At 61.2% G+C, this 56821-nt stretch carries 52 protein-coding genes and 2 tRNA genes (1 of these 54 running past the window's edge); 25 read left to right on the top strand and 29 right to left on the bottom strand.

Annotation, left to right across the window (positions count from 1 at the left end; all coding sequences use genetic code 11):
* From AC1DYQ_RS11380 to AC1DYQ_RS11325, 12 genes are all read left to right on the top strand, one after another.
* Positions 1-1858, top strand: partial view of a TonB-dependent siderophore receptor gene (locus AC1DYQ_RS11380; RefSeq protein WP_477686873.1) — the 3' portion only. The gene continues 248 nt to the left of window position 1, outside the view; 1858 of the gene's 2106 nt are visible here — the last part of the coding sequence; the start codon falls outside the window, past its left edge; the stop codon is at positions 1856-1858.
* A 57-nt stretch (positions 1859-1915) separates the two neighbouring features.
* Positions 1916-3088: a PepSY-associated TM helix domain-containing protein gene (locus tag AC1DYQ_RS11375; RefSeq protein ID WP_477686922.1), complete on the top strand. Its 1173-nt coding sequence runs from the start codon at positions 1916-1918 to the stop codon at positions 3086-3088.
* Positions 3085-3294, top strand: coding sequence for a hypothetical protein (locus AC1DYQ_RS11370; RefSeq protein WP_477649627.1), 210 nt, complete (start codon positions 3085-3087; stop codon positions 3292-3294). The genes AC1DYQ_RS11375 and AC1DYQ_RS11370 overlap by 4 nt, the downstream gene beginning before the upstream one ends.
* A gap of 426 nt (positions 3295-3720) precedes the next feature.
* Entirely contained in the window at positions 3721-4494 is a 774-nt protein-coding gene (locus AC1DYQ_RS11365) for a ferredoxin--NADP reductase (protein WP_477649628.1), read from the top strand.
* Between the two features lie 140 nt (positions 4495-4634).
* Positions 4635-5111 carry a bacterioferritin gene (bfr, locus tag AC1DYQ_RS11360; protein WP_477649629.1) on the top strand — a complete coding sequence of 159 codons (477 nt, stop codon included), beginning with the start codon at positions 4635-4637 and terminating at the stop codon, positions 5109-5111.
* Between the two features lie 502 nt (positions 5112-5613).
* Positions 5614-7752 carry a TonB-dependent receptor gene (locus AC1DYQ_RS11355; RefSeq protein WP_477686872.1) on the top strand — a complete coding sequence of 713 codons (2139 nt, stop codon included), beginning with the start codon at positions 5614-5616 and terminating at the stop codon, positions 7750-7752.
* Positions 7753-7825: 73 nt separating this feature from the next.
* Positions 7826-8533: a Fe2+-dependent dioxygenase gene (locus AC1DYQ_RS11350; protein ID WP_477686871.1), complete on the top strand. Its 708-nt coding sequence runs from the start codon at positions 7826-7828 to the stop codon at positions 8531-8533.
* Between the two features lie 281 nt (positions 8534-8814).
* Complete coding sequence (locus tag AC1DYQ_RS11345) at positions 8815-9060, top strand: (2Fe-2S)-binding protein (protein ID WP_477649632.1); 246 nt, start codon at positions 8815-8817, stop codon at positions 9058-9060.
* A gap of 132 nt (positions 9061-9192) precedes the next feature.
* Positions 9193-9879, top strand: a complete 687-nt coding sequence (locus tag AC1DYQ_RS11340) for an energy transducer TonB (protein ID WP_477686870.1) — start codon at positions 9193-9195, stop codon at positions 9877-9879.
* Between the two features lie 32 nt (positions 9880-9911).
* Entirely contained in the window at positions 9912-10628 is a 717-nt protein-coding gene (locus AC1DYQ_RS11335; protein ID WP_477649634.1) for a MotA/TolQ/ExbB proton channel family protein, read from the top strand.
* Between the two features lie 71 nt (positions 10629-10699).
* Positions 10700-11110, top strand: coding sequence for an ExbD/TolR family protein (locus AC1DYQ_RS11330; protein WP_477673831.1), 411 nt, complete (start codon positions 10700-10702; stop codon positions 11108-11110).
* A gap of 161 nt (positions 11111-11271) precedes the next feature.
* A complete protein-coding gene (locus AC1DYQ_RS11325; protein ID WP_477649635.1) occupies positions 11272-11490 on the top strand; it encodes a hemin uptake protein HemP in 219 nt (72 codons plus the stop codon).
* A 207-nt stretch (positions 11491-11697) separates the two neighbouring features.
* On the opposite strand, the gene AC1DYQ_RS11320 is transcribed toward AC1DYQ_RS11325, so the two are convergent.
* Positions 11698-12105: a GlcG/HbpS family heme-binding protein gene (locus AC1DYQ_RS11320; RefSeq protein ID WP_477686869.1), complete on the bottom strand. Its 408-nt coding sequence runs from the start codon at positions 12103-12105 to the stop codon at positions 11698-11700.
* 192 nt (positions 12106-12297) lie between these two features.
* Here AC1DYQ_RS11320 and AC1DYQ_RS11315 point away from each other — a divergent pair, with 192 nt between their 5' ends.
* A complete protein-coding gene (locus tag AC1DYQ_RS11315; RefSeq protein WP_477686868.1) occupies positions 12298-12987 on the top strand; it encodes a Bax inhibitor-1/YccA family protein in 690 nt (229 codons plus the stop codon).
* 164 nt (positions 12988-13151) lie between these two features.
* Here the strand turns inward: AC1DYQ_RS11315 and rlmD are convergent, their stop codons facing one another.
* Positions 13152-14633, bottom strand: coding sequence for a 23S rRNA (uracil(1939)-C(5))-methyltransferase RlmD (rlmD, locus tag AC1DYQ_RS11310; RefSeq protein ID WP_477686867.1), 1482 nt, complete (start codon positions 14631-14633; stop codon positions 13152-13154).
* A 56-nt stretch (positions 14634-14689) separates the two neighbouring features.
* Here rlmD and AC1DYQ_RS11305 point away from each other — a divergent pair, with 56 nt between their 5' ends.
* Positions 14690-15109, top strand: coding sequence for a VOC family protein (locus AC1DYQ_RS11305; protein ID WP_477671017.1), 420 nt, complete (start codon positions 14690-14692; stop codon positions 15107-15109).
* 206 nt (positions 15110-15315) lie between these two features.
* On the opposite strand, the gene AC1DYQ_RS11300 is transcribed toward AC1DYQ_RS11305, so the two are convergent.
* The 3 genes from AC1DYQ_RS11300 to surE form a co-directional block, all read right to left on the bottom strand.
* Complete coding sequence (locus AC1DYQ_RS11300) at positions 15316-16239, bottom strand: peptidoglycan DD-metalloendopeptidase family protein (protein ID WP_477686866.1); 924 nt, start codon at positions 16237-16239, stop codon at positions 15316-15318.
* A 118-nt stretch (positions 16240-16357) separates the two neighbouring features.
* Entirely contained in the window at positions 16358-17215 is an 858-nt protein-coding gene (locus AC1DYQ_RS11295) for a protein-L-isoaspartate(D-aspartate) O-methyltransferase (protein ID WP_477686865.1), read from the bottom strand.
* The gene (surE, locus tag AC1DYQ_RS11290; protein ID WP_477686864.1) at positions 17212-18009 is read right to left on the bottom strand and encodes a 5'/3'-nucleotidase SurE; all 798 of its coding nucleotides are present in this window, start codon (positions 18007-18009) and stop codon (positions 17212-17214) included. The genes AC1DYQ_RS11295 and surE overlap by 4 nt, the downstream gene beginning before the upstream one ends.
* A 171-nt stretch (positions 18010-18180) precedes the next feature.
* Here surE and AC1DYQ_RS11285 point away from each other — a divergent pair, with 171 nt between their 5' ends.
* Positions 18181-19155, top strand: a complete 975-nt coding sequence (locus AC1DYQ_RS11285; RefSeq protein WP_477686863.1) for an NADPH:quinone oxidoreductase family protein — start codon at positions 18181-18183, stop codon at positions 19153-19155.
* An 86-nt stretch (positions 19156-19241) separates the two neighbouring features.
* On the opposite strand, the gene AC1DYQ_RS11280 is transcribed toward AC1DYQ_RS11285, so the two are convergent.
* From AC1DYQ_RS11280 to AC1DYQ_RS11255, 6 genes are all read right to left on the bottom strand, one after another.
* A tRNA-His gene (locus AC1DYQ_RS11280) sits at positions 19242-19317 on the bottom strand.
* Positions 19318-19353: 36 nt separating this feature from the next.
* Positions 19354-21279, bottom strand: a complete 1926-nt coding sequence (locus AC1DYQ_RS11275) for a SurA N-terminal domain-containing protein (protein ID WP_477686862.1) — start codon at positions 21277-21279, stop codon at positions 19354-19356.
* An 87-nt stretch (positions 21280-21366) separates the two neighbouring features.
* Positions 21367-21442 (bottom strand) — tRNA-Val (locus AC1DYQ_RS11270).
* Positions 21443-21459: 17 nt separating this feature from the next.
* A complete protein-coding gene (locus AC1DYQ_RS11265) occupies positions 21460-21732 on the bottom strand; it encodes an HU family DNA-binding protein (RefSeq protein WP_007874140.1) in 273 nt (90 codons plus the stop codon).
* 266 nt (positions 21733-21998) lie between these two features.
* On the bottom strand, positions 21999-23105 hold the full coding sequence (locus tag AC1DYQ_RS11260; protein ID WP_477686861.1) for a tartrate dehydrogenase: 1107 nt from the start codon (positions 23103-23105) through the stop codon (positions 21999-22001).
* Between the two features lie 64 nt (positions 23106-23169).
* Positions 23170-24048: an alpha/beta fold hydrolase gene (locus tag AC1DYQ_RS11255; protein ID WP_477686860.1), complete on the bottom strand. Its 879-nt coding sequence runs from the start codon at positions 24046-24048 to the stop codon at positions 23170-23172.
* A 145-nt stretch (positions 24049-24193) separates the two neighbouring features.
* Between AC1DYQ_RS11255 and AC1DYQ_RS11250 the strand changes: the two genes are divergently transcribed.
* A complete protein-coding gene (locus AC1DYQ_RS11250) occupies positions 24194-25171 on the top strand; it encodes a LysR family transcriptional regulator (protein ID WP_477686859.1) in 978 nt (325 codons plus the stop codon).
* Here the strand turns inward: AC1DYQ_RS11250 and AC1DYQ_RS11245 are convergent.
* The 3 genes from AC1DYQ_RS11245 to uvrC form a co-directional block, all read right to left on the bottom strand.
* A complete protein-coding gene (locus tag AC1DYQ_RS11245; protein ID WP_477686921.1) occupies positions 25116-25994 on the bottom strand; it encodes a DMT family transporter in 879 nt (292 codons plus the stop codon). The genes AC1DYQ_RS11250 and AC1DYQ_RS11245 overlap by 56 nt on opposite strands.
* 85 nt (positions 25995-26079) lie before the next feature.
* Positions 26080-26646, bottom strand: a complete 567-nt coding sequence (pgsA, locus tag AC1DYQ_RS11240) for a CDP-diacylglycerol--glycerol-3-phosphate 3-phosphatidyltransferase (protein WP_457278826.1) — start codon at positions 26644-26646, stop codon at positions 26080-26082.
* Positions 26647-26787: 141 nt separating this feature from the next.
* Positions 26788-28782 (bottom strand): excinuclease ABC subunit UvrC, encoded by a 1995-nt coding sequence (gene uvrC, locus AC1DYQ_RS11235; protein WP_477686858.1) that lies wholly within the window; start codon positions 28780-28782, stop codon positions 26788-26790.
* A gap of 43 nt (positions 28783-28825) precedes the next feature.
* On the opposite strand from uvrC, the gene earP reads away from it, so the two are divergent.
* The 3 genes from earP (at position 28826) to AC1DYQ_RS11220 (ending at position 31612) form a co-directional block, all read left to right on the top strand.
* Positions 28826-29971, top strand: coding sequence for an elongation factor P maturation arginine rhamnosyltransferase EarP (gene earP, locus AC1DYQ_RS11230; protein WP_477686857.1), 1146 nt, complete (start codon positions 28826-28828; stop codon positions 29969-29971).
* A 116-nt stretch (positions 29972-30087) separates the two neighbouring features.
* Positions 30088-30642 (top strand): elongation factor P, encoded by a 555-nt coding sequence (gene efp / locus AC1DYQ_RS11225; RefSeq protein WP_457278830.1) that lies wholly within the window; start codon positions 30088-30090, stop codon positions 30640-30642.
* Between the two features lie 106 nt (positions 30643-30748).
* Positions 30749-31612 carry an LOG family protein gene (locus AC1DYQ_RS11220; RefSeq protein WP_457278831.1) on the top strand — a complete coding sequence of 288 codons (864 nt, stop codon included), beginning with the start codon at positions 30749-30751 and terminating at the stop codon, positions 31610-31612.
* Here AC1DYQ_RS11220 and AC1DYQ_RS11215 read toward each other — a convergent pair.
* The 10 genes from AC1DYQ_RS11215 to AC1DYQ_RS11170 form a co-directional block, all read right to left on the bottom strand.
* Positions 31590-32810 carry an MFS transporter gene (locus AC1DYQ_RS11215; RefSeq protein ID WP_477686856.1) on the bottom strand — a complete coding sequence of 407 codons (1221 nt, stop codon included), beginning with the start codon at positions 32808-32810 and terminating at the stop codon, positions 31590-31592. The two genes, AC1DYQ_RS11220 and AC1DYQ_RS11215, sit on opposite strands and share 23 nt — an antisense overlap.
* 24 nt (positions 32811-32834) lie before the next feature.
* Positions 32835-34190 (bottom strand): DNA recombination protein RmuC, encoded by a 1356-nt coding sequence (locus tag AC1DYQ_RS11210; protein ID WP_477686920.1) that lies wholly within the window; start codon positions 34188-34190, stop codon positions 32835-32837.
* Positions 34191-34226: 36 nt separating this feature from the next.
* A complete protein-coding gene (locus AC1DYQ_RS11205) occupies positions 34227-35213 on the bottom strand; it encodes a 2-hydroxyacid dehydrogenase (RefSeq protein ID WP_477686855.1) in 987 nt (328 codons plus the stop codon).
* Positions 35210-36514 (bottom strand): citrate transporter, encoded by a 1305-nt coding sequence (locus AC1DYQ_RS11200; RefSeq protein ID WP_477686854.1) that lies wholly within the window; start codon positions 36512-36514, stop codon positions 35210-35212. The genes AC1DYQ_RS11205 and AC1DYQ_RS11200 overlap by 4 nt, the downstream gene beginning before the upstream one ends.
* A gap of 36 nt (positions 36515-36550) precedes the next feature.
* A complete protein-coding gene (gene pncB / locus AC1DYQ_RS11195; protein ID WP_477686853.1) occupies positions 36551-37747 on the bottom strand; it encodes a nicotinate phosphoribosyltransferase in 1197 nt (398 codons plus the stop codon).
* A 103-nt stretch (positions 37748-37850) separates the two neighbouring features.
* The gene (locus tag AC1DYQ_RS11190; RefSeq protein WP_457278836.1) at positions 37851-38204 is read right to left on the bottom strand and encodes an FKBP-type peptidyl-prolyl cis-trans isomerase; all 354 of its coding nucleotides are present in this window, start codon (positions 38202-38204) and stop codon (positions 37851-37853) included.
* A 149-nt stretch (positions 38205-38353) separates the two neighbouring features.
* Complete coding sequence (locus tag AC1DYQ_RS11185) at positions 38354-39100, bottom strand: nitroreductase (protein ID WP_477686852.1); 747 nt, start codon at positions 39098-39100, stop codon at positions 38354-38356.
* Positions 39097-39540, bottom strand: a complete 444-nt coding sequence (locus tag AC1DYQ_RS11180) for an acyl-CoA thioesterase (RefSeq protein ID WP_477686851.1) — start codon at positions 39538-39540, stop codon at positions 39097-39099. Before AC1DYQ_RS11180 ends, AC1DYQ_RS11185 begins: the two co-directional genes overlap by 4 nt.
* Positions 39512-40456: an NAD(P)H-binding protein gene (locus AC1DYQ_RS11175; RefSeq protein ID WP_477686850.1), complete on the bottom strand. Its 945-nt coding sequence runs from the start codon at positions 40454-40456 to the stop codon at positions 39512-39514. The genes AC1DYQ_RS11180 and AC1DYQ_RS11175 overlap by 29 nt, the downstream gene beginning before the upstream one ends.
* 156 nt (positions 40457-40612) lie before the next feature.
* Positions 40613-41560 carry a histone deacetylase family protein gene (locus AC1DYQ_RS11170; protein WP_477686849.1) on the bottom strand — a complete coding sequence of 316 codons (948 nt, stop codon included), beginning with the start codon at positions 41558-41560 and terminating at the stop codon, positions 40613-40615.
* Between the two features lie 271 nt (positions 41561-41831).
* On the opposite strand from AC1DYQ_RS11170, the gene AC1DYQ_RS11165 reads away from it, so the two are divergent.
* Complete coding sequence (locus tag AC1DYQ_RS11165; RefSeq protein WP_457279775.1) at positions 41832-42377, top strand: phasin family protein; 546 nt, start codon at positions 41832-41834, stop codon at positions 42375-42377.
* Positions 42378-42617: 240 nt separating this feature from the next.
* On the opposite strand, the gene AC1DYQ_RS11160 is transcribed toward AC1DYQ_RS11165, so the two are convergent.
* Entirely contained in the window at positions 42618-43511 is an 894-nt protein-coding gene (locus AC1DYQ_RS11160) for a patatin-like phospholipase family protein (RefSeq protein ID WP_477686919.1), read from the bottom strand.
* Positions 43512-43631: 120 nt separating this feature from the next.
* On the opposite strand from AC1DYQ_RS11160, the gene AC1DYQ_RS11155 reads away from it, so the two are divergent.
* Both AC1DYQ_RS11155 and AC1DYQ_RS11150 read left to right on the top strand, forming a co-directional pair.
* Positions 43632-44675, top strand: a complete 1044-nt coding sequence (locus tag AC1DYQ_RS11155) for an extracellular solute-binding protein (RefSeq protein WP_477686848.1) — start codon at positions 43632-43634, stop codon at positions 44673-44675.
* A gap of 224 nt (positions 44676-44899) precedes the next feature.
* On the top strand, positions 44900-45667 hold the full coding sequence (locus AC1DYQ_RS11150) for a 3-hydroxyacyl-CoA dehydrogenase (RefSeq protein ID WP_477686847.1): 768 nt from the start codon (positions 44900-44902) through the stop codon (positions 45665-45667).
* A gap of 16 nt (positions 45668-45683) precedes the next feature.
* Here AC1DYQ_RS11150 and AC1DYQ_RS11145 read toward each other — a convergent pair whose 3' ends face one another.
* The gene (locus AC1DYQ_RS11145) at positions 45684-46613 is read right to left on the bottom strand and encodes a LysR family transcriptional regulator (protein WP_477686846.1); all 930 of its coding nucleotides are present in this window, start codon (positions 46611-46613) and stop codon (positions 45684-45686) included.
* 111 nt (positions 46614-46724) lie between these two features.
* On the opposite strand from AC1DYQ_RS11145, the gene AC1DYQ_RS11140 reads away from it, so the two are divergent.
* From AC1DYQ_RS11140 to rpoD, 3 genes are all read left to right on the top strand, one after another.
* Positions 46725-48593, top strand: a complete 1869-nt coding sequence (locus AC1DYQ_RS11140) for a gamma-glutamyltransferase family protein (RefSeq protein ID WP_477686845.1) — start codon at positions 46725-46727, stop codon at positions 48591-48593.
* Positions 48594-48839: 246 nt separating this feature from the next.
* On the top strand, positions 48840-50822 hold the full coding sequence (gene dnaG, locus AC1DYQ_RS11135; RefSeq protein WP_477686844.1) for a DNA primase: 1983 nt from the start codon (positions 48840-48842) through the stop codon (positions 50820-50822).
* A 388-nt stretch (positions 50823-51210) separates the two neighbouring features.
* Positions 51211-53685: an RNA polymerase sigma factor RpoD gene (gene rpoD, locus AC1DYQ_RS11130; protein ID WP_477686843.1), complete on the top strand. Its 2475-nt coding sequence runs from the start codon at positions 51211-51213 to the stop codon at positions 53683-53685.
* 73 nt (positions 53686-53758) lie between these two features.
* On the opposite strand, the gene AC1DYQ_RS11125 is transcribed toward rpoD, so the two are convergent.
* From AC1DYQ_RS11125 to AC1DYQ_RS11115, 3 genes are read right to left on the bottom strand one after another with little or no spacing between them, the layout of a single operon-like run.
* Positions 53759-54655 carry a dienelactone hydrolase family protein gene (locus AC1DYQ_RS11125; RefSeq protein ID WP_477686842.1) on the bottom strand — a complete coding sequence of 299 codons (897 nt, stop codon included), beginning with the start codon at positions 54653-54655 and terminating at the stop codon, positions 53759-53761.
* A gap of 52 nt (positions 54656-54707) precedes the next feature.
* Positions 54708-55805 (bottom strand): aldose epimerase family protein, encoded by a 1098-nt coding sequence (locus AC1DYQ_RS11120; protein WP_477686841.1) that lies wholly within the window; start codon positions 55803-55805, stop codon positions 54708-54710.
* Positions 55802-56770 carry a TRAP transporter substrate-binding protein gene (locus tag AC1DYQ_RS11115; RefSeq protein ID WP_477686840.1) on the bottom strand — a complete coding sequence of 323 codons (969 nt, stop codon included), beginning with the start codon at positions 56768-56770 and terminating at the stop codon, positions 55802-55804. Before AC1DYQ_RS11115 ends, AC1DYQ_RS11120 begins: the two co-directional genes overlap by 4 nt.
* Positions 56771-56821: the final 51 nt, after the last annotated feature.

The raw sequence follows: 56821 nt of genomic DNA, 5'->3' as shown, positions 1-56821 counted from the left end.
CATCACCAGCCAGCAGATTACCGACCAGGGTGCCAACAACCTGCAGGACGCCCTGGGCTACGCTGCCGGCGTGCGATCCGACGCCTATGGACTGGATTCACGGACCGACTCGGTGCGTGTGCGCGGCGCCAACCCCGACAACTACCTGGACGGCCTGCGCGAAGCCTACGGCTACTACACCAGCCGCACACGCGCAGACCCTTACACACTGGAGCGCCTGGAGGTACTGCGCGGCCCGTCGGGCATGCTGTTCGGCGCGGGCACGGCGGCCGGCGTCATCAACATGGTCAGTAAAAGGCCGCAAACCGAAACCCAGCGTGAAGTGGGCGTGCAGTTCGGCAGCAACGGCCGCAAGCAGCTCCAGCTCGACCTGACCGGCCCGCTGACGGAAGATGGTGAATGGCTGTACCGGCTGGTCGCACTCAAACGCAGCGCCAACACGCAGGTCGACTTCGTACCCGACGACCGCAGCCTGATCGCCCCATCCCTCACCTGGCGGCCCAATGCGGCTACCTCGCTCACGCTGCAGGCGCTGTGGCAAAAAGACAAGAGCGGCTCGACCTCGCAGTTCTTCCCGTGGGAAGGTACGCTGCTGCCCAACCCCAATGGCCAGCTGCCCACCAACCGCTTCATCGGTGAGCCGGGCGACTACTATGACTCCGAACGCAAGTCCATCGGCTGGCTGTTTGAGCACAAGTTCAACGACACCTGGACGGTGCGCCAGAACTTTCGGATGGCCACCAACGAGAACGACAACCGCTACCACTACGGCGACTTCTTCACCAACCCGGGCAGTTGGGGCTCCGACCCGGTGGCCAAACGGCGGCTGGGCCGCATCAACGACAGCTCGCTCACGCGCAACCGCATCACCGCGCTGGACAATCACGCCGAAGGCCATTTCACCACCGGTGCGCTCAAGCACACGCTGCTGGTGGGCGCCGACTTTGCGCGCCACAGCGAGAACACCTGGGCGGGCGCCACGGTCAGCGATATCGACGCCTACGCGCCCGTCTACGGCAACCTGCTCATCCCCGTACGCGCGGCCCTGCCGGGCACCACGCAGCGGCAGACAGGCCTGTATCTGCAGGACCAGATGAAGCTGGACAACTGGATCGTGACGGCGGGCCTGCGCCACGACAAGTCGGTGTCGGGCGCCGAAGGCCGCTCTGAGGAAGAGACCTCGGCCACCACCAAGCGCCTGGGCCTGATGTATGCCCACCCCTCGGGCTGGTCGCCCTATGTGAGCTACAGCGAATCCTTCACCCCGCAGGCCGCCATCAAGGGGCAACTCTTCACGCCGCTGCGCGGTGAGCAATGGGAACTGGGGCTGAAGTACGAGCCGGCGGGCCGCGCGCTGGCTTATAGCGCCGCGCTCTATGACCTGCGCGAGAAAAACCAGATCGCCTCGCCGCTGCCCAACACCTACAACCAGGTGGGCGCCACGCGCACCAAAGGGCTGGAGCTGGAAGTCAAGGGCTCCGTCACGTCCAATCTGGAGCTGGTCGCGCACTACAACTACACCGAGCTGGACAAGCAGCTCGAAGGCCTGCCCAAGCACCAGGCCAGCGCCTGGGCCAAGTACCGCTTCTCCATCGCCGGCGTGAATGGCTTTTCTGCGGGCGCGGGCGTGCGCTGGATGGGCGCTTTCCGGGACCAGCAAGGCGGCGGCAATGGCCCCGAAATCCCCGCAGCCGCGCTGCTGGATTTGATGTTCGCCTATGACACCGCGAACTGGCGCTACGCCGTCAACATCAACAACGCGACCGACAAGACCTACTTCAGCACCTGCCTGGCCCGCGGCGACTGCTGGTATGGCGCGCGGCGCACGGTGGTGGCCAGCGCTACCTACCGCTTCTAGACGACAAGAAGGAGAGCCACGATGACCACGATCAGCCTCACGGGCAAGAAGACGGCGATGGACAGCCGGCGCATCAAGACCTGGACCTGGGTGCACAAATGGAGCAGCCTGGTTTGCACGGTCTTCATGCTGCTGCTGTGCCTGACCGGGCTGCCGCTGATCTTTCACCATGAGATCGGCCACCTGCTGGGCACCGAAGTTGAAGCGCCCGATTTACCCAAGGACACGCCACACGCCAGCTTGGACCGCGTGATGGAAGTGGCGCAGGGGCTGCATCCGGGCAAGGTGCCGATGTTCATCACCCAGGAGCCGGATGACAACCGCTTCTGGTATGTCACATTTGGCGACACACCGACATCCGAAGAGAACAACAAGACCGTCGCGGTCGACGCACGCACCGCAGCTGTGCTGGCCCAACCCAGGTTCGACGAAGGCTTTATGTACGTGATGTTCAAGCTGCACGTTGACCTCTTTGCCGGACTCGCGGGCAAGCTCTTTCTGGGCTTCATGGGGCTCTTGCTGCTGGTGGCGATTGTCTCGGGTGTGGTGCTGTATGCGCCCTTCATGCGCAAGCTGGACTTCGGCACGGTGCGGCAAACCCGCCCACGCGCCCGCTGGCTGGACTTGCACAACCTGCTGGGCATCGTGACGCTGGTGTGGGCCTTCACCGTGGGCGCCACGGGCATGATCAACACCTGGGCCGACCTGTTGATCAAGTACTGGCAGTACGACCAGTTGAGCTCGCTGCTGGCGCCCTACCAGGGGCAAAAACCGCCGGCACGCCTGGCCTCGGTGCAGCAGGCAGCTTCATCGGCGACCGCACTGGCGCCTGAAATGAAGATGGCCTTTATCGCCTTCCCTGGCACGTCGTTTTCGAGCCCGCACCACTACACCGTCTTCCTGCGCGGCAACGAACCCTTCAACTCGCGCCTGCTCAAGCCGGTGCTGGTGGACGCCGGCACCAATGCGCTCACGGCCAGCCCGCCGCTGCCCTGGTACCTCACAGCGCTGCTGGTGTCGCAGCCGCTGCATTTTGGTGATTACGGCGGCATGCCGATGCAAATCCTCTGGGCCCTGCTGGACATCGCAACCATCATCGTGCTGGGCAGCGGCCTTTACCTGTGGCTTGGACGGCGTAATCCGGCCAAAGCGGCGAAGCCGGAAAAAACAGCAGGGCAAATACCAGCGCCGCATGCGGCACGCCACGAAACAACTGGCGGTGCCGCATGAGCGCAAAGGCCGATTCCGCGAAGGACTCCGCTTTCTGGCGCCTGTGGCGCTGGCCCCTCGCGCTGGGCACGCTCAGCACCACCGGCCTGCTGACTGCGCTGGTGTCTGATGGCTGGGGCGACTGGTGGTGCTGGCTGGGGTTGGGCGTGCCCGTGGCTGTGATGGCCTGGTTCTCGTGGGTGCCCGGCGGGCCGCGCAAACGCTGAATGGCGAGTGAGTGGTTTTTTGCTCTGAAGCGGTATGTAAAAGTTAATCTGGCAGCACTTTGAAGCGAAGCACAAAAACACCAAAATTTCATGGGGAAAGTGCCAGAAACCCTTACAAAACGGGCGCAAGCAGCTCCTGATTTAATAGCAACCCAAAAAAACCTTCACTGACCACACTTGCCCAGGTGCGGCTGCCTGGCGCTTGAGTTCTGTCGCCGCGCGAAGTGCGATGGTGATGTGCCTGACCTTGGCGCCGATGTGGCGTCTATAGCCATCACCGGCGGCAGGCCCGCTCAGGCTATAAAATTCAGGCTTGCTCACGCACGATCAGAGGGCACGACCTGAAGGGATGCGCGGTGAGTCCCTTGCATCACCCAAGCCCTTTCTCGTCCCCCCATTTCTTTCCCCCTCTTCTTTTTTTCTCTCATGAGCGCCTTCAACACAGAACGCATTATTTCCGTCCACCACTGGACCGACTCGCTATTTAGCTTCACCGCCACGCGCGATTCGGGCTTTCGCTTTGTCAACGGCCAGTTCACCATGATCGGGCTGCCCGTGGACGGTAAACCATTGCTGCGCGCCTACAGCGTGGCCAGCGCCAACCATGAAGACCAGTTGGAGTTCTTCAGCATCAAGGTGCCCGACGGCCCGCTGACTTCGCGGCTGCAACACCTCAAGCCGGGCGACGACATCCTGGTCGGCCGCAAGCCCACCGGCACGCTGTTGCTGCAAAACCTGCTGCCCGGCGGCACGCTGTGGCTGCTGGCCACCGGCACTGGTCTGGCGCCCTTTCTCTCTCTGATCAAGGATCCCGACACTTACGAGCGGTTTGAGCGCGTGGTGCTGGTGCACGGTTGCCGTACCAGCGCCGAGCTGGCCTACCGCGAGCTGATCGAGCACGAGCTGCATGAGCATGAGTTCCTCGGCGAGCTGGTGCGCGGACGCCTGATGTATTACCCCACCGTGACGCGCGAGCGCTTTCGCAACGAAGGCCGCATCACCGAGCTCATGCAGTCGGGCAAGCTGTACAGCGACCTGGGCTTGCCCGCGATCTCTATCGGGAACGACCGCCTGATGCTGTGCGGCAGCCCCGACATGCTGCGCGACATCAAGGCCATGCTGGAAGAGCGCGGCTTTGAGGAAGGCAACATGCAGCGAGCCGGCCACTTCGTGGTGGAACGCGCATTTGCCGAGCGCTGACTGACAACGGGAAACGTTTGCAATGCGAACGTTTCTCACAATCAAACGCAACCAGACCGCCCCAGCAGGGGAATGCTTGAGTTACGGTACGCGGCCAGTGACAATGGGCGATCCGCACTACACAACGATAAGGAATTTCCATGAAAGGCGACGCAAAAGTCATCGCTCACCTGCAGGCGCAGCTGAAGAACGAGCTGACGGCCATCAACCAGTACTTTTTGCACTACCGCATGTACAAGCACTGGGGCCTGGACAAGCTGGCCAAGAAGGAATACGAAGAGTCCATCGGCGAGATGAAGCACGCCGACAAGCTGATGGACCGCATCTTCATGCTCGATGGCCTGCCCAACCTGCAGGACCTGGGCAAGCTGATGATCGGCGAGGATGTTCCGGAAGCCCTGAACTGCGACCTGAAAGCCGAAACCGGTGCACAGGCCACCATCAAGGACGGCATTGCCCACTGCGAAAGCGTACGCGACTATGTCTCACGCGACCTGCTGCAGGAAATCCTCGATGACACCGAAGAGCACATCGACTTCCTGGAAACCCAGATTGAGCTGATTGGCAAGGTTGGCCTGCAAAACTACCTGCAAAGCCAGATGGGCGAGTTGAGCTGAATGCGGTCCTGAAATAGCCGGATGACATGCCTGGCGCAAACAAAAAACGGGGCGCAGGCCCCKTTTTTTGTTTGCGCCAACGCTGACTGCCCCCTGGTTTTCAGAAGCTCTTTTCCCGGCCTCAATTTCGCGGCAGCACAGAGACATATCGCGTTTTCGCCACACAAGCATCACCTTTTCTCGTCATTCCTGCAACATCCAGATACAAGGGATTACGAATCATTATCATTTGATATACACTTCGGGCGAACTTCACGAGCCAGCCAACTCGCRCCCGAGGGCATTTCGAGCCAGCCAAGCTTTTTCCTGAACCCGGTCCACCGCCTGCAAGGCAGGACCCTGCTTGGAGGCCATCTTGGCACACCCTTCCGCTCGCGCCGCACGCCCTGCGCGCAACAAAAAGACCCGCACCACGGGCACTGACAATTTCACGCCGCTTGCCGGCCCGGTTGCCAATCCTGCCGCATCTTCCGACAAAGCCCTGCTCCCGCTTGGCGCGCTCATGCTGGCGGTTTCGGTGTCAGGCTGGGCCCAGAGCATCACCCCGACGCCCAGCACCGGCGCCACGACGACCACTTCATCCACTGCACCCGAAGGCAGGAGCCTGGCACCCGTCACGGTGACGGGCACACGCGATCGCGCCAGCCAGACTTATCAGAGCGGCATTACCAGTGTCGGTAAAGCGCCATTGGCCGCCAAGGACATTCCGCAATCGCTCACGGTCGTCAACGAAAAACTGATTCACGACCAGGGCAAGGACAGCTTCAAGAGCGCCCTTGAGAACGTTGTCGGTATCACTTTTGAAGCAGGGGAAGGCGGGCGCATCGGCGACAACATTCGCTTGCGCGGTTTCAGTGCTGCTGGAGATATCTACCTGGATGGCATGCGCGACATTTCCCAGTACAACCGGGACACCTTCAACTATGACCGGGTGGAAGTCTTGCGCGGTGCGGCATCCATGCTTTTTGGTCGCGGTTCTACCGGCGGCATCATCAACCAGGTCAGCAAAACTCCGCGCCTGATCACAGAGCATGAAGTGAATACGACGATAGGAACCGGCAATTACTTACGCCTGTCAGGTGACTTCAACTTCAAGACATCGGATGACGCCGCATTTCGCATCGGGGTCATGACAACGGACTGGGATGGCCGCGCCGGAAAAGCAGAAACGCATCGTCGCGGCCTGGCCGCAGACTACCGCTGGGGCATTGGTACGTCGGACGAATTCATGGTCAGCCTGTACCATCTCAACTACAACGACAAGCCCGACCTCGGCGGGCGTTGGCTGCAGAACGCACCCGCGCCCTTCTCTCCCGATAAATGGTATGGCGTAGATTCGGACTACCAGCGCGACAGCGCCGACATTGTCACCGGCACGCATACGCATCGCTGGGCAGATGGCAGCACCCTCAAAACAACGCTGAGAGACGGACATTTCAGCCGTGATCTGTGGGCCACGCAAATTAACGGGTTCGCCGCTAGCGTCACGCAAGCGAACTTCAACCAGAACACAGTCGTCAACCGCGGAAACCAGACACGCGCAGGGCAGGACCGTCATACTTTCCTGCAAAGTGACTACGTCACAAAGACAAACTGGTTCGGTCTCAAGAATGACCTCCTGATTGGCGGGGAATACGCGCTGGAGCGCTCTGGCCGGGACAGCTACAGCAATGTTCCCGGAAAACCTTCAACGACCGTCGGCATTGCAAGCAATGCAGGCGTTGCAGACACCCGGGTACGGACTTGGGCCAACAACTTCACGGCCACCACGGTGGGCATATACGCGCAAGACATCATCAGCCTGACACAAGCCTGGAAACTGGTCGGCGGATTTCGCCACGACAGTTTCAAGGGGGAGTACGACCGGGTAACTGGCGGCCGCCTGTCCCGCTCAGACAATCTCTTGAGTACTCGCCTTGGCGTGATGTACCAGCCGACCGATGAAGTCAGCTATTACGCATCCTATGGCACCTCATTCAACACCTCAGGCGATCTGTACCAATACGATGCGACCACGGCTAACACGCCACCGGAAAAAAGCCGAAACATCGAAATAGGCGCCAAGTGGGAGCTGTTCGGAGGGGATTTGTCATTACGTACGGCCCTTGCCCGGACAGACAAGTACAACGAGCGCAGCACCGACACGCAAACAGTGCCCGGTGGCACGGAGTTCCTGTTGTCGGGACAACGCCACACCAACTCGCTGGAGTTTGAAGTTGCAGGCCGTTTAAGCGCAAGCTGGGACGTTTTTGCGGGCATCGCCTTCATGCGCGGTGTCATTGACAAAGCCGGTTCAAGCCCCGCATCAGCCGCAAGTGTTGGCCAGGAGCCAGGCTTGCTCCCCCATCGTCAAGCCAACCTGTGGACCACCTACCGGTTTTCTGACAAATGGCGTGTGGGTGGTGGCCTGACGGCAGTCAGTAAAAACAAGCCCGCCTTGCCGGTGCCGACAACCAATAGCGTGCCGGGATACACCAAATTCGATGCCCTGCTTGAATATCAGATTAACCAGAACAACTCCATCAAGGTCAATCTCGACAACGTATTCAACAAAGTCTATTACACCGCCCTGTACACAGGCTGGCCTGGCCCTGCTGCACCGGAACGCAGTCTGCGTGCCACCTGGACCAGCAAATTCTGATCTGAGAATCGGATTTTCCAAACTCAGGCACCTGGGAGATACTTCCGGGTGCCTTTTTTATTGATGGAATCCCATGCTGCTTCGCATTCAACAAGCCCTCAAGCCGGACGAACTTGCGCAGGTCCGCCAGCTGATCCTGGACGCCGATTGGGCCGACGGCCGCATCACGGCCGGCAGCCAGAGCGGCGCCGTCAAGAACAACCTGCAGCTGCCTGAAGAGCTGCCCGCCGCCCAGCAGGCGCGGCACATCGTGTCGGTGGCGCTGGCCAGTAATCCGATGTTCGTGACCGGGGCGCTGCCCAAATCGGTCTATCCGCCGCTCTTTAACCGCTACGGCGGCGACGCCAACAATTTCGGCAACCACATTGACAACGCGGTACGCACGCATGCCGCCACAGCACGGCACGTGCGAACCGACATTTCCTGCACGCTGTTCCTGAGCGATCCGGCCAGCTACGACGGCGGCGAACTGGTCGTGCAAGACACCTACGGCGAACAACGCATCAAGTTCGAGGCAGGTGACCTGGTGATGTACCCGGGCACATCGGTGCACCGCGTGGAGCCTGTCACGCGCGGTGAGCGGCTGGCCTGCTTCTTCTGGATTGAAAGCATGGTGCGCTCCGATGCCCAACGCCGGCTTTTGTATGAGATGGACATGGCCATTACCTCGCTGCGCCAAAAGGACCTGGAACGCACAGCCCCAGGTGCGGCCGAAGGCGCCGAAGTGGTACGGCTTACAGGCTGCTATCACAACCTGCTGCGGATGTGGGCTGAGGTTTAGGCGGTTGGACCGCGTTTATCCTTCATCGTGAAGGGTCTTGGCAACCCATCACCCCGATGATGCCTCGCTCGCCCCAAAAAACAGCCTTTCCGCTATCTAATTCATAGCTGCTTGCGCCCGCCCAGAAAGGCTTACTGCTGAATTTGGCTTCGAAAACAAGGCCAAAAATCCTCTGCAAATAGCTCGCACTTCCTGAAATCTGCATCTCATGATTGCAAATGCGATAGATTCGCATTTATAATCAGCACACCGATTGAATCAATCACCAGCCAAGCCCATCCATGATCGTTTGCGTCTGCCGCCGAATCTCCGACCGCGAAATTGCCCGCCATGCCCGTGCAGGCCTGGGCTTTGACGAGATCCAGTTCGAACTCGGCGTGGCCACCCAGTGCGGCCAGTGCGAAGGCTGCGCCCGCGACGTGGTGGCGCAGTGCAGCGCCAGCTGCCCGACGGCCAACATCAAGCTCGCCACCCACACGCTGGAAGGCAGCCCATGGAACACCTTGCAACCTTCTCCCCAATACTGATTTCGGCCCTTCCTGTCAGCCTTGTGCTGGTGATAGGTTCCGCGTGGTGGATATTCCGCCGCTAATTCCCGGTTGTCTTTTTGACCGAAACCGCGCCTCAATGTGGCCATTCGCCCAGCTATCCCTCTCCCGATGAACGCCACTTTCTCCACCGCACCGCGCCCCACCCCGCCGCGCCAGCCCCTCAGCCGCAATGCGGTTATTGCGCTGACAGTGGTGGCCCTGCATGTAGGGTTCATCTGGGCATTGCAAAGCGGCTTGCTGATGCGAGCTGCCGAAATCGTGATTCCTGCAGAAGTCCTCACTCAATTCATCGACCCACCCGCCCCCAAGGTGGAGCCCGTCCCCCCTACCCCGCCCACGCCGACCGTACAGAAAAAAGCTGTTGCCAAGGCACCCGACAAACCCGCGCCCCAGCCGCTGGCCATCCAGGACCCGACACCTTCGCCCAATGCCCCGACAGGCGTTGTCACGCCGCCGCTACCGCCAGCGCCTGTAGCCGTGGCTCCAGCCGCACCGCCTGCGCCACCGGTGGTACAGCTGCCGTCCAGCGATGCCGACTACCTGCAGAACCCAAAGCCGCCCTACCCTATCTTGAGCAGGCGGCTGAACGAGCAGGGCAAGGTGACACACCGAGTATGGATTGGCGTTGACGGCAAGGCCCAGCGCGCGGAACTCGTCACCTCGAGCGGTTTCCCCCGCCTCGACAAAGCCGCTTACGACGCCGTCATGAGTTGGCGCTATGTGCCTGGCAAGCGAAATGGCGTTCCCGAAACCATGCCCTTCCTTGTTCCCATTGACTGGGGCTTGAAAGACTAAACGAATTTTTTTGAACCTTGGAGTATTGATTCATGAATTCCCAATTCGGCCTTGCCAATGTCTGGAGCCAGGGCGATATCGTTACCAAATCGGTCGCCGTGCTGCTGCTGGTCATGTCGCTCGCGTCCTGGATGGTCATCATCATCAAGACGCTGGACCTCATCAAGTACAAAAAGATCGCCCGCGCCTCTGAAGATTTCTGGCACAGCGAAGACTTTGCCGCAGGCCTCACCAAGCTGGGCTCGGACCCCGCCAACCCGTTCCGCCAGCTCGCCCTGGAAGGCCGCGAAGCCACGCTGCACCACCGCAATACCAAGGCGCACCTGCACGACGCCCTGGACGTGAGCGACTGGGTCACGCGCACGCTGCGCAATGCCATCGACGAATTCACCGGCAAGCTGCAGTCGGGCCTGGCCATCCTGGCCTCGGTCGGCTCCACCGCCCCCTTCGTCGGCCTCTTCGGCACCGTGTGGGGCATCTACCATGCGCTGCTGTCCATAGGCGCGGCCGGCCAGGCGACCATCGACAAGGTGGCTGGCCCGATCGGCGAATCGCTGATCATGACAGCGCTGGGTCTCGCGGTCGCCATCCCGGCGGTGCTGGGCTACAACGCCCTGGTACGCGGCAACAAGGGTGTGCTGCAAAAACTCAGCCGCTTCGCGCATGACCTGCACGCCTACTTCGTCACCGGCGCCCGCGTGAGCGCCGGCGGCCAGCAGGCCAATGTTGTGCCAATGAAAAAAGCCTGAAAGCCCGCCCTTTATCCTGCTCTGCCGCCCCACAGCCGCGGAGCTCCCTCATTCAGTGACCGAGAAGCACCATGGCCTTTGGAACCCAAGACGACAGCGATGAGGTGATGAACGAGATCAACATGACGCCCATGGTGGACATCATGCTGGTGCTGCTCATCATCTTCATCATCACGGTCCCCGTGATGAAGCATTCCGTCAACATCGACCTGCCGCGCGCTTCCAACGAAGCGCAAAACATCAAGCCGGAAACGGTTCGCCTGAGCGTGGATGCGGAAGGCAGCTATTTCCTGAACGAGACCAAGATTTCAGACGAAGAACTGGTCACGCAGCTCAAGGCGTCGGCGGCACAAAACCCGCAGCCAGACCTGCATATCCGCGGCGACAAATCAGTGCGCTACGAGCGCGTAGCCCAAGCCATGGCAGCAGCCCAACAGGCCGGGCTGCGCAAGATCGGTTTCATCACTGAACCCAAGAACTAACCAGGACCTGCAGGACTAATCGGGTCCTGGATGCCTGCCTGCTGGACAGGCACTCCAGGTTTTTCACACAGAAAGAAACAAAACCGCAGCCTGGATTCGCTTGACTTTCAAATGAGAATGGTTATCATTAACTGAACGAAACCCAAACAGGTTTAACCATCATGTCCATCGCAATGCCCGCCTCCCATACCTTGAGCCTTCCTGCCCGCGCCCCTGCGCACACAGAGACCGCTTCTGGCGGCCATCCTTCGGGGGCCTCTGCCGCTTGCGTCAACAGCACCGAAATCCTGCGCGGGCAAAAGGCGGTGGAAATCAACCACAACGGCTCGACTTACCGCCTTCAGGCCACTCGCCTGGGCAAACTGATTTTGACCAAGTAAGCCGCCTTCACCGTTTCATCACCCTCTTCATCAGCACAGTTTCATCGTGGGGCGATCCGGGGCTACCAAGCCTCCAAGGTCGTTTTTAGCCAGCCACAGACCCCTTCGGGGTTGTTTAGCCAGGCTTTTTTTCCTTGATGTTGTTCTGCTCTCGCCAACAAAAAAGCCGACCCCATGGTCGGCTTTTTCATTCCCGCTGTGAAGCGTTTACAGACCGATGGCGGCGATGCCCGCACGTGCGATTTGCGCGTCTTCGCTGGACTTCACGCCGCTCACGCCCACAGCGCCAATGCACTGTCCGTCTTTCACGATGGGCACGCCACCTTCGAGCATGCCGTGGATATAGGGCGCCGACAGGAAGGATGTGCGGCCGCCATTGATGACGTCCTCGTAAACCTTGCTCTCACGGCGGCCCATGGCGGCCGTGTTGGCCTTGGAGGGCGCAATGTGCGAAGAAATGGGCGGCGCTCCATCCAGGCGCTGCAGGTGCAGCAGGTGGCCGCCGTCGTCCACGATGGCAATGGTGACGGCCCAGTTGTTCTTGAGAGCTTCGGCCTCGGCGGCGGCGGCGATGAGTTTGACGTCGGCGAGTTCAAGCACTGCTTTTGATTTCATGGTCTTCAGGATTTCCGGAGTTTGTTGGCAAAGATACCGAGCATACGCAAATTTGAGGCCGCCCTCCGCCCGTATTGCCGCCAAATTAGCTTATAGAACCCTTACAAAAAGTAGGGAGTGAGGGCTGGAAAAACGGCAATGCACCCTAAAATAATCTTGCCCGCATTTGCTGGCGCCTCGGAGACGACTTTCATGACTGACAATGTTCAAACCCTCGACTACGGCGTTGCTTCCAGCGTCGAGCAACGCAACAAGGTCCTGCGCAACACCTATTGGCTGCTGGCCCTGAGCCTGCTACCCACCGTGCTGGGCGCCTGGCTGGGTGTGGCCACGGGCATTACCCGCTCGCTCAGCGGCGGATTGGGCCTGATCGTGTTCCTCGGCGGTGCCTTCGGCTTTATTTTCGCCATTGAAAAGACCAAGAACTCGGCCGCGGGCGTGCCTGTGCTGCTCGGTTTTACCTTTTTCATGGGCCTGATGCTCTCGCGCATGATCGCCATGGTGCTGGGTTTCAGCAACGGCGCATCACTGGTCATGACGGCTTTTGCCGGTACGGCCGGCGTGATGTTCGTGATGGCCAGCCTGGCCACCGTCATCAAGCGTGACCTGAGCGGCATGAGCAAGTGGCTGTTTGCCGGCGCGCTGGTCATCATGGTGGCAGCCGTCATCAACGTGTTCGTCGGCTCGACCATGATGATGGCAGTCATCAGCACGCTGGCCATCGCGGTTTTCAGCGCCTACCTGCTGTATGACCTGAAACAGGTGATCGACGGCGGCGAAACCAACTACATCAGCGCCACCCTGGCCATTTACCTGGACTTGTTCAACATCTTCCAGAGCCTGCTGGCCCTGCTGGGCATCTTCGGCGGCGAACGGGACTGATCCGCTTCGCTACAGAACAAAAAAAGGGCCTCAGGGCCCTTTTTTCATGCGCACCTCGTGTCATTCTCCGCAAGGTGAGCTTGGAGCTTCTCCAATTCAAGCCGGGGCCGCGGATCTGGCTCTGCAGTCCGCAGGCGCAGCGGCCCCCTCGTGGGAGCAGGGAGCTACACGCAGTGAGAGACCGTGGGGGCCAAATCAAACACCGCAATGGACTCCACATGGGCCGTGTGCGGAAACATGTTGACCACGCCAGCCGCCGTGCAGCGGTAAGCGCCGCTGTCCACCAGCACGCCTGCATCCCGCGCCAGGGTGGCCGGGTTGCAGCTTACATAGACAATGCGCTGCGGCGGCGTCCAGCCGTTGAGGGCCAGGCTCTGCTGGTGCTCACCGTCGTCACAGGGGACGCCGCTGACGATCTGCTGGTGCAGCGCCGCCAGGGACTTGAAGAGCTCAAAAGCGCCTTCACGCGGAGGGTCCACCAGCCATTTGTCGGCACGGCCGTCTTTCACCAACATCGCCGGCGTCATTTCAAACAGGTTGCGCGCTACAAATTTTGTAGCTGCCAGCGCCCGTCGGACGCTGGATGCAGGCCTGTTTCTTTCAAAATTCTCGCGTGAACGGGCGACCAGGACTTCACTGCCCTCGATGCCCAGCACCTCGCGGGCGCGCGTGGCCAGCGGCAAGGTGAAATTGCCCAGGCCGCAAAACCAGTCAATCACCCGCTCGTCCGGCTGCACCGCCAGCATGCGCAGTGCACGCGACACCAGCACCTGGTTGATGTGGGGATTGACCTGCGTGAAATCGGTCGGCTTGAACGGCATGACCACATCGAACTCCGGCAGGCCGTAGCTCAGCTCCTGCACAGCGTCGTCCAGCAGCTTGACCGTCTCGAGGCCCCCCGGTTGCAGCCACCATTGCAGGCCGCGGTTTTGCGCAGCGAAATCGCGCAGGCGGTTCAAGTCTCCGGGGCTTAGGGGCTCCATATGGCGCAGCACCATGGCCGTGACTTCATCGCCACAGGCCAGTTCGATCTGCGGCAAGGTTTCCTTCGCATCCATGCTGCCGATCAGCTCGCGCAGCGGCACGAGCATGTCGCTCACGTGCCGGGGCACCACGTGACATTCGGTCATATCGGCCACGTAGCCGCTTTTACGCTCGTGAAACCCCACCAGCACGGCGCCCTTTTTGCGGACATAGCGCACCGACAACCGCGCGCGATAGCGGTATCCCCAGGCCGGCCCTTCAATGGGCCGCAGCAGGTTGTCCGCCTTGACCTTGCCGATGTGCCAGAGATTGTCTTCAAGCACACGCTGCTTCACGGCCACCTGCGCCCCCACATGCAAATGCTGCATCTTGCAGCCGCCGCATGCGCCTGTATGCATGCCGAAATGCGGGCATGCCGGCCGCACACGCTGGGACGATTCACGGTGAATCGCCATCACCATGGCTTTTTCAAAGCTGCTTTTCTTGCGGTAGACGTTGGCAGTTACCCGTTCGAAAGGCAGGGCACCTTCAATAAATACCACCTTGCCGTCAGCCCTGTGGGCAATTCCCTGGGCTTCAATGTCGAGCGACTCGACCTCGAGCACGTCCAGCGGGTAGTCGGTCGCCGTCGCAGGCTGCTTGTTCTGGCTTTCTTCTGTCATGCACCAATTGTCTCAGGCTGCGGTACCATTTTCTGAACCCGTGAAAGGAAGGCGCCATGGAGCTTCGTATTTGCATCGATGTTGACAACATGGAACGTGCCGTCGAGTTCTATACAAAGGCGCTCGGGCTGCGCACAGGCCGCCGTTTCAAGAGCGACTTCGTGGAAATTCTCGGTGCGGGCAGCCCCATCGACCTGCTCTTCAATGCGCCGGGTACCCGGCCGATCGCCAGTGGTCAGGGCAGCGAAAGTGTTCGCACCTACCAGCGCCACTGGACACCTGTCCACCTTGATTTTGTGGTGGAAGACATTGATGCGGCGGTTGACCGGCTGCAGCGCCACGGTGCGGTTCTGGAAATGCCCGTGGCCGAACGGGTCTGGGGGCGAATTGCGGGGCTGGCCGACCCTTTTGGCCATGGCATTGACCTGCTGGAGTTCAAGGGCCGTGGCTACGACGAGATTTTGCAACCTCACTGATCACAAGCCCGGGGCAGGCAGCTGTATTTCCGCGCAACCGTTTGCTACAAAATAGATAGCTGCTTGCGCTCGTCCAGACTGGACCGCGAGCCTTTTTTTTATAAATTTTCTGGTAGATTTGCCCTGGCGCAAGCAGCGTCAAGGCATCAGAAACAAAAAAAGAGCCCGGCAAACGCGGGGCTCCTTTCTGTGGATGGAAATACCGCTTACTTGGCGGGCAGGTATCTGGAAGGGTCGACAGGCTTGCCCTGGCGGCGAATCTCGAAATGCAGCTTCACGCGGTCCGCGTCGCTGTTGCCCATCTCGGCAATCTTCTGTCCCTTTCGCACGCTCTGGTCTTCCTTGACCAGCAAAGTCTGGTTGTGCGCATAGGCCGTCAGGAAGGTGCTGTTGTGCTTGAGGATGATCAGATTGCCATAGCCGCGCAGGCCGGCGCCGGCGTACACCACGCGGCCGTCGGCCGAAGCAATGACGGGATCACCGGCCTTGCCGGAAATATCCAGGCCCTTGTTTTTGGCTTCGTCGAAACCGGCCAGCATCGTGCCCTGCGCGGGCCAGATCCAGGCGATGTCTTCATCGCCCGTTGCAGAGGGTGTCGGGCTGGCAGCCGGTGCTGACGCGGGACGCGCCGCGCTGGCAGCCTGCGTCGGCGTGGTGGATGCTGTCGACGTGGTGGCCGATCCGGACGTCACGGGGCGGGTCACCACCAGTGGATTTTCACTGGTCGGCGGCACCACGCGCAGCACCTGCCCCACTTCGATGATGTTGGGGTTTTCAAGGTTGTTCCAGCGCACGATGTCGCGCCAGTTCTGGCCGTTTTCCAGGCCGATGCGAATCATGGTGTCACCGGGTTTGACGGTGTAGTAACCGGGCTTTCCGGCGTTTTCAAAACCGGGCAACTGTTTGACATTGCCTGCGTCCACCGCGCCCGGCGTGGGACGCGACAGCCCGGTACCTCGGTCTTCAACCGGGGCATGGGTGGTAGAACGCGTGCCGCAGCCAGCGGCAAGCAGCAGTGCTGCCGCCAGGGCGCATGGCAGGGCCAGCCTGCCGAGCGTTGAGCGGGCGCCATGACTTGCGCCTGCGGCATCCACAGACACTGCCCGGTTCGGCCGTACGGTTTGATTCATTGGTTCTTTCGTCGTCAATCTGACGGGTATGGCGTATTGGTTAACTGGATGATCGGATGGTTCAATGCCGTCACTGCTATATCGATAACCGGCCTGGGTCCTGCAGGTGACCGGATCGTCAGCTTGTCCCCGATTTTAAAGGCACAAAATGGACGGCCTCCAGCAGGGTCTGCCTGACGCCCTGGGGGGTTTTGTCAACCACCACCAGCGCCTGGGCACCGCCGGCGGTTTGCATGGGCGCCACCAGCCTGCCGCCTACCGCCAGCTGCTCAATCCAGGCAGGCGGAATGGCCTCCCCGCCGGCAGCAGCAATGATGGCTGCATATGGCGCGCCCTTGGCGTAACCCATCATGCCATCACCAAACAGCAAGTGCACATTGGGCAGGCGTAAAGTCCGCAAATTCTCCCTGGCTTTGTCGTGCAGGCCGCGCAGCCTTTCAATGCTGTAGACCTCCGTCGCCAGATGGCTGAGCACCGCGGCCTGGTAGCCGCAGCCGGTGCCGATTTCAAGCACCCGTCCCAGCTTGCCGGCCGCGCCGTGGCGCAGCAGTTCCAGCATGCGGGCCACCACATTGGGTTTGGAAATGGTTTGCCCCAGGCCAATCGGCAGGCTGGTGTCTTCATAGGCCTGGTTGACCAGCGCGGTGTCGACAAAACGGTGGCGTTCAACCGCCCCCATGGCGGCGAGTACCTGCGCATCGGCAACACCTTGCGCGGCAAGCTTGCTCACCATGCGCGCACGCACGGCGTGCGAATCGAGTCCGACACCGCCCGGCAACGCGGAGGCTACGGGTAGCGCCGGTTTCTTCAAGCTATTTTGGCCTTTGGCGCGCTCTGGCCGTGCGCTACCAGCTATTGATTTTGTAGCAGATGGAACACCCGCGTCAGGCTTCAGTCGAACCGGAAATGCCGGGCGGCCTGCAGCGACCGGCGCTTTGGCAGTGGGATTGAACGACGGTTTGAGGCTGGATTTCATGACGATTTTTTGTGCAACTCGGCCAGCCGGGCAGTGGTTTGGGCCCAATAAGGCAGACGCTCATGATCGGTCAAATCCACCTGCAGCGGGGTGATGGACACAAACTTCTGGCTGGTGGCGTAAAAATCGGTTCCTTCACCAGCCTCTTTCGCAGGCCCTGCGCCGCCAATCCAGTACATGGTTTCGCCGCGCGGGCTGGTCTGCACGATGACGCGTTCGGCCGCATGGCGCCGCCCCAGCCGGGCCACTTTCACACCCTGGATCTCGTTGTCGGGCAGGTTGGGAATATTCACATTGAGCAGCCAGGGCGGCACCGTCGGCTCCGCGCCTTCGGCGATGGTCTCCAGTGAAGGAATCAACTGTTGCACCAGCTCGGCTGCACGCCGGGCTGCCACATCAATGTGCGCCCAACCCTTTTCAGTCTGGGAAAACGCGATGGAAGGAATTCCGAACAGGTAGCCTTCCATGGCGGCGCCCACGGTTCCGGAGTAAATCGTGTCATCACCCATGTTGGCGCCGTTATTGATGCCTGAAACCACCAGGTCGGGCCGGTAGCCCAGCAAACCCGTCAGCGCGATATGAACGCAGTCTGCCGGTGTGCCGTTGATGTAGCGAAAGCCGTTGGCCGCGGTCTGCACGTACATCGGCGAGTGCAGGGTCAGTGCGTTTGATTTGGCACTGTTGTTGTGCTCGGGTGCCACCACCTCGACATCGGCAACGGTTTTAAGCGCTTCGTAGAGGGCAATGATGCCGGAGGCCTGGTAACCGTCGTCGTTGCAAATGAGGATTTTCATGGACTGATTTTACGGTCACGGCTGCGACAGCCTGAGCCCTGCCGGACATCGCAAAACCTGCCGCTTTGCCTATGATGCAAGCAAGGCGCCGTGTCTTTCCGCTGGCGGCCCGTCGTTCTTCTTCTGTTTCTTCTGCACCTGTCGCAGCATTCCTTCTATCGGAGACATCTCATGCAAGCCTGGCTTTGTGAAAACCCCACCGGCGTAGACGCCCTGACCTGGAAAGAATTGCCAACACCGCAACCCAAGGCAGGCGAAGTGCTGATTGAGATCAAGGCCGCCAGCCTGAACTTTCCCGACCTGCTGATCGTGCAAAACAAGTACCAGATCAAGCCGCCCCTGCCCTTTGTGCCCGGCTCCGAATACGCCGGCATCGTTCAGGCGGTAGGCGAAGGCGTCACACACCTCCAGGTGGGGCAAAACGTGGCCTGCCTCTCCGGCACCGGGGGGTTCGGCACGCACACCCTTGCACCGGCGGCCCTGTGCATGCCCTTGCCCAAAGGGTTTCCCTTTGTGGACGCCGCCGCTTTCATCATGATTTACGCGACCTCGTGGCACGCCCTGATGGACCGCGCGCAACTCAAGGCCGGTGAAACCGTCCTGGTGCTGGGTGCGGCAGGCGGTGTGGGTACCGCAGCCATACAGATTGCCAAAGCCGCCGGGGCTCGCGTGATCGCGGCCGCATCGACCGATGAGAAATGCGCCCTTTGTACGTCCATTGGCGCGGACGCCACCATCAACTACACCACGAAAAACCTGCGTGACGAAATCAAGGCACTGACCGAAGGCAAAGGGCCTGACGTGATTTATGACCCGGTCGGCGGCGAGTTTAGCGAGCCGGCCTTTCGCTCCATCGCGTGGCGGGGCCGTTACCTGGTGGTGGGCTTTGCTTCGGGGCCCATCCCGTCCCTGCCGCTCAACCTTACGCTGCTCAAGGGCGCATCCATCGTCGGCGTGTTCTGGGGAGACTTTGCCAAGCGCGAACCCAAAGCCAATGCGGCCATGATGGCCGAGCTGGCCGGCTGGTATGCCCAAGGCAAGATCAAGCCGGTTATTGACCGCACCATGCCCATGGCCGAACTGAAAGCCGCCTATGCCCACATGGGCTCACGTGGCGTCAAGGGCAAGCTGGTCATGGTGAACTAGGGCCTGGCCCGCCTGCACAAGGCAGCTGCACCAGGCCCCAAATGAAAAAGTCCCGCGAGCCTTGCGGCAAGCGGGACTTCAAATACTGGGGTGGCTGATGGGGCTCGAACCCACGACAACAGGAATCACAATCCTGGACTCTACCAACTGAGCTACAGCCACCGGAGCCCTGCATTATAGCGGCAAAGCCGCTGCAATTTACTGGGTGACGACTTCTTCTGCGCCTGCCTTGGCGACAGGAGGCTTTGCCACCAGGATTTTCGTCTTGAAGCGATCTTTCAGGCCGTTGTAATACGCCAGATTTTCTGCGGCGGTCCACCACTGCGTGTACTGGCTGCGTTCCTGCTTGGCTGCTGCTTCAAGCGGCACCTCGCGCGGAACCACCTTGTTGACCTTGATCACGACATAACCTTGTGCGCCGAGGCTAACCCCGGCAAATGCCGGCAAAGCAGCAGCATCGGCGCGGAGCGCCGCATCGATCACCGGGTTGGGAAGCTTCTGGGTTTGCTCACGCGACACGACCACAGGCGCGGCCAAAGCGGTTGCAGACGCCGGGGCGGCCTTCCAGGCAGCCAGCTTGGCCTCGCCTTCCTTGCGCGCTTCTTCGGCGCTGCGCTGGGCAACCCAGCGCTGGCGTACAACATCTTTCACTTCGGCAAAGGGCTGGGTGCGTGCCGGGGTGTACTGGGTGATCCGACCTGAAACCAGCTGGCTGGGCGCTATTTCTATGGCTTCGGTATTGCGCTTCTTTTCGATCGCGTCAGGCGAAAAAAGTGCGCCCAGGAATTTCGGATTCGACAGCACGCCAGCCGCACCGGCTTTGGGCTGCCGGGCCACATTGCTGGCCGCCTTGACTTCAAGCTTCAGCTTGTCCGCCACGGGCTTGAGGCTGTCGGGCTGCTCATAGACGCCATTGGTGAAGACATCGGCAACTTCAGCAAATTTCTTCTGGGCTTCCTGCTTGCGGAGGTCGGCTTCCAGCTGCGGCTTCATTTCTTCGAACGCGGGCCGCTTCGGTGCCTTGATGTCCGTCAGCTTGATGATGTGGTAGCCGAACTCCGACTCCACGACATTGCTGATGTCGCCTTTTTTCATCGCAAAGGCGGCGTCCTCAAACGGCTTGACCATCGAGCCGCGTGCGAAGAAGTCGAGATCGCCGCCGGCAGGTGCCGAGCCGGTGTCCTGCGAATTCTTGCGCGCCACATCGGCAAAAGTATCAGGCGCCTTCCTGACCTGCGCCAGCAATTCCTCTGCTTTGGCCTTCGCCTTTTCGCGATCGGCTGCCGAGGCAGTCTTGGGCGTTGCAATCAGGATGTGGCTTGCCCTGCGCTCTTCAGTACCGCCCAGGCGCTGGATATTCTGCTCATAGTAGGTCTTGAGATCGGCTTCGTTGACAGTGACCGTCTTTTTGACCGTCTCGACGTCGAGCACCACATACTCAATGTTGGCCTGCTCTGGCGCCTGAAAGAGTTTCTCGTTGGCTTTGTAGAACTGCTCAAGATCGGCATCGGTCGGTGCCAGTTTGGCTGCCATATCGGCGGCATCAAAACGGGCCAGCTGGATTTCGCGCTTCTCGAAATAGGCATTGAGCGACAAATCAGCCGCAGCGTTCGTGGCGAAGCCGCTTGCACCAATACCGCCCAGCACCTGTCGGCTCGGCAGCCCGGCCTTGACATTGGCCTCAAAGATTTCCGGCGTCATGCCCTGCGACGCCAGCAACTGGCGATACCGCTCCATATCGAGCTTGCCGTCCGGGCCTTTCAGGGCGGCGATTTCAGGGATTTTCTGCAGCTCGCGCGCCAGATAGTCGTCGGTGACATGGGCAGCAGCAGCAACCACGCGGTCGCGTACCAGCCGCTCCAGCGTCGCGTAGCGTGCTTGTGGTGTGTCCAGCAACTTGACATCAATCGACGGCATGGAAGCGCGTATGCGCTGGACTTCGTTCTGGTGGGCCTGGTCCCATTCGGGCTGCGTGATGTCTTTTCCGTCGACAACGGCAACGACCCCGCTGTTGTTCCCGGAGGGACCGTTGCTGTTCATGCCCACCAATATAAAGGACGGAACAATCAGCAAAAACAGCAACGCCATGGTGACTTTGGTGTGCTTGCGAATGAAATCAAACATCTCGAACTTCCTGTGCTGCAACAGCTTTACGAACAAACCGGGAGCCAACAACAAAAAAGGCGAACCATGTTCGCCTTTTTTCGTGGGTGGTGGGTGCTGACGGGCTCGAACCGCCGACCTACGCCGTGTAAGGGCGCTGCTCTACCAACTGAGCTAAGCACCCCACGTTGAGTTTCCGTTTCAGTTCAAAGCATCCTTGAGAGCTTTGCCTGGACGGAACTTTGGAACCTTGGCAGCCTTGATTTTAATCGCATCGCCGGTACGCGGATTGCGGCCGGTGCGCGCAGCACGTTTTCCCACGGCAAAAGTGCCGAAACCCACCAGAGACACGGAGCCTCCTTTTTTCAGGGTTGTTTTCACAGCGCCAATGGTTGACTCCAGCGCGCGCGTGGCGGCAGCTTTGGAAATATCAGCATGCTTGGCAATGTGCTCGATCAGTTCAGTCTTGTTCACAAGGAGCCCCTCGTTGATAAAAAGTTAATCTGGTTGTCTCTAAAAAATATCTCCCGGGACACTGTGTTGAGTGTGTCAGCGGGAGCGGCATGTGCAGTTTTCTGCTGATTCCAATTAGAGCCATGGACTCCTAACCTGTCAATACAGCAGCAAGTTTTTACAACGTGCGGAGGCGGATTCTAGACGGTTTTTCAGCGCTTTCACGGCTTAATCGTAAGCATGATGTGTAATTTTCATGCTTGACAAAAGCCGTCTTTATGACGGTTTCAGGAAGCGGACAGGGCCTCGACGACGGCCTTGCCAAGGTCTGTCGTCCCTGCTTTTCCGCCCAGGTCCGGGGTGCGCGGCGCACCGCTTCCAGGGCTCAACACCTTTTCAATTGCAGCGAGGATGCCGTCATGCGCATCCTTGTGCCCCAGGAACTCCAGCATCATGGCACCGCACCACATCTGCCCAATGGGGTTGGCGATGTTACGGCCCGCAATGTCCGGGGCCGAGCCGTGCACCGGTTCGAACAGCGAGGGAAATTTCCGCTCAGGATTGAGGTTGGCGCTGGGCGCAATGCCTATGGTGCCCGTGCAGGCCGGCCCCAGGTCACTCAGGATGTCGCCGAAGAGATTGCTTGCCACGACCACGTCGAAGAAGTCGGGCCGCTGCACAAAATGCGCCGTCAGGATGTCGATATGAAATTTATCCAGCTGAATGCCTGGATAGCTTTTTGCCATCTCGGCCACGCGCTCGTCCCAGTAAGGCATGGAGATGGAAATGCCGTTGGACTTCGTCGCACTGGTCAGGTGCTTCTTGGGCCGCGACTGCGCCAACTCGAACGCGAACTTCAGCACACGGTCTACGCCGATGCGGGTGAACACCGACTCCTGCAGCACAAACTCGCGCTCCGTACCCGGGAAAGCCCGCCCGCCAATACTGGAGTATTCGCCCTCGGTGTTTTCACGGACGATGTAAAAATCTATTTCACCGGGCTGGCGGGCGCTCCCGTCGCGCCGCACAACCGGCGCGATGATGCCGGGCATCAAGCGTGCCGGTCGCAGGTTGATGTACTGGTCGAACTCACGCCTGAATAGCAGCAGCGAACCCCACAAAGACACGTGGTCGGCAATTTTCTCGGGCCATCCCACCGCACCGAAGTAGATCGCGTCATGGCCTCCAATCTGGTCTTTCCAGTTGTCCGGCATCATCTTGCCGTGCTTTTCAAAGTAGTCCCAGCTTGAAAAATCGAAGTGATCAAACTGCAGGTCAATGCCGTATTTGACGGCCGCAGCCTCCAGCACACGCACGCCCTCGGGCATCACCTCTTTGCCGATGCCGTCGCCGGCGATGACTGCGATGCGTTTTTTTCCGGAGCTCTTGCTCATGGTGTTCCTTTTGGACTGGGTTGAATTGGAGTGACGTCGATTTGGTCAGGTGAATGCCGTTGATTCAGGATTTGAAAAAGCCAAGCGCTTCAGTCAGCAACAATCCCGGCGCTTCTTCCGCAATGTAGTGGCCACAAGGCAGGCTCCGGCCCGAGACATCTTTAGCCCTGTCTTGCCAGAGATTCAGCACATCAAAGCATTGACCTACCGCGCCATGGTCACCCCACAGGACCCGTAGCGGCTGCGCCAGGCGCAGGCCGGCAGTGACGTCCGCGCGGTCGTGCTCCAGGTCGATGGTGGCAGAGGCCCGGTAGTCTTCGCAGATACTTTGAGCGGTGCCGGGGATTTGCGCGCAGCGTTCGTACTCGGCCAGTGCGGCTGGCGCGAAAGCCGAAAGGCCCGCATGGCGCTTGCCCATCACGCTGCGCACATACCGTACCGGATCAGATTCAATCAGTGCCTCCGGCAAAGGCGGCGGCTGGATCAAGAAGAACCAGTGCCAGTAAGCGCGCGCAAATGCATCCGAGGTGTTGTCGTACATGGTCAGCGTCGGCGCAATGTCCAGCACCATAAGGCGCTCGACTGCACCCGGGTGATCGAGCGCCAGGCGGTGCGCCACCCGCGCGCCGCGGTCATGGGCCAGCACCTGAAAGCGCTCGAACCCGTAGGCTTTCATCACCGCGACGGCATCCAGCGCCATCGCGCGTTTGGAATAGGCCTCGTGCGCTGCGTCGCCGGCAATCCGTGCGGAGTCACCGTAACCTCGCAGGTCCATCATCACGACGGTGAAATGTTTCGCGAACTCTCCCGCGACGAGATGCCACATCACGTGAGTTTGCGGGTGTCCGTGAAGCAACAGCAGCGGCGCGCCCGCGCCGCCCTGCAGGGTGTGCAGGCTGCCAGCCGGGCCTTCGATGTCGCAAACAACAAAATTCTCAAGCATCAATCAGTCTGCCTTGGTTCGTCTTCGGTCGAGCAATTCCCCGGTGCCTTGAACGTTTTTTAGATCCTGACCCGATTTTGTAGAACAGTCGCATCCAATACAAGCAATAATCAGGCAATCAATTATTTCCAAAAAGGAATTAATAATGGAACGCAGCGACCTTGAACTGGTGCTTGCCGTTCGCGACCACGGGAGCCTGGCGGCCGCAGCGCAAAGCCTGGATGTAGCGCCGCCGGTCGTAACCAAGCGGCTTGCCGCGCTGGAGGCCAGGCTGGGCCAACGACTGTTCCAGCGCACCACCCGCCGCGTCAGCCCCACCGCCGAGGGTGAAACAGTCTGCGAACGGGCCATCATCCTCCTGCAGGGCTTCCAGGCGCTTGAGGCGGAGTTGCAGGAGCGAAAAGCGGAGCCCACGGGGTTGATCCGGCTTGCTGCTACTTTTGGGTTCGGCCGCCTGTGGCTGGGACCTGCGCTGGCGGAATTCCAGGAGCGTTATCCGCGTGTCGAGATACAGCTGGAGCTCACCGAGCATTTGCCCGACCTCGCGCTGGAGGGTTACGACGGCGCCATCTGGCTCTGGTCGGTACAGGGTCGGCAGGCGGCCCAGTGGGTGTCACGCCGTCTTGCGCGCAACCAGCGCATCATGGTGGCCTCGCCCCGTTACATCAAACAACACGGTTCACCCGCCAGCCTGGAGGCCTTGCAGGACCATGCCTGCCTGATCGTGCGCGAAAACGGCAATGCCCCGGGACAGCGTTTTGATGTCTGGCCGCTGCACAGGGAACGCGAGAAGACCGCGGTGCGCGTTCGCGTGCACGGCCCGCTGGCCAGCAATTCAGGGGAGCTGGTACGCGACTGGTGCATGGAAGGCCGCGGCATCATGCTGCGCAGCCTTTGGGATATTGCGCCGCACATCGCATCGGGCCGGCTCGTGCGCGTTTTACCGGCCTATTCAATGCCCGATGCCGACATCCACTGGCTGGCCCCCTACCGCACCGACCAGCCACGCCGTATTCGCCTGCTGATTGACCACCTGGTCGCACAGTTTCAGGAAGCGCCCTGGAAAACTACCCTGCCGCCGGCTTCGCGGCCCGCACCACGAGGCTCACGCCCAACGCTGTGAGCGCGGTGCCGGCAATCGTGCTGAGCGTAATGGGTTCGTCAAACAACAACCATGCCATCAGGGCGGTCGTTGGCGGAACCAGGTACAGCAGGCTGGTCACGGCTGTAGCTGCGCCACGCTGGATCAAAAGGTAAAGCAGGGAGCTTCCTCCCAGCGTGAGCACCAGCACCGACCACGCCATGGCGCCCAGAACCTGGTGGTTCCACGTGATCGCTTCAGTTTCAAACAGCGCAAGCGGCAGGGTCACCACGAAAGCGGCTGCCAGCTGAATGGCATTGGCACTGCGCACATCGGCAGGTTTGACAAAACGTTTCTGGTAAAGCGTTCCCGCAGTGATGCTGAACAACGCAAAGACCGTGCAGGCCAGCGTCAGCGCCGTCACTTCATGGCCCGTGCCGAATTTGCGCGAAACCACCAGCAACAGCCCGCCCAGCCCCAGCGCCAGACCGGTCCACTGACGTGAAGTGACCTTGGCCTCGCCGCCGTTTGTCTCGGGCGAGGCAACCCACGAAACCCAGAGCGCCGTCAACACTGGCTGAAGTCCGACAATGAGTGCCGTCAAGCCCGAACCCATGCCCGACTTCACGGCAATCCAGACGCCACCCAGATAACCGGCATGCATCAACACGCCGGCCATGGCCAGATGCAGCCATTGCGCCCGGCCTTGCGGCCACGCGGCCCGGGCCAGCACGATCCAGACAAGGAAGCAAACAATCGACAGGAAATAACGGATCGCCAGGAAAGTCAGCGGCGGCGCATACGGCAAGCCATATTTGGCGACGATAAAGCCGGTGCTCCAGATCAGCACAAACACGGCGGGCATGGCCCGGATCAGCGCATCGGAAGAGGATGAAGAAGAGGAAGAACTCAAGGACAGAAGCCTTAGAACGGCAACACCAAGGGCAGGACTACTTGGCGCGCGCGCGGATTTCCGGGATGGCTTTTTTCAGGTAATAAATCATGGACCAGACCGTCAGGATGGCGGAGATCCAGATCAACCAGGTGCCCCATACGTGCGTGTTGATCACGCCGAACAGCACGCCGTCGAACAGCAGGAAAGGGATGGCAATCATCTGCACCGTGGTCTTGACCTTGCCGAGCATGTGCACGGCCACGCTTTTGGTCGCGCCAATCAGGGCCATCCACTCGCGCAGCGCCGAGATGGCAATCTCGCGGCCGATGATGATGAGCGCCACGAACACGTCGGCACGCTGCAGGTGCACCAGCACCAGCAAAGAAGCGCAGACCAGGAACTTGTCGGCCACCGGATCGAGGAAGGCGCCGAAGGAAGAAGTCTGGTTCAGCTTGCGCGCCAGAAAGCCGTCCAGCCAGTCGGTTGCGGCAAACACGACGAACATCACGGTGGCAATCAGGTTGCGCTCCGTGGGCGCCAGGTTCAGGTAGAACACCCCCACGATCAGCGGAATCGCAACGATGCGGGTCCAGGTCATCAACGTAGGGATGGTCAGAAACATGCCCCGATTTTGGCATGAGCCGTGCGGTGGTGCCGGATAGCGGTGCAAAGCACGCCAAAACAGTGCGTTCCGTTGCACAAATACATCTGAGCAAATTTCAAAGCACTGCTGCCGAAAAAAGGGCACGCAACCGATGCTGCCTCAATGCAGGGCGCGGTAGATTTCTTCGGCCAGGTCCTTCGAAATGCCATCCACCGTGGCAATGTCTTCCGCGCTGGCCGAGGCGATGCCGCGAATGCCGCCGAAGCGCTGCAACAAGCTGGCGCGCCGCTTGGGGCCAATGCCGGCAATGTCCTCAAGCTTGCTGCCGCCCACCCGCACCTTGGCGCGCTTGGCCCGCATGCCCGTGATGGCGAAACGGTGGGCTTCGTCGCGGATCTGTGCGATCAGCATCAACGCGGCTGAATCCCGCCCTAAATAGACCTTGTCACGGCCGTCCGCAAACACGAGCTCTTCGAGGCCAACCTTGCGGCCCTCCCCTTTTTCAACGCCGGCAATCAGGCCCAGGTCCAGGCCCAGTTCCCCGAACACCTCACGTGCCATCGACACTTGCCCCTTGCCGCCGTCGACCAGCACCAGGTCGGGCAGTTTGGCCTCCCCATTGCGTGCGGCTTCAGCCAGCCGGGTATAGCGGCGCATCAGCACCTGCCGCATGGCGGCGTAGTCGTCGCCTGGCGTGATGCCTTCGATGTTGTAGCGGCGGTATTCGCTGTTGACCATCTTGTGCTCCTGGAACACGACACAGGAGGCCTGTGTCGACTCACCGGCCGTGTGCGAGATGTCAAAACATTCGATGCGCAGCGTATCGAGGTTGTCGAGCGGCAAATCAAGCGCCTCGGCCAGCGCGCGCGTACGCGCCTGCTGGGAGCCCTGTTCGGCCAGCAACCGGGCCAGCTGCAGGCCGGCGTTCTTCTGTGCCATTTCCAGCCAGATGCGGCGCTGCTCGCGCGGCTGGTGAAGGGCCGTGACCTTGATCCCGGTCTGCGCGGTCAACGCCTCCATCAATTCCTTGTCCACCGGCTCGCTGCACACCAGGGTGGGTGGAACGGGTACGTCAATGTAATGCTGCGCAATGAAGGCTTCCAGCACCAGGGCCTCCAGGGACTTGCCCACAGGTACGGGCGCAGGCACCGGCGCAGCACTTTCACCGGCCGCCCCGGCTTGCGCGGCCAGCCTGGCGTCCGCATCGATCTCGGCATCCAGCGCGGAGGCATCGGTCGCGTTTTCCACATGGCTCGGAAAGTACGCCCTGTCACCCAGGTGGCGGCCGCCACGCACCATGGCCAGATTGACGCAGGCCTTGCCGCCCTGCACTTTCACCGCCAGGATGTCGACGTCCTTGTCGCCGCCGATTTCCATGGACTGCTGGTGCAGCACCTTGGACAGCGCCGACATCTGGTTGCGCAATTCCGCAGCCTGCTCAAACTCCAGCTTGTCGGCATGCACCAGCATTTTTCTCTCAAGCTCGGTGAGGATGTCCTGGGCCTGGCCTTGCAAAAAGCGCTCGGCATTGGCAGTGTCCAGCGCGTACTGCTCGGGTGACACATGGCCCACACAGGGTGCGGAGCAGCGCTTGATCTGGTACAGCAGGCAGGGCCGTGTGCGATTGTTGAACACCGTGTCTTCGCAGGTCCGAAGCCGGAACACCTTTTGCAGCAGCAAGATGGTGTCCTTCACCGCCCAGGCGCTGGGGTATGGGCCGAAGTAGCGGTGCTTTTTCTCGACTGCGCCGCGGTAGTAGGCAATGCGCGGGAACACCGCAGCCGTGGGCGAAGCACCTTCTTCGGCTGGGCGCGCACCTGTCAATTTGAGGTAGGGGTAGCTCTTGTCGTCCCGGAACAGGATGTTGAATTTCGGGTTCAGCGTCTTGATCAGGTTGTTTTCGAGCAGCAGCGCTTCAGCTTCCGAGCGCACCACCGTGGTTTCCATGCGGGCGATCCTGGTCACCATATGGCCGATGCGCGTGCCGCCGTGGTTCTTCTGGAAGTAGTTGGAGACCCGCTTCTTCAGGTTGCGCGCCTTGCCGACATACAGCACGCCGCCTTCCGCATCGAAGTAGCGGTACACGCCGGGCAAGGCGGGCAGCGCGGCAACTTCGCTGAGCAGTTGGGGGTCAAATTCGTGGGCTTTGGTCATGGGCTGAAATGGTGCAACTGGCCGTATTGTGGACAATCCTTTCATGAATCGCAGCCTGCAGTGGGACATTTTTTGCAAAGTCATCGACAACTTCGGGGACATTGGTGTTTGCTGGCGCCTGGCCGCCGACCTGGCCTCGCGCGGGCATACAGTGCGGCTCTGGGTGGATGACGCGTCCGCGCTGGCATGGATGGCCCCCGGGGGCCGTGATGGCGTGCAGGTATTTCCGTGGCCATCCGGTGAACAGCCCCTGGACCTGGACGCCGCCGACCTCGCCGGGCAACCCTGCGATGTGCTGGTTGAGGCCTTCGGCTGTGAAGTTGCTCCTGATTTCATAGCTACTTGCGCCCGACAGCATTGGGCTCGAGGTCAAAAACCTGTATGGATCAATCTCGAATACCTGTCTGCCGAGGACTACGTGGGGCGCTCCCACGCCATGCCTTCGCCGGTACAAGGCGGACCGGCTGCCGGCTGGACCAAGTGGTTTTTCTACCCGGGCTTCACGGCTGATACCGGCGGGCTGCTGCGTGAGTCAGGCCTGCAGGACAGGCAGGCAGGCTTTGACCGCGCCGGCTGGCTGAAAACCCACGGAATCCACTGGGGTGGCGAAACCCTGGTGTCCCTGTTTTGCTATGAGCCCCCCGCGCTCGAAGGCCTGCTGGCGCAATTTACGGAACACGGCTTGCAAGGAAAACCGGTGCATCTGCTGGTGGCCGCGGGGCGTGCCGCCAACGCCGTTCGTGCCCTGTATGATGATAAGAATCGGCTGCAACCCAATAAGGGCGGGCGCAAGCAGCTATCAATTTCATACCTCCCCCTGCTGACGCAAACCGGGTTTGACCACCTGCTCTGGGCCTCGGACCTGAACTTCGTGCGCGGCGAGGACTCGGTGGTGCGGGCGCTTTGGGCAGGCAAGCCTTTCGTCTGGCACATCTATCCGCAGCATGACAACGCCCACCTGGCCAAACTGCAGGCCTTCCTGGACATGCTCCAGGCGCCGCCCTCCCTGCGGGCTTTTCACACCGCCTGGAACGGCAAAACAGCGCCTCCACCCACCGCCGGCGGCCCGGCGCCCTTCCCCATTGACCTGCCGGCCTGGCAAGCAACAGCCCAGACGGCCCGCTCCCGCCTGATGGCCCAGGACGACCTGGGCACCCGGCTGCTCGGTTTCGTGACAAAAAAACGTTAAAATCATAGGCTTTGCAGAACAGCCTGAAGGTCGACCAGACTTTGGCGTCCTGCACAACCCGCCGCGGAACCTGCACACCGGTGCATGCGTTTAGCGGCCTACTCAGTGAAACTGCTATGAAAATCGCTCAAGAAATCCGCGCCGGCAACGTCATCATGAACGGCAAAGACCCGATGGTGGTGCTCAAGACCGAATACAGCCGCGGCGGGCGCAATTCCGCCACCGTGCGGATGAAGCTCAAAAGCCTGGTCGCCAACTTCAACACCGAAGTCGTGTTCAAGGCCGACGACAAGATTGATCAGGTCATTCTGGACAAAAAGGATTGCACCTACTCTTACTTCGCCGATCCGCTGTATGTCTGCATGGACTCCGAGTACAACCAGTACGAAGTCGAAGCGGAAAACATGGGCGATTCGCTCAACTACCTGCAGGACGGTATGGAACTGGAAGTGGTGTTCTACGACGGCAAGGCGATCTCGGTCGAACTGCCCACCAGCGTTCAGCGCGAAATCACCTGGACTGAACCCGCCGTCAAGGGCGATACCTCCGGCAAGGTTCTGAAACCCGCCAAGCTCGCTACCGGCTTTGAAATCGGCGTGCCGATTTTTGTGGCCCAGGGCGACCTGGTTGAAATTGACACCCGCACCGGTGAATACCGCAAGCGCGTGTAAACCCGCTTCTGCTCCCTCAAAAGGCTCCTCACGGAGCCTTTTTTTGCTTGTGCGGGCCCCAGTTCCCGAAAAGCAGCCGCCCCGCCTGATCGTTCACAATAAGCTCATGGAACAAAAACAAGACTTATCCGTCAGCCGCCTGGCCAACGCCTGGGCCGAACTGCAGGCCCACGCACGGGAAGGCACACCGCTGGAAGCCGACGCCTCGCGGCTGGCATTTGCCGACCCGGAGTTTTTGCTGCGGCGTGAAACACGCGGGATCCGCTTCCAGCTGGAACTGCTTAAACCCGACTTGGAACAGCAGGCCCATGGCATTGAAAATACCGTGGTCGTTTTCGGCAGCGCCAGGTTTCGCAGCGAGGAAGATTCGGTCACCATGGTGGCCGAAGCCGAAGCAGGAGGTGACGCCGAAACCATAGACCGCGCGCGCAAACTGGCCCGCAATGCCCACTATTACGAAAAAGCCCGCGCCTTTGGCAAGCTGGTGGCGCAGTACAGCGAGACAAAACCGCCCGAGACCAAGCTCTTCATCTGCACCGGCGGCGGCCCGGGCATCATGCAGGCGGCGAACCGGGGCGCGCACGAGGCCGGCGGGCTCAGTGTGGGCCTGGCGATTGCCCTGCCCATGGAAGAAGCGGCCAACCCTTATGTGCCGCCCGAGCTGTCATTCAAGTTCCATTACTTCGCGCTGCGCAAGATGCACTTCATGATGCGTGCCAAGGCGCTTGTGGTGTTTCCGGGTGGTTTCGGCACGCTCGACGAACTGTTTGAAGTCATCACGCTGGTGCAGACCCGCAAGGCCAAGCCGGTGCCCATCATCCTTTTTGGCAGCAGCTACTGGAAGCGCCTGCTCAACACCGACATGCTGGTGGAAGAAGGCGTGATATCGCCCAACGACCTCAAGCTCTTTCAGTATGTGGACGACGCACAGGTCGCCTGGGACCTGATCAAGGACTTTTACCGCCTGTAGGCCCGGTTTCGGGGTGGTGCCCGCCGTGGGCAGACATGCTGTCCTTGAGCAGCCACGCAGCGCGTGAACCCGCGCCTACCATGGCCCCGGTGACCCAGAAGACCCCGCCAATTCCCATCAGCGCGCCGGCGGATCCAAACAACATGGGCATCACCACGCTGGACGCATTGATCGCCATCAGGCGCAGCCCCAGCGCTTCGCCGTGGCGTGCTTCCGGTGTGATCTGGTGCAGCATGCTCATCACCATGGGTTGCACCATGCCCAGCGCAAGGCCCAACAGGATGGAGCACAGGCCCATACCGATCGCCGAATGCATCAACGGGTAGATGCCGAACAGTGCGGCTGTCGCCAGCATGGAGACCGCCAGCACCTTCCACTCGCGCAGATGGGCCGCCACCAGCGGCATCACCATGCGGATCAAAGCCGCGGCCACCGCAAACGATCCCAGGATGGTGCCTATGACCGAAGCACTGATGCCGCGCTCAAAACCCAGCACCGGCACCACAAAAGTATGGACGTCCCAGCAGGACGACAAAAACCAGTTCACCAGCATGAGGCGACGAAAGTTGGCCTGGCGCAGCAAATCCCAGGCCTTGGGCTGCACCCCGCCGCTGGCGGCGATCACCGGCGGGAGCTCCCGCGTCTTGCGTACGAGAAACCAGCAGGCCAGCGGCAGGATCGCCATCAACAAAAACGCCGCGCGGTAACCGGAAGTACTGCCCGGCACGGCACCCACATGGTCGATCAGCAGGCCGGCGGAAAAAGGCCCGATGAAATTGGACACCGCCGGACCGATGGCCAGCCAGCTGAACACCTGGCGCAACTCCAGTGCGCCGACCGCCGCACGGCCCACGTGGCGCTGCAGGGAAATCACTGCCGCGCCGGTGGCGCCGCCCGTGAGCAGCGCCGCCAGACACAGCACCGGGAACACCGGAAAGGCCACCGCAGCACCGGCTCCCAGCACCGCAGCGAACACGCTATACCGTATCGGGCGCCTGAGACCATGCCGGTCGGCGAAACGGCCGGCCGGCAGCGCCAGGAAGACTTGCGTCAGGGCAAACAATGCAAGCAGCACTCCCACCGCCGCGGGGCTGTAGCCCTCACGCAGCGCCAGCAGCGGCGCCGCCATGCGCGTGCCGGCCATGCAGGCGTGCAGGCAAATCTGCGCCACGATAAGGCGTGCAAGTTCAGGTGTCATGACGCACAGCTCATGCGGTGCGCATCAAATGTTGTCCAGGTCTTTGTCAAGCGGGTCCAATGGAAGCAGGCGGGCAGAATCGATTTCCGGCAGCGCTTCGACATTGCGCAGGGCTTTGCCCATGACACGGCTGCGCTGCTCGGCGCTGCTCAGCGTGTTGAGCACGGTTTCGGTTTGCGACTTGACCTTGGCCAGCACGTCGCCGAACTTGCCGAACTCTGTCTTCACCGCGCCTAGCACCTGCCAGACTTCGCTGGAGCGTTTTTCCAGCGCCAGCGTACGAAAACCCATTTGCAATGAATTGAGCATGGCCAGCAAGGTCGTCGGGCCTGCCAGCGTCACCCGGTGGTCGCGCTGCAGGAATTCCATCAGGCCGGGCCGGCGCAGCACTTCGGCATAGAGGCCTTCGGTCGGCAAAAAAAGAATCGCAAAATCGGTGGTGTAAGGCGGGTCTATGTATTTCTCGGAGATCGACTTGGCCTCCAGGCGTATGCGCGTCTCCAGTGCCTTGCCTGCGATTTCCGCGCCCAGCACATCGGCGCGCTGCTGCGCGTCCAGCAGGCGCTCATAGTCTTCGTTCGGAAATTTCGCGTCAATGGGCAGCCACAGAGGTTCACCCGAATCAGACCGGCCCGGCAACTTGATGGCAAAGTCGACCGGGTTCTTGCCGCCGCGGCGGGTAATAACCTGGGCCGCATACTGGTCGACGGTGAACACCTGTTCCAGCAGCGCCGACAGTTGCGCTTCGCCGAAAATGCCGCGCGTTTTCACATTGGTCAGCAAATGCTTGAGGTCGCCTACGCCTTGCGCCAGCGTCTGCATTTCGCCCAGGCCCTTGTGCACCTGTTCCAGCCGGTCCGCCACCTGCTTGAAACTTTCGCCCAGGCGAGTCTCCAGTGTCGTCTGCAGTTTCTCGTCGACCGTCTTGCGCATCTCATCGAGCTTGGCCGAATTGGTTTGCTGCAGTTGCGCCAGCTGTTTTTCCAGGGTCTCGCGCACCTCACCCATGCGCCTGGCGTTCGACTCGCTGACGGACTGCAGCTGAGTGGTCAGGGTATCCGACAGCGTTTTTTGCAGCAGGGTGAGTTGCTGCGAAAACGCGTCGATCTGCGTGTTCTGCGTACGGATCGCTTCGGCGCTTTGCTGCACCAGTGTTTGCTGGAAGGTGGCGAAGGTGGTCGCCAATTCCTGCCGGCTGCTGCGCGAGTTGTCACCGATTTCGCGCCGCAATTCGCGCTCGAGCTTGTCGTGGCCTGCCGCGATGTTCGCCAGCAGCTCGATGCGCCCCGTATCCGCTGGTTCGGCGGGCTTGCGCAGCAGCAGCCAGACCAGCAACAGCAGGTTGGCCACCAACAAGGCAATCATCAGCCAGGATTCCATCATGTGTTCATTGTCCGCTTGCTGTCTTCTTCTTGCTTATTTGCCGGCCAGTACCGCGGGGTTGAGCGGGGTCAGCGGCTTCTTGCCGCCGAAATATGCGATCAGGTTGTCGGCAGCCAGGCTGGCCATGGCAAGGCGCGTGGGAATGGTGGCGCTGGCGATATGCGGCGTCAACACCACATTGGGTACGGTCAACAAGTCGGGATGCACCTTGGGCTCGCTCTCGAACACATCGAGCCCGGCCGCTGCGATGCGCTTGCTCTTCAAGGCCGCAGCGAGTGCGGCATCGTCGACGATACCGCCGCGCGCGATGTTGATCAGGTTGGCGGTGGGCTTCATCAACGCCAGTTCTGCTGCGCCAATGGTGTGGTGGGATGAAGGCGAATATGGCAGTACCAGCACAAGGTGATCGGCCGTCTTGAGCAATTCTTCCTTGCCGACGTAGCTGGCTTTGCATTCTGCCTCCAGCGTTGCATCCAGGCGCGAGCGGTTGTGGTAAATCACCTTCATGCCAAATCCATGGGCGCCGCGTTTGGCAATGCCCTGCCCTATGCGACCCATGCCCAGGATACCCAGCGTGGCGCCGTGGATGTCGGAGCCCGCAAACATGTCGTAGCTCCATTTGGTCCATTTGCCGGCGCGCAGGTAATGTTCGCTTTCGGTCACGCGACGGGCCGTGGCCATCAGCAGTGCAAAGCCAAAATCAGCGGTGGTTTCGGTCAGGACATCCGGGGCATTGGTGGCCAGCACGCCGGCAGCGGTCATGGCGTCGATGTCGAAGTTGTTGTAGCCCACCGCCATGTTGGCGCAAATTTTGAGCCCCGGGCAGGCGGCCAGCACCTCTGCGTCGATTTTGTCGCCGCCCGTGGTGAAGGCGCCGTCCTTTCCCTTGAGGCGCTCGGTGAGCTGGGCCTTGGACCAGGTCTCGTCGGCCTGGTTGGATTCGACCTCGAAATACTGTTCCAGGCGGGCGATGACTTCGGGGAATACGGCGCGTGCGACGAGGATTTTGGGTTTGGTCATGGTGTTTTCACAAGTGATGCGGGAGCAGGTACTTCCGTCCCGGTGGGGGAATGCATTGCGGACGTCGCCGGTGCGGTCGCTGCAATCTTTCGGGCACGGGGAGCGTCAGGATGCCAGCCAAGCACGGCCAGCAAGACAAAAAATCCGGCCACATAGCCCAGCGCCACATGCCAGCCGCCCTTGATCCAGGCGCCAACCGACTTGGCCTCGGGGTACATATTCGACAGGGCCACGCCAGCGGAGGAGCCAAACCACAGCATGCTGCCGCCAAAGCCGACGGCGTATGCCAGAAAGCCCCAGTCGTAGCCGCCCTGGTGCAGGGCCAGGGCCGTGAGCGGAATGTTGTCAAACACCGCACTCACAAAACCCAGGCCGAAAGCAGTTTGCCAGCTGGCGGCCGGCAAATGCTGCACCGGCATCATGGAAGCGCAAAGCACCAGCGACAGCAGAAACACACTGCCGCGTGCGGCGTCAGGCAACAAGCGCCAGTCAGGCCGGCGCCAGGGTGTGGTCAGTGCGATAGCCACCCATACCGCGATGCCGATCACCGGCAGTTGCTCCAGCACCGCCGGATCGCGCAGGTTGAAATACACATTGGCAGCTACTGCCGACAGCAGAATGATGGCGACGATGCCCAGCCGGGCCCAATGCAGATGCGCGCCAGCAGCGGCGTCCTTCATGATGGGCTGCAGCGCGTGCTGCTGGCGCGCAGCGATCACGCCGAAGATGCCCAGCGCCACCAATGCGCCGACATAGGACTCGAAGACCTGGCCCGGCGAAACCCCGGCAATCCACATCATGGTCGTGGTGGTGTCTCCCACCACACTGCCCGAACCGCCCGCGTTGCTGGCGGCCACGATGGCAGCCAGGAAGCCGATATGAATGCGCTTGCGGTACAGCGCAGATGCCATGGTGCCACCTATCATGGCCGCCGCGATATTGTCAAGAAAACTGGAGATCACGAAGACCAATACCAGCATCACAAAGCCGCCTTTCCAGTCGTCGGGCAGATAGCGCGGCAGCAGTGCGGGGATACCGCTTTTTTCAAAATGATCAGACAACAGCGCAAAGCCCAGCAACAGGCCCAGCAAGTTGCCGAGCGTCACCCACTCGTGCGCGAGCAATTGCAGCAGGCCGCCCATACCAGGCACGCCTGAAAAATCACCCAGCGCGAGCTTGTAAAGCGTGATGACCGCCAGGCCCGCCAACGCCACCTTGAGCGTGTGATGGTGGAACACTGCAACGCCGAGCAGCGTCAGGCCAAACAATACGAAATCAATGGGAACGCCTGCAATGGTCACGCGCGGGTTTTCAAGATAAGCCAGGTAGGCTGTCGATTATGCAGGCGAGGCGATTTCAAACACCTGCCGCAAATAGGCCAGGTATTTTTCGTCGTCGCACATGTTCTTGGAAGGTGTGTCAGACAGCTTGGCCACGGGTTGGCCGTTGCACCGGATCATCTTGATGACGATCTGCAGCGGCTCGTAGCCCAGATCATTGGTGAGGTTGGTGCCGATGCCGAAGGCCAGCTGGCAACGCCCCCTGAACTGCTGGAACAGCTCGATGGTGCGCGGTACCGTCAGTCCGTCGCTGAAAATCAGCGTCTTGGTCTGCGGGTCGACCCGGTTCTTGGTGTAGTGCGCAAGCATGCGCTCGCCCCACTGGAACGGGTCGCCGCTGTCGTGGCGGGCGCCGTCAAACAGCTTGCAGAAGTACATGTCGAAATCGCGCAGGAAGGCACTCATGCCGTAGACGTCCGACAGCGCGATCCCGAGGTCGCCCCGGTATTCCTTGGCCCATGACTCGAAGCCAAAGACCTGGCTGTCACGCAGACGCGGCCCCAGCGCCTGGCAGGCCTGCAGGTATTCATGCGCCATGGTGCCTAGCGGCGTCAGGCCGAGCTTCATGGCAAACAGCACGTTGCTGGTGCCGGCGAACTGGCCACCCGCCCCCGTACCCAGGCGCGTCACCAAGGTGCGCAGCACTTCTTCGTGCCAGGCTTTGCCAAACCGGCGGCGTGTGCCGTAATCGGCGATCTTGAGCGTTCGCAGGCCCTGTGTCTGCAGCTCGCCAATTTTGGTCTCCAGGCGCTTGCGGCCTTCGGCCAGGTCCACCTTCTTTTGCGTGTTGCGAAAGTAGACCTCGTTGATGATGGCCAGCACCGGAATCTCAAAGAGGATGGTGTGCAGCCAGGGCCCCTTGATGGACACGTCGATCTCGCCCGAAGGCAAGGCCGTGACGCTGACGTATTTTTCATTGAGCCGGAAGATGCCGAGGAAGTCGACAAAATCGCTCTTGATGAAGCGCATGGCCTTGAGGTAAGCCAGCTCGGCGTCCTGGAAACGCAAGCTGCACAGGCCACGGATTTCTTCGCGTATCTCAGTCACATAGGGTGCCAGATCACCGATGCCCGGTGCGCCGGCGTTGCGGCACTTGAAGCGGTATTCCACCTCGGCGCCCGGAAACTGGTGCAAGACCACCTGCATCATGGTGAACTTGTACAAGTCGGTGTCTAGCAGGCTGGTGATGATCATGGGGAACGCTTGAGGGCCGCAGCGCCAGGGCGCCTTGGCGGTTAATCAGATGAACAGGCCCGGCGCCAATGCCGCACCGGGGCCTTCTTCAACTCGCGCTGGCTCAGGTACCGAGAAAATCCACTTCAAACAGCAAGGTGGCGTTCGGTGGAATCACGCCACCGGCGCCGCGCGCACCATAGCCCAGCTCCGCCGGAATGACGAGGCGGCGCGTACCACCCACCGACATGCCTTGCACGCCTTCGTCCCAGCCGCGGATCACCTGCCCTGCGCCAAGGGAAAACTCGAAAGGCTGGCCGCGGTCCTTGCTGGAGTCGAACTTGGCGCCCTGGACGCCGTTGTTATAGAGCCAGCCGGTGTAATGAACCTTGACATGCTGCCCCGCCTTGGCGATGGCACCGGTGCCCAGCACGGTGTCTTCGTATTGCAGGCCGGAAGGTGTGGTGGTGAGATTCATGATGCGGTCCTTCTAAAACAGGTGAAAACAAAAAAAATAGAGCCCAGACAGGCAAAAAAGAATCGCGTCTTTTCGCGAATCCCTGACTTTACCCGCAACACCTAAACCAGCCGGCGCGTGCGGGGATGCAGTAGCGCCGCCTCTAGCTTCTAGTCAAGCCATGTGGTGAATTCCGAAGCCGGCACCCGCGGCGTACGGAAGGTGTTGACGAGCGCCGTTTCATCGGCATAACCCAGCGCCATGCCGCACACCAGCATTTCACCCTCACCCGCGCCGATGTGCGGGAGGATGATCCGGGAAAAGCCGTTCCAGGCTGCTTGCGGGCAGGTGTGCAAGCCCAGGCCGCGTGCGGCCACCATGAGGCTCTGCATGAACATGCCGTAGTCCACCAGTGAACCCCGGCCCATCACGCGGTCCAGCGTGAACATCAGGCCCACAGGCGCGTCGAACAGCTGGAAGTTGCGGTGATGCTGCGCATGCATCTTGTCCTTGTCACCCTTGGTGATGCCCAGCAGGCCGTAGAGGCCCCATCCGTTTTCGCGGCGGCGGTCGATATAGGGCGAGACCCACTTTTCAGGGTAGTAGTCGTATTCCTCTTTGTAGTCGGCGGCCAGCGCGGGGTTGGCGTATATCGCATCATGGGCCTGACAGACTTTTTCCACCAGCATGTCCCGGCTGGTGCCCTGCAGCACATAGACCTTCCAGGGCTGGGTGTTGGTGCCAGAAGGCGCGCGGCTGGCCACTTCCAGCAGGTGGGCGATGGTCTCGCGCGGTACCGGTTTGGGTAAAAACTGGCGTATCGACTGGCGGCTGACGATGGCTTCATCTACAGCATTGCGTGCATCGCCTGCGCGGCGCGGGGTGATATAGGGAAGCACGGGCGGTGCCTGGGTCATCGGAGGGTCTCCAGTACAGAAAGCAGTTCGGGGGGCAGCGGCGCAGGCCGGCGCGTGACGCGGTCGACATACACATGGATGAAATGGCCCCGGGCCGCGCACGGTGCACCCTCATCGCCGGGGAACAGGGCCACCTCGTAGCGCACGCTGGACGAGCCGACGTGTGCCACACGGATGCCTGCGACCACCGGCTCCGGAAAAGCCAGCGGCGCGAAGTAGTTGCATTGGGTTTCGATCACCAGGCCGATCACGCTGCCGGTGTGGATGTCGATGGCGCCGCGCTCAATCAGGAGGCCGTTGACGGCGGTATCGAACCAGCTGTAGTAAACGACGTTGTTGACGTGACCGTAAACATCGTTGTCGGACCAGCGGGTGCCTATGTCGCGAAAGGCTTTATAGGCGCTACGGGCTTCAGCCTGCGGGCGTGTCGGGGAGGTCATGAGGACCTATTTTGCCAGCGTGAACCTGGCCGGGCTCAGGATGGGATTTTGGGCTGCCGGGAGGCCTGATCGGAAGCGGCTCGCGCCCCAGCAATTCCGGCAAGCGATTGGGTGAAGGCACGTTGTCCCGCTGCAGCAAAATCCAGTGCCCATACGAGAAAGGCGAAAAGTGCAGGACGTCACACACATGCGCGCCCAGGCGTGCCGCCCAGTTGGGCGTTGGAATCTGCAGCGCAGGGATGGCCGTGTAGTCGGCGCGAAGCTCACGCAGGTACTCCGCGTAACCGTAACGGCGAATGCCGCCGAGTTCAACCTCGCGGTGGCCCGCCAGGGAAGAAAGAGCCGCAAGCGCAGCAAACGCTTTCCCAAGATCGGTGGCAGCCATCGCCGCAATACCGCCGCGCGCACCGCGCGGAATAAATTGCACTGGCGAGCGCGACAAGCCGCGCAGCCAGCGGGCGCCAAAGCCGCCCTCACCGTCGAGCAAAGAGGGCCGTACGATGGCGTAATCGCTGCCAGATGCCGCGATGGCATGCTCGCCCAGCAGCTTGCTCGACAAAAACCGGCTTTTGGCGCCTGCGTGCAAGCCCAGGGCCGAGGTATGAATCAGCCGAATGCCGGCGCCGGCGCAAGCGACGGCCAGCGCCGCCGGTGCGCGGTGATGCACATGGTCATACGACTCATTCGGCCGCTGGCGCAGGATGCCCACGCAATTGACGACCACGTCCACATCCTTCAGCAGGGTTGTCCACGCATCGGGCTGCAACAGCTGCTCAAAGCGCACAGGGCGCAAGACAGCAAAAGGATAGGCCTCTTCGTGGCGCGAAGGATGGCGGCTGCCGATCGAAACCTGCGCGCCCGACGTGTGCAGCGCCGCGACGGCATGGCGGCCGATAAAGCCAGTGCCGCCCAACACGAATACGCGGAGGGCGTGGGCAGCATGGGCTGCGCTATCTTTCCGGGAATCCCTCGGGTGTGGCTGCATGTTCTTGTTGCTATTAGCTTGTTTTATTTCGTGGCCACCTGGGATGGCCTTGGCAATGTAGCAGCAATCCCCGTTGGATCAGCCTCGCTACGGATTCCAGCGCTTCCAGTATTCAAGCGCCACCCGGTAGGTGTTCATCTGCACCTGCACGGTTTCGTCGATGTTGATGCCATAGCCACCCGCCATGGAAAACGCCAGCGGGATGCGGCGCTGCCAGGCCCAGTCGAAGACGCGCCGGTCGCGCGCCTCCAGGCCGTCAAAGCTCAGGGCCAGCCGCCCCAAACGGTCGCCTTCAAAGGGGTCAGCACCGGCCAGAAACAGCACCAGCCCCGGCTCAAAGCGCCGCTCCAGTTCGTCAAGCGCGTGCTCCAGCGCCTGCAGATAGGCTGCATCGCCGCAGCCGTCCGGCAGGTCCACATCGAGGTCGCTGGCTTCTTTTCGAAACGGGAAATTCTTTTGCCCATGCAACGAAAGCGTGAACACGCTGGTGTCCGCGGCAAAGATGCTGGCGGTGCCGTTGCCCTGGTGCACGTCCAGATCAATGATGGCGACCTTCAGCGGCTTGCGCTCGTGGCGGTACAGCCGCGCCCACTCTGCCTGCATGAGCCTGGCGGCCACCGCCGCATCGTTGAAAACGCAGAAGCCGCCGCCTTTGTGCGCATACGAGTGATGCGTGCCTCCGGCCAGGTTGGCTGCAACGCCCTCGCCCCGTTTGCCCCCAGGCCCCATCGCCACGCGGGCCGCTGCAATGGTGGCGCCGGCAGAGCGGCGCGCGCGCTCGGCCATGCCCAGACTCCAGGGAAAGCCGATCTCGCGCTGCGCGGGCGCCGGCAAGGTTCCGTGGGTGATGGCGTCTATATAGGCGGGCGTGTGAACAAGGGCAAGTTCACCATCGGTGGCGGCTGGTGCCTGTGCCATTCGAACGGCCGGCAGTTCGTTGACCAGGCGATCGCGCAACAGCCGGTATTTGGCCATGGGAAAACGGTGCCCAAGCGGCAGCGGCAATACGAAGTTGTCGGCGTAAAAAGCTTGCAAGATGAAAAGCGAAGAAGGGTTTCAATGATTGTGGCCTGAAGGGGCAACAACCGTCATGTAGTACCGAGCGCGGGAAACCATGGATTTTTGGATACTTTTGCACTCTGTTTTCGGAGTACAAATAGGGCTCGACATCTAAAATGGTGCAGTGCAACAAAAACCGCTTGCAATGCCTCGGCCAATGTCTATACTTGGGGTCATGTTGCAGTGCAGCAATTCAGCGCAAAGCAACTATTGACCCGACGACTCATTAACTTATATCTGGAGATTAATTATGCTGACCGCTGAACAAATCATGGCCTCCCACAAAGCCAACATCGAAACCCTGTTTGGTCTGACCCACAAAGCCTTCGAAGGCGTTGAAAAGCTGGTCGAACTGAACGTGCAAGCCACCAAGGCTGCCCTGGCCGAAACCGCCAACCACGCACAAGCCGTGATGGGCGTAAAAGACGCGCAAGAACTGATGGCCCTGCAAGCCGGCCTGGTCCAGCCCCTGGCTGAAAAGACCGCCGCTTACAGCCGTCACCTGTATGACATCGCTTCGGCTGCTGGTGCTGAACTGGGCAAGACCCTGGAAGGCCAAACCGCTGATGCACAGAAGAAGTTTGTCGGCCTGGTCGACAACGCCGCCAAAAACGCACCAGCCGGTTCCGAAACCGCCGTTGCCGTGATGAAGAGCGCTGTTGCTGCCGCGAACAACGCATTCGAATCCATGCAAAAGGCTGTCAAGCAAGCCAGCGAAATGGCTGAAGCCAACTTCAACACCGTGGCTGCATCCGCAGTGAGCGCCACGAAGACCGCCTCCAAGAAGCGTTAATTGTTATTCATTGTTCCCGCACCTTCTGCGGGAACGACCGGAGCCTGATCCCGGAACCTTGCGTAACAGCACGATTCCAGACCCCTTGTCTCCTCGGATCCATTCGAAATTCATTTTCACGGATCCAGTTAAGCCCAATCGCAAGATTGGGCTTTTTTTTGCCTGGCGTATCCATATTTAAGCCATTCAGGCTTTTTGCCCAATACGGACGGGCGCCAGCAGCTATCAAAACAATAGCAACTACCTTGCCATCACCACACCCGCCGCGGCCAGTTTTGCCTTCAGTTGGGGCAACGCGGCCAGCATGGCAGCACGGCCTGAATCGATGGCGCGCTGCCGCGCAGAGAAGTCGGCGCTTTTCAGACCCGTAAGCGACGGACGGACCACGACGTCAGCATCCTTGAGCTCGTACTGGTTGATGCTTTTGCCCATGATGGCAAAAGTCTGCAGCAGGATTTGCAATGTGTCGCCGGCGAGGTTGGCCTCGGGCGGGCTGGAAATGTCGACGGCAATCACGACGTCGGCGCCCATCTGCCTGGCAAAGCGCACAGGCACCGGTGAGACCAGACCGCCGTCCACATACTCGCGGCCGTTGATCTTGACGGGCACGAACACGGCCGGCACTGCACTGGATGCGCGCACCGCTGTGCCGGTATCACCGCGCTGGAACAGCACGGCCTGGCCGCTGTTGAGGTCGGTGGCGACAATCCCCAGCGGAATGGCCATGTTTTCCATCAGCCGGTTGGCCACCAGATCGTTGACATAGCGGGCCAGCGCGTCACCGCGGAACATGCCGCGGCCGATGATCGGCAGCATCCAGTCGGTGATGGCAACTTCCTCCATGTTCAGCGCGGTCTGCTGCAGCTGCGCGCTGGTCTTGCCGCTGGCATACAGCGCCGCCACCAGGCTGCCGGCCGACGTACCGACCACCAGCTGCGGTTTGAGCCCAGCCTCCTCCAGCACGGCGATCACGCCCACGTGGGCAAAGCCGCGTGCGGCGCCCCCGCCCAGCGCCAGGCCGATGCGTGGCGGCTTTCTTGCGGTCTCTACCGGCAGTGGCGCCACGGGTGCGGCCGGACCGGGCGGCGCTGTAGTGCAGCCGGCAAACAGCGATAAAACCGCAGCCAGGCAGATGCCCGCCAGCCAATCCGGCCCTCGTGAAGGCTTGCGCAACGTAGGGGGACTACCAAGAATGATTCTTATTTGCTTTATCATGGCCGGGCTTTAAAAATACCAGTAAGGAAGTGGAAAGTTATGTACAAAAAAGTGGTTCTCTCGTCGCTGCTGTTGCTGGCAGGCTTGGCATCAGCGCAGGAACAGGTGGTCAACTTGTATTCTGCCCGCCATTACCAGACCGACGAAAAGCTCTACAGCGACTTCACCAAAGCGACCGGCATCAAGGTCAACCGCGTGGACGCGGACGACGCCGGCATTTTGGCGCGCCTGAAGGCTGAAGGCGCGGCATCTCCTGCCGACGTGATTTTGCTGGTCGACGCCGCGCGCCTGCACAAGGGCGATGTAGACGGCCTCTTCAAGCCCATCAAATCATCGGCCCTCGAAGCCGCCATCCCGGCCAAGCTGCGCGCCAGGGAAACGGCCGAAGGCACGACCTGGTTCGGCTTTTCGACGCGCGCCCGCGTTGTGGTGTTCGACAAGCTCAAGGTCAAGAAAGCCGACGTGGACACCTACGAAAAGCTGGCCGACCCGAAGAACAAGGGCCTGCTGTGCACCCGCTCGGGCGCCCACCCCTACAACCTGTCGCTCTTCGGCGCAGTGACCGAGCATCTGGGCGAAGCCAAGGCCGAGCAATGGCTCAAGGGCCTGGTGGCGAATATGGCGCGTGATCCCAAGGGCGGCGACAGCGACCAGATCAAGGCCGTGGCCAGCGGTGAATGCGGCATTGCGCTGACCAATACCTACTACCTGGCGCGCATCATGCGTTCCAACGCGCCTGAAGACAAAGTCGTGGCCGACCGCGTCGGCGTGGTCTTCCCCAACCAGGACAGCTGGGGCACGCATGTAAACATCGCCGGCGCTGCCGTTGCCAAAAACGCCAAGAACACGGCCAACGCCGTCAAGTTCATGGAATACCTGGCCAGCCCGAGCGCACAGGAGTACTTTGCCAACGGCAACAACGAATGGGCCGCCGTGCCGGGCCTGGGTGTGAGCAACCCGGCTCTCAAAGCCATGACGCCATCGGGCAACGGCAGCTTCAAATCGGAAACCATCCCGATCAGCGCCGTGGGCAACAACCAGCTCAAAGTGCAGCAGATGCTGGACCGCGTCGGCTACAAGTAAGCCAGCGCCCATCTTTTGCGAAAGCCCGGCCGCCGAAAGGCGCCGGGCTTTTTTCATCGCCGGGCCGCCCCAAGATGAAAAGCGCCCCTCGGGGGCAGCGACCACACGAAGTGAAAGAGCGCGGGGGGTACTTTTCATGCGCCATAATTGACGTTTACGTTAACGTCACATAAAACGTTCACGCAAGCTCTTCAAAATCCCTCCATCTTCATCAAGGAACCACCATGGAAATCGCAGGCAAAGTATTTATCGTCACCGGCGGCGCATCGGGCCTGGGTGAAGGCACGGCACGCATGCTGGTGGCCAACGGCGCCAAAGTCGTCATCGCCGACATGCAGGCCGACAAAGGCGAAGCCATCGCCAAAGAGCTGGGCGAAGGCAAAGCCGCCTTCGTCAAATGCGACGTGAGCCAGGAAGCCGATGGCCAGGCCGTGGTGGCGAAGGCGGTTGCCATGGGTAAACTGATGGGCCTGGTGAACTGCGCCGGCATTGCGCCCGCCGAAAAAACCGTGGGCAAGAACGGCGCGCACAGCCTGGGCGCATTCAGCAAAACCATCACCGTCAATCTGGTGGGCAGCTTCAACATGATCCGCCTGGCGGCCGACGCCATGTGCAAGAACGACCCGGAAGCTACCGGCGAGCGCGGCGTGCTGATCTCTACCGCCTCTGTGGCAGCCTACGACGGCCAGATCGGCCAGGCGGCCTACAGCGCCTCCAAGGGCGGCATCGTCGGCATGACCCTCCCGATCGCCCGCGACCTGGCCCGCAACGGCATCCGCAACATGACCATCGCGCCCGGCATTTTCGGCACACCCATGCTTTTTGGCATGCCGCAGGAAGTGCAGGACTCGCTGGCTGCCGGCGTGCCCTTCCCCTCGCGCTTGGGCACACCGCAAGACTATGCGCGCCTGGCCAAACACATCATTGAAAACGACATGCTCAATGGTGAAGTGATTCGCCTGGACGGCGCGATTCGCCTCGCACCTCGCTAATCTGCGTTAAGCGATTTCAGGTCTCGGGGTGCAGCGCTGCCAGCCGTTCAGTCAGCAGCGCTGAAAGCCGTTCAATCACCTCGTTGACGCGGGCCGGCACATAGCGCCGGCTGGGCACCACCGCATAAAGCGGCGCCGGCTCACCCAGGTGACCCGCAAAGAGGCGTACCAGCTTGCCGCTGGCCAAAGAGGCCATGAGGTCGATCTCGGACTGGTAGACGATGCCCCGCCCCTCCAGCGCCCACTGCAGCGCAATGGATGCGTCGTTACAGGCCAGCGGCCCAGCCACGCGCACCTGAAAAGGCGCGCTGGCCTCTCCCTGCAATTCGAACTGCCACTGATCCTGCCGGCGCTCGCGCACATGGCAGACCAGGCAGTCGTGTTGCGCAAGCTCACAAGGCTCCAGAGGGGTGCCGCGGCGCGCCAGGTAATCGGGGCTGGCACAGGCCACGCGCCGGGCCGGCGCCAGCAGGCGCGCCGAATGAGTCGAATCCATCAGCGGCCCGTTGCGCAGGGCGATATCAATGCCCTCGCGCACCAGGTCCACACGCGCATCGCTGATCTGCAGGTCGATTTCAATACCCGGGTGAGTGTTGGCAAATTCGGCCAGCCAGTAGGCCAACATCTCGCGGGCCAGCATGGCGGTGGCGGTGATGCGGATGCTGCCCGTCAAGCCGAAGGTGCCTGCGCGGACTTTGGCCTGGCCTTCTGACACCAGCTCAAGCGCGCGGCGGGCATGGTCGACCATGACAGCACCCTCGGCCGTGGGCCGCACGGCGCGTGTGGTTCGCTCAAACAGACGTACACCCAGCGAGGTTTCCAGCCGCTTGATCGCCGCACTGACGGCCGCTGTAGACAGCCGGCAGCGCTTGCCCGCTGCTGTAAGGCTGCCAGTTTCCGCCGTAGCCAGCAGCACGCGCAAGGCATCGAGATTGTCAAATTCCATGGAAGAGTGATTTCTCTGAAACGCCATTGTGAGGCGCGGGGCCGCTCGATATATTCAACGGCGCAGGCACAGGGTCCTGCCACAAGCTACAACTACATTCAAGGATATCGCATGAGACACGCCTTCCCGGCGCTGGCAGCCACCACGCTGCTTGCCGCCTGTGCCAGCAGCCCCACCGCATTTAACTACCAGGTCCCCGCCGATGAAGTCGCGCGCGGCACCAAGTACATGCAGCCCGAAGGATCTTCGGGCTTCACCCCCAAGCCCGGCTGGGCCACCAAGACCTTCGCCGTGGCCGCCGCCAATCCGTTGGCCACCGATGCGGGTTACCAGGTGCTCAAGGCCGGCGGTTCCGCCATCGACGCGGCGATTGCCGTGCAAATGGTGCTCACGCTGGTGGAGCCGCAGTCCAGCGGCATAGGTGGCGGCGCATTCCTGCTGCACGCCAACGGCGGCAAGGTCGAGGCCTTTGACGGCCGCGAAACCGCGCCCGCAGCGGTGGACGAAAAGCTGTTCATCGGTGCCGACGGAAAACCCCTGGCGTTTTACGACGGCGTGGTCGGCGGCCGCTCCGTCGGTACGCCCGGCACGGTGCGCATGCTGGAGATGGCCCACAAACAATACGGCCGCCTGCCCTGGGCCCAGCTCTTTGTGCCGGCCATCCAGCTCGCAGAAAACGGCTTCAAGGTCAGCCCGCGGCTCAACACCTTGCTCAAGGGCGAAGTGCACCTGAAGAAAGACGCTACCGCTGCGGCCTACTTCTACAAGGCCGACGGCAGCCCCGTCGATGTGGGCTCCGTCTTGCGCAACCCGGCGCTCGCCGACGTGCTGCGACAGATCGCTGCCAAAGGCTCCAGCGCGCTGCTCGAAGGCAAAGTCGCGCAAGCCATCGTCACCAAAGTGCAGGGCCACGCCACCAACCCCGGCAAGCTGGCCCTGGGCGACCTGGCCGGCTACCAGCCCAAAAAGCGCGACCCGATCTGCTCGGACTACAGCGCGGCCGGCAAGGCCTACCGCCTCTGCGGCATGCCGCCGCCCAGCTCGGGCGCGATTGCGGTCGGCCAAATCCTCGGCATCCTGAACAACACGCCGGCTGCCACGATGGGCCTCGTTAGCGGCACCGGCGGCGTTCCCGGCACAGTGTCGCCCACACCTTCGGCCGATTGGCTGCACCTCTACACCGAGGCTTCGCGCCTGGCCTTTGCCGACCGCGGCCAATACCTGGGCGACCCGGACTTCGTGCAGCCACCCGGCGGCAGCTGGATGAGCCTGGTGGCCCCCGCTTACCTGAGCGAGCGCGCCAAGCTGATCCAGCCCACCGGTCCCAGCATGAAGACCGCCAAGCCGGGTGTTCCGGGCGCCGTCACAACCGCCTACGCACCCATGCCAGACCAGCCCGAGTACGGCACCTCGCACATCAGCATCATCGACGGCTATGGCAACGCCATCGCCATGACCACGACGATTGAAGACCAGTTCGGCTCACGCCTGATGACCGACGGCGGCACCGGCAAAGCCGGCGGTTTTTTGCTGAACAACGAACTCACCGATTTCAGCTTTGCCCCAACAGACGCTGAAGGCAAGCCCGTGGCCAACCGCGTGCAAGCCGGCAAACGCCCGCGCTCGTCGATGGCGCCCACCCTGGTGTTCGACAAGGACTCAGGCCAGCTCATCATGAGCGGCGGCAGCCCCGGCGGCGCGCTCATCATCCACTTCACCGCCAAAACCCTCTACGCCACGCTGAACTGGGGCCTGAACTCCCAGCAGGCGATTGACCTGCCCAACTTCGCCTCACTCAACGGCCCGAGCATCCTGGAAGAAAAGCGCTTTTCGCCGGCGACCGTCGAAGCGCTGCGAAGCCGCGGCGCCGAAGTGCGCGAGCAAACCATGACCAGCGGCCTGCAGGCGATCCAGAAAACACCCGACGGTTTCTTCGGCGGCGCTGACCCGCGGCGTGAAGGGCTGGTGCTCGGCGACTGAACCGGCACACCCTCGTCCAGGCTCACTGCGTGTAGCCTGTTCCCCCCTTGCAGGGGGGGCGGCGCCTGCGGCCCGGCAAAGCCGGTTCCACGGCTGCCCGCTTGTGAAATACCCCACTGCTTGTGCCACTGACTCTTCAAACCAGCATGAGCCACGGGACTGGCTTTGCCAGACCGCAGGCGGGCGGCACCCTCGGGGGGCAGGGAGCTACACGCAGTGAGCGACCGTGGGGGCGATAATTGCTTTATGGCCATCCCCCAATCGTTCATCCAGGAGCTGCTCGCGCGCGCCGACGTGGTGGACATCGTGGGCCGTTATGTGCAGCTCAAAAAGGGCGGCGCCAATTTCATGGGGCTGTGCCCCTTCCATGGCGAAAAATCGCCCTCTTTCAGTGTCAGCCCCTCCAAGCAGTTCTATCACTGCTTTGGCTGCGGCAAGAACGGCAACGCCATCAGCTTCTTGATGGAACACGGCGGCATGACCTTTGTCGAAGCCGTGAAAGATCTGGCCCAGCAATACGGCCTGCAAGTGCCGGAAGACGACGTCTCCCCGCAAGACAGGGCACGCGCCGCCCAGATGCGCGAACAGCAGGCCACACTCACCAGCGTGCTTGAAAAAGCCGGCGTCGCCTACATCAAGGCTCTGCGCAATTCGGAACGTGCTATCGACTACTTCAAGGGCCGCGGCGTCTCGGGTGAAGTCGCCAAGACCTTCGGCCTGGGCTACGCACCTGAAGGCTGGCGCAGTCTGGCCAGTGTCTTTCCCGATTACAACGACCCGCTGCTGGTGGAAAGCGGCCTGGTCATCACCGGCGAGCCCGGCGACGAAAACCAGGCAGGCGAAGCCAAGCGCTATGACCGCTTTCGTGACCGGGTCATGTTCCCGATCCGCAACGTCAAGGGGGAATGTATAGGCTTTGGCGGCCGCGTATTGGGCGATGACAAGCCCAAATACCTCAACTCACCCGAAACCCCGGTCTTCAGCAAGGGGCGCGAGCTTTATGGCCTGTTCGAGGCCCGCACTGCCCTGCGCGAACACGGCTATGCCCTCGTCACAGAAGGCTATATGGACGTGGTGGCTCTGGCGCAGCTGGGGTTTGCCAATGCGGTGGCCACCCTGGGCACCGCCTGCACGGCTGATCACGTGCAAAAGCTGTTCCGCTTCACCGACTCAGTCGTCTTCAGCTTTGACGGCGACGGCGCCGGCCGCCGTGCCGCCCGCAAAGCGCTGGACGCCGCCCTGCCCTTTGCCACCGACGTGCGCACCGTCAAGTTCCTGTTCCTGCCGGCCGAGCACGACCCCGACAGCTACATCCGCGAGCACGGCCAGGAAGGCTTCGCGGCCTATGTCAGCAAGGCCGTGCCGCTCAGCCGCTTCCTGCTGGAAGCCGCCGCCGAGGGCTGCGACCTGGACACCGCCGAGGGCCGCGCCCATATGGCCAGCAATGCCCGCCCGCTGTGGAACCTGATGCCCGACGGCGCATTGAAACGCCAGCTGCTGGCTGAAATTGCCGACAGGGTACTGATTGACAGCCGCGAACTGATGCAGCTTTGGCAACCCGCGACCTCCAAGGGTAACTATAAAAATAATAGCAGCTTGCGCCCGTCCAATAAGGGCCAGAAGCCGGAATCATCCTCAACATCAAGCGCTTCCCAGGACATGTCCGGCCCTGCGGACTATCTTCCGGATTTTCGCGAGGAGTCCGATTACACCTCGTCCGAGCCCTCTGGCAGCTATTTCCCTGCACCGTCAACGCCGGGACGCAGCTTCAGCGCACGGGCCCCGCGCCGCGTGGCTGGCCGTATCCTGCCGGCCAGCCGTGAAGACCGCGTGCTCAGGCTGCTGCTGACCGAGGCCCAGACCTGGGATCGCCTCAGCACTGAAGAGCACCACTTGCTGGTCGAGTTGCCTGAGCCCCACGGCCCGCTTTTCATCTGGCTGGAGAGTCAGCTGCACGAGCACGGGCCCCAGCCGTGGGCCGCGTTGCGCGAAGGGCTGCGCGGCCATCCTCACGAAAGACATGCCACAGCGCAGATCGCACAGATTCCCGAAGGCATCGAAAGTGACTGGGATGAGGTTCGGAGCATCCTGGACCAGCTCCTGCGCCTGCACCGCCAGCGCGAGATGAGCGAGCTGGCCGCCCGGGCCGCCACCGACCCGGCCGCCCGGCAGCGCTACCTGGAACTGGCCGCCAGCCTCAAAACCGCCGCCACCGACCCGGCCCGCTGAGCCCGCCCGGCCCCCGGGAAAATCCCTGTTTCTGGGCCATATAAATCGCCCAAAAAACAGGCAACAGGGTATAATCCGATTTTCGACGGCAAGCGCGACAGCAGCACCTCCGGCCCGGCCACCCTGAAACTTCGGGGAACTCACAGATGAGACGGCCACTTCCCCCAGGAATTTCCGCAAGGACTGCACACCAAATGTTCGCCCAAACAGCTTGCCCGGGAAAATAAGCCGCCATGTGCCTTTGGCATTGCCCGGCCTGTTTTCCGCCCTCTCGTTTTGACTCTGAACTCTTGTCACCGTGCCTGTGCTTTGTACAGGCGCCAAGGCGCATTTTTGTTTACTGGTAGCTGATCGATATTTAAAACAATTCCCGACAACTGGAGGTCCCATGCCTACTGCCAAGCCGAAAAAGCCGAGCACATCCAAGAAGCCGCAAAGTGCGCAGCCCAAAGCTGCCGCCAAGCCCAAAGCCAAGGCAGCGCCCAAAGCTGCGGCCCGGCCCGCAGGCAAGCCTCCAGTCAAAGCAGCAACCAAAGTTGCAGCAAAGCCTGCCGCCAAAAGCGGCAAGGTTGAAAAGCCGGGAAAACACGCCATATCTGTTAAACCCAGCAAACCCAATGCCCTGGTGAGCAAAGCCCCCCTGAAAACCGCGAAATCCGCGATTTCCGATTTGCCCCTGAAGAAAGCCCCCGCCGTGCCGACCAAGTCCAGTCCTGAAGCCAAGCCCCTCGCCGTCTCCGCCGACGTGCCCGTGAAGAAGAAACCCGGCCGCCCGCCCAAGAACCCGGCAGCCGAAGGCAGCGCGCCTGCCACCACCGGCGCCAAGCGCGGCCGCAAGCCGAAGAGCGCTGCCGGCCCGGTCAAGACGGGGGAAGACCTCGACATGTCCGACATTGAAGACGATCTCGTCGGGGAACCCATCGCGGAAACGACCGAGAAGGTCAAACCGCTGCGCATGAAAATCAGCAAGGCGAAGGAACGCGCCCTGATGAAAGAATTCGGCCTGGACGAAACCGTCCTCTCCGAAGAAGACATGCTCAAGCGCCGCCTGCGCCTGAAAACCCTGATCAAGCTCGGTAAAACACGCGGCTACCTCACGCATGGCGAAATCTCCGACCACCTTCCCGACAAGCTGGTCGATGCTGAAACGCTGGAAGTCGTGGTCAACATGCTCAACGACATGGGCGTGGCCGTCTACGAGCAGGCGCCTGACGCTGAAACCTTGCTGCTGAACAACACCGGCCCCACGGTTGCCACTGAAGAAGAAGCCGAAGAAGAAGCCGAAGCCGCGCTGTCCACCGTCGACAGCGAGTTCGGCCGCACCACCGACCCCGTGCGCATGTACATGCGTGAAATGGGCACAGTTGAGCTCTTGACACGTGAAGGCGAAATCGAAATCGCCAAGCGCATCGAGGGCGGCCTCATGAAGATGATGGAAGCCATCTCGGAAAGCCCCGCCACCATCGCAGAAATCATGCGTCTGGGCGAAGAAATCCGCGAAGGCAAGATCGTCATTTCCACCGTGGTCGACGGCTTTTCCAACCCCAATGAAGCCGACGACTATGTGGCCGAAGAAGACTTCGACGAGTTCGACGAAGAGGACGATGACGACGGCAAGGGCGGCTCCAAGGCCCTGACCAAGAAGCTCGAAGAGCTCAAGAAGGAAGCCCTCAGCCGCTTCGACAAGATCGCCACCCTGTTCGAGAAAGTCCACAAGACTTACGACAAGGAAGGCTACGGCACACCCACTTACGTGAAGTCGCAAAAAGCCCTGAGCGACGAGCTGATGACCGTGCGCTTTACCGCCAAGACCATTGAAAAGTTGTGCGACATGCTGCGCGGCCAGGTGCTGGATGTGCGCAAGAAAGAGCGCGAGCTGCGCCGCATCATCGTCGAGAAATGCGGCATGCCGCAGGAAGTCTTCATCAAGGACTTCCCGCCCAACCTGCTCAACCTGAAATGGGTTGAAAAGCAGGTTGCCTCCGGCAAGCCGTGGTCGGTGGTGATGGCGCGTAACGTGCCGCCCATCCAGGAACTGCAAACCAAGCTGGCCGAACTGCAGGCCCGCGTGGTGGTGCCGCTGGCCCAGCTCAAGGACATCAACAAGCGCATGAATGAAGGCGAGTCCAACTCGCGCGACGCGAAGAAAGAAATGATCGAGGCGAACTTGCGCCTGGTGATTTCGATCGCGAAGAAGTACACCAACCGCGGCCTGCAGTTCCTTGACTTGATCCAGGAAGGCAACATCGGCCTGATGAAGGCCGTCGACAAGTTCGAATACCGCCGCGGCTACAAGTTCTCGACCTATGCCACCTGGTGGATTCGCCAGGCGATCACGCGCTCCATCGCCGACCAGGCGCGGACCATCCGCATCCCGGTGCACATGATCGAAACCATCAACAAGATGAACCGCCTGTCACGCCAGCACTTGCAGGAATTCGGCTTTGAGCCGGACGCCAGCATCCTGGCCGCCAAGATGGAAATTCCGGAAGACAAGATCCGCAAGATCATGAAGATCGCCAAAGAGCCGATCTCGATGGAAACGCCGATCGGTGACGATGACGATTCGCACCTGGGCGACTTCATCGAAGACAGCGCCAACACCGCACCGCTGGAAGCCGCGATGCAGGCCGGCCTGCGCGATGTGGTGAAAGACATCCTCGACAGCCTGACGCCGCGCGAAGCCAAGGTGCTGCGCATGCGCTTCGGTATCGAAATGTCGACCGACCACACGCTGGAAGAAGTCGGCAAGCAGTTCGACGTGACGCGCGAACGCATCCGCCAGATCGAAGCCAAGGCGCTGCGCAAGCTCAAGCACCCTTCGCGCTCGGACAAACTGCGCAGCTTTATCGATACGCTGTAAGCAGCTTTTTCCTCAAAGCCTCTTGAGAGCCCGGCCCCGGAAGGTGCCGGGCTTTTTTATGCCCGTTTGAAATTCAAGGTGCCGTCAGCCCTACCTTGCGCACGAACGCATCGAGCGGCACCGACCACATATTGCCACCGTAGGTCAGCAGCGAATGCCCATCATGCCCTGGCACCGGGCCCGTCTGGACGAACTGCGTGTCGCTGCCGCCTGCCCTGAAGGCCTCGTGCCATCCGCGGGGCGCCTCGGCTCCCCAGAACTGGTCGTTCTCGGCGTAGAGCCACAGGTTGGGCACCTTGACCAGCTTGCCGAGTTCACCATAGGTTTTACCCATGTTCTCGGGCTTGCAACTCCTGGCCGGGGAGTCTTCCGGATTACCGCCGGAGCCGCCCGCGAAATTGACGGCGCCGACGACGCCCGGCAGATTGAGCGCCGCGACCAACACCGTCGTCATGCCGCCCACCGACTGCCCTTCGAGAAGCACCTTGTCCTTGCGCACCCAGGGCTGCTGCAGCGCCCATTGGTGCAACGCGACTACTGTCTGGCCCGCGTGGCTGGCCACACGCGTGAAGTCGGCATCGCCGGTGCAAACCTTGCTGCTCCACCGGATGCCTGAGTCCTCCCTGTCGGAGCCCCCGGTATCCCCGTATCCCGGCCGTACCGGGGCAACCACGGCAACACCCTTGCGAAGCCAGTAGTTGGCGTGCCCGACCAGTACCGGGTACTCAAGCTTGGCCCTGTCAACGCGCGACGGCGCCCGCCCATGGGAAAAGATCACCAGCGGAAACGGACCTTCGCCCGCGGGCTTGTAGAGATGGGTGACAACCTCATACTGTTTACCGTCGATCAGCAGAGGCAGTTTCACGATCTGCGGCGGCACGCGTTCGGGCTGCTGCGCCCATGCGGGCATGCCCGCCGCCTGCGCCGCCCACACCATCCCGAATATCCACGCCAGTTTCCACCATCGCATACTCAGCTCCTTGTTTGTTGCCGGAGCATTCTGACATGCGGAGTGCGCTTGCCTAGGAAGTGCTGAAGCGGTAGAGCGTGCGGCCCTGGCGGCTCTGTCCCGGCTCATGCACGGCGGAAGGAAACGTCGGTACATTGGGAGCATTCGGATAACACTGCGGCTCAAAGCAGAGGCTTTGCTGCTGCGCGTACTGCCTGCCGCCCTTGCCCGGCCCGCCGGCCAGCGGCTCGCCTGCCACAAGGCCGGTATAGAACTGCATGGTGGGCTCGGTCGACCAGACTTCCATCGTGCGCCCGCTGTTGGGCGCATTCACGCGGGCACACAGCGCCAGTTCTCCGTCACCAGTTGCTGAGCGGTCAATCTCAAAACAGTCGTCGTACCCGGCGACGAGGCCGATACCGGCCTCGGCTTGCGGGCCGCGCACGCGCTTGTTCAGCACGACCGGCTTGCGCAAATCAAACGGCGTTCCTTCCACCGGCAGCAACCTGCCTGTCGCGATGAGGTCAGGCGCCATCTCGAAATAGCGGCCGGCGCAAATCGTGACCTCGTGCTCCAGCGCATTACGACTTCCCGGGTCTTCGAGATTGAAAAAAGCATGCGTGGTGAAATTGGCTACCGTGGGGGCATCCAGCGCGAGCGCCTCGTAGTCGAGCACCAGCTCGTTCGCCTCGGTCACACTGTAGGTCAGGCGCAGCTCCATCGTGCCCGGAAAACCCTCTTCCCCATCGGCAAACACATAACGCATTTCAACGCTGGAATCGCTGCGCTGCACCGCTTCAAACACCCGAAAACGCGAGCCTTTCATGCCGCCGTGCAGGCAATGTGGGCCGTTGTTGGCGGCCAGCACATGCTCCTTGCCACCCAACGTGAAGCGCGCATGGCCAATACGGCCTGCATAGCGCCCGATGAAGGCACCCACCGAAGGCGCTCCGCCGATCACGCCGTCGATGCTGTCGTAGCCCAGCACCACGTCGCCAAAACGGCCATCGCGGCCCGGCACCAGTACCTGCTCGATCTTTGCGCCGTAGTTTGTCACGCAGACAGTCATGCCTTGATCGTTGCGCAGCGTGAACAACGCGGTGGGCTTGCCGTCGATCTCGCGCACAAACCGCGCGGGATCAAGCAGCATCACGGTATTCAGCTTGCTCACTTGGCAATAATGGTCAGCAGTTCTTCGCGTGTGGTCGGATCGGCCATGTATTTTCCGTACAGCGGCCCCATGCGCCTGACCATGGGCGATGCGTCCCTGACCTTGACGAACTGCGAGCCCTGTTTGGTCGTTGTCTCCAGGGCAGCGGCAACTCGCTTGTTCCACAGTTCGCGCATCAGGATGGCGGACTTTGCACCGGCCTCCGAAAACGCGGCCTTGTCTTCCTTGCTGAGTTTGTCCCATAGCTTGGTCGACACCACCAGGGCCTCCGGCGAGATCACGTGGTTGGTCATGTAGACGTTTTTTGCGACTTTGTAGTGTCCTGTGGACTCATATGAAGGCAGGTTGTTCTCGGCACAATCCACTTTGCCCTGTTCCAGAGCGCCCAGCACATCCTTGAAAGGCAAGGCCACCGGCTTGGCCTCCATGAGTTTCACCATTTCGATATAAACCTCGGACTGTTGCACCCGGATATTCATACCGGCCAGATCCCTGATGTTGCCTACGGGTTTGACGCAGTAAAAAGAACGTCCACCACCGTCGTACCAGCCCAGTACAACGAAGCCAGCGGCCTTCAGGTTGGCGGCAAAACGCTCACCCAGCTTGCCGTCCAGATGGCGAAACATGTGTGCAGAATCAGTGAACAGGAAGGGCAGGTTCAGCACCTTGATGCCCGGCACGGCGTCCGACAGCGGACCGGAACTGAACTCGGCCACATCGATCTCGCCGCTCTTGAGCATCTGAACGGCCTTGGGCTGGTCGCCAAGTGTGCCGCTGTTGAAAAGCTCGATGTTGTAGCGGCCACTGGTGCCCTTGGCCACCTGCTCTACAAAACTCTTCATGGCTTCCGATACCGGATAGCCATCGGGATGAATGTTCCATGCCCGCAGCTTGGTCTGAGCCATGGTAGCGCTCGCGCATAGGGCAAAAGAGAGGCACAAAAGCCCCTTGAATGAAGTCCGCATGTTTTTGTCTCCTGGCGTGGCTAATAACGGCCAGCCTCTGATGGGCCGACT

It is taken from the genome of Polaromonas sp. P1_F4, assembly GCF_056405675.1.
Note: the sequence above shows the minus strand (reverse complement) of the source record. Positions and strands in the feature narration are given on the sequence as shown.

Bases quoted from the DNA above. Each gene is read 5' to 3' on its own strand.
- AC1DYQ_RS11375 (WP_477686922.1), top strand. From the start codon at position 1,916: ATGGACAGCCGGCGCATCAAGACCTGGACCTGGGTGCACAAATGGAGC.
- AC1DYQ_RS11370 (WP_477649627.1), top strand. From the start codon at position 3,085: ATGAGCGCAAAGGCCGATTCCGCGAAGGACTCCGCTTTCTGGCGCCTG.
- AC1DYQ_RS11365 (WP_477649628.1), top strand. From the start codon at position 3,721: ATGAGCGCCTTCAACACAGAACGCATTATTTCCGTCCACCACTGGACC.
- bfr (WP_477649629.1), top strand. From the start codon at position 4,635: ATGAAAGGCGACGCAAAAGTCATCGCTCACCTGCAGGCGCAGCTGAAG.
- AC1DYQ_RS11355 (WP_477686872.1), top strand. From the start codon at position 5,614: ATGCTGGCGGTTTCGGTGTCAGGCTGGGCCCAGAGCATCACCCCGACG.
- AC1DYQ_RS11350 (WP_477686871.1), top strand. From the start codon at position 7,826: ATGCTGCTTCGCATTCAACAAGCCCTCAAGCCGGACGAACTTGCGCAG.
- AC1DYQ_RS11345 (WP_477649632.1), top strand. From the start codon at position 8,815: ATGATCGTTTGCGTCTGCCGCCGAATCTCCGACCGCGAAATTGCCCGC.
- AC1DYQ_RS11340 (WP_477686870.1), top strand. From the start codon at position 9,193: ATGAACGCCACTTTCTCCACCGCACCGCGCCCCACCCCGCCGCGCCAG.
- AC1DYQ_RS11335 (WP_477649634.1), top strand. From the start codon at position 9,912: ATGAATTCCCAATTCGGCCTTGCCAATGTCTGGAGCCAGGGCGATATC.
- AC1DYQ_RS11330 (WP_477673831.1), top strand. From the start codon at position 10,700: ATGGCCTTTGGAACCCAAGACGACAGCGATGAGGTGATGAACGAGATC.
- AC1DYQ_RS11325 (WP_477649635.1), top strand. From the start codon at position 11,272: ATGTCCATCGCAATGCCCGCCTCCCATACCTTGAGCCTTCCTGCCCGC.
- AC1DYQ_RS11320 (WP_477686869.1), bottom strand. From the start codon at position 12,105: ATGAAATCAAAAGCAGTGCTTGAACTCGCCGACGTCAAACTCATCGCC.
- AC1DYQ_RS11315 (WP_477686868.1), top strand. From the start codon at position 12,298: ATGACTGACAATGTTCAAACCCTCGACTACGGCGTTGCTTCCAGCGTC.
- rlmD (WP_477686867.1), bottom strand. From the start codon at position 14,633: ATGACAGAAGAAAGCCAGAACAAGCAGCCTGCGACGGCGACCGACTAC.
- AC1DYQ_RS11305 (WP_477671017.1), top strand. From the start codon at position 14,690: ATGGAGCTTCGTATTTGCATCGATGTTGACAACATGGAACGTGCCGTC.
- AC1DYQ_RS11300 (WP_477686866.1), bottom strand. From the start codon at position 16,239: ATGAATCAAACCGTACGGCCGAACCGGGCAGTGTCTGTGGATGCCGCA.
- AC1DYQ_RS11295 (WP_477686865.1), bottom strand. From the start codon at position 17,215: ATGAAATCCAGCCTCAAACCGTCGTTCAATCCCACTGCCAAAGCGCCG.
- surE (WP_477686864.1), bottom strand. From the start codon at position 18,009: ATGAAAATCCTCATTTGCAACGACGACGGTTACCAGGCCTCCGGCATC.
- AC1DYQ_RS11285 (WP_477686863.1), top strand. From the start codon at position 18,181: ATGCAAGCCTGGCTTTGTGAAAACCCCACCGGCGTAGACGCCCTGACC.
- AC1DYQ_RS11275 (WP_477686862.1), bottom strand. From the start codon at position 21,279: ATGTTTGATTTCATTCGCAAGCACACCAAAGTCACCATGGCGTTGCTG.
- AC1DYQ_RS11260 (WP_477686861.1), bottom strand. From the start codon at position 23,105: ATGAGCAAGAGCTCCGGAAAAAAACGCATCGCAGTCATCGCCGGCGAC.
- AC1DYQ_RS11255 (WP_477686860.1), bottom strand. From the start codon at position 24,048: ATGCTTGAGAATTTTGTTGTTTGCGACATCGAAGGCCCGGCTGGCAGC.
- AC1DYQ_RS11250 (WP_477686859.1), top strand. From the start codon at position 24,194: ATGGAACGCAGCGACCTTGAACTGGTGCTTGCCGTTCGCGACCACGGG.
- AC1DYQ_RS11245 (WP_477686921.1), bottom strand. From the start codon at position 25,994: ATGCCCGCCGTGTTTGTGCTGATCTGGAGCACCGGCTTTATCGTCGCC.
- pgsA (WP_457278826.1), bottom strand. From the start codon at position 26,646: ATGTTTCTGACCATCCCTACGTTGATGACCTGGACCCGCATCGTTGCG.
- uvrC (WP_477686858.1), bottom strand. From the start codon at position 28,782: ATGACCAAAGCCCACGAATTTGACCCCCAACTGCTCAGCGAAGTTGCC.
- earP (WP_477686857.1), top strand. From the start codon at position 28,826: ATGAATCGCAGCCTGCAGTGGGACATTTTTTGCAAAGTCATCGACAAC.
- efp (WP_457278830.1), top strand. From the start codon at position 30,088: ATGAAAATCGCTCAAGAAATCCGCGCCGGCAACGTCATCATGAACGGC.
- AC1DYQ_RS11220 (WP_457278831.1), top strand. From the start codon at position 30,749: ATGGAACAAAAACAAGACTTATCCGTCAGCCGCCTGGCCAACGCCTGG.
- AC1DYQ_RS11215 (WP_477686856.1), bottom strand. From the start codon at position 32,810: ATGACACCTGAACTTGCACGCCTTATCGTGGCGCAGATTTGCCTGCAC.
- AC1DYQ_RS11210 (WP_477686920.1), bottom strand. From the start codon at position 34,190: ATGGAATCCTGGCTGATGATTGCCTTGTTGGTGGCCAACCTGCTGTTG.
- AC1DYQ_RS11205 (WP_477686855.1), bottom strand. From the start codon at position 35,213: ATGACCAAACCCAAAATCCTCGTCGCACGCGCCGTATTCCCCGAAGTC.
- pncB (WP_477686853.1), bottom strand. From the start codon at position 37,747: ATGATCATCACCAGCCTGCTAGACACCGACTTGTACAAGTTCACCATG.
- AC1DYQ_RS11190 (WP_457278836.1), bottom strand. From the start codon at position 38,204: ATGAATCTCACCACCACACCTTCCGGCCTGCAATACGAAGACACCGTG.
- AC1DYQ_RS11185 (WP_477686852.1), bottom strand. From the start codon at position 39,100: ATGACCCAGGCACCGCCCGTGCTTCCCTATATCACCCCGCGCCGCGCA.
- AC1DYQ_RS11180 (WP_477686851.1), bottom strand. From the start codon at position 39,540: ATGACCTCCCCGACACGCCCGCAGGCTGAAGCCCGTAGCGCCTATAAA.
- AC1DYQ_RS11155 (WP_477686848.1), top strand. From the start codon at position 43,632: ATGTACAAAAAAGTGGTTCTCTCGTCGCTGCTGTTGCTGGCAGGCTTG.
- AC1DYQ_RS11150 (WP_477686847.1), top strand. From the start codon at position 44,900: ATGGAAATCGCAGGCAAAGTATTTATCGTCACCGGCGGCGCATCGGGC.
- AC1DYQ_RS11145 (WP_477686846.1), bottom strand. From the start codon at position 46,613: ATGGAATTTGACAATCTCGATGCCTTGCGCGTGCTGCTGGCTACGGCG.
- AC1DYQ_RS11140 (WP_477686845.1), top strand. From the start codon at position 46,725: ATGAGACACGCCTTCCCGGCGCTGGCAGCCACCACGCTGCTTGCCGCC.
- dnaG (WP_477686844.1), top strand. From the start codon at position 48,840: ATGGCCATCCCCCAATCGTTCATCCAGGAGCTGCTCGCGCGCGCCGAC.
- rpoD (WP_477686843.1), top strand. From the start codon at position 51,211: ATGCCTACTGCCAAGCCGAAAAAGCCGAGCACATCCAAGAAGCCGCAA.
- AC1DYQ_RS11125 (WP_477686842.1), bottom strand. From the start codon at position 54,655: ATGCGATGGTGGAAACTGGCGTGGATATTCGGGATGGTGTGGGCGGCG.
- AC1DYQ_RS11115 (WP_477686840.1), bottom strand. From the start codon at position 56,770: ATGCGGACTTCATTCAAGGGGCTTTTGTGCCTCTCTTTTGCCCTATGC.